Raw genomic sequence first — 56150 nt, forward strand, 5'->3', positions numbered from 1 at the left:
CTGGCCGAGAGAGAGTCCGGTTTCTTCGGCGGCCTCGCGGTGTGCGGTCGCCAGGGGGTCTTCGCTGGTGTCGGTGTTGCCGCCGGGAAACTGCCCGTCGCGGATGTACAGGCAGCCGTACACCGTGTGGTGGGGCACCGTCTTCACCTGTGCAGGTGCAGCCATCGGGTGGCCGTTTTGTGGGTGGCGGCTGCCTGGCTGAGGGCGTAGTCGGACCAGTCGACGGCGTCCACGCGGTAGCCCAGCGAGGACAGGAACGCAGCGAGTTCCCCCAAGCCGCACCCGACGTCGAGGGCCCGGCCTTCAGCCGGGGCCGGTACGCGATCGGAGAGCAGCGATCGCTCGGCGGAGGTGAGTTGGCGGTAGTGGCGGCCGTCGGCGTAGCCGGTGTTCCATTCGTCCTGTGTGGTGAACACGAGGGCCCCTCCCTTTGTGAACGGGCACGGTGCGGGGTGGGCCGGCCGGGATCAGCAGGCCCGGCCCGGCCCGAGCGGAGTGTGGAGGTCAGCTCCAGCCTAGAGTGGAGTAGTGAGCGCCGTTGGTGATGGTCTCCAGGGCGGCGCGGGTGTAGTCCACGATCGGGTCGGGCAGCGCGGCCAGCGGCCACCACCCTCGCGGTGTCCGGTCGGCAGATGCCAGGTGGACGGTGCGAACTTGCAGCTGGGGTGGCGTTTGCCGAGCAGGACGGTTCCCTCGCGCAGTAGGACGAGTTATGGACAGGGTTTGTTGTTGTCCGTTGTCCAGTGCCAAATGCCCGTTGAGAGATCTCTGTCGTGGATCCCCAACCGGGTGTGGCCGCTCGGACGGTGAGTTCACGCCGCATGCGCGCGTCGCTGCCTTCGTCAGTGACGGATCAGGCCCGTGCGTTTGACGGTCGCCAGCAGCGGGGTGGTGTCGATGGCAGTGACCCCGTCGAGTGGGCCGACGGTGTCGGTGAGGAAGGTGTACAGGGCGTCGAGGTTCGCGGCGGCGACAGCGACGACCAGGTTGGCGGGACCGGTGGTGGCGGCGCAGAACCGGACGTGCGGGTGGGTGCTTAGGGTCTGCGCGGTCTTCTGCAGTGCACCTGGCTGTACGGCGATCCACAGCAACGCCTCGGTCTGCGCGCCGAGCAGTGCGAGATCGAGCTCGGTGGCCAGGCGCAGCACCTGGCCCCCTACGAGGGCCTCTAGCCGTCGGCGGGCGGTGAGCGCCGTGGTGCCGGCGCGGCGGGCCAGGTCCGTGTAGGTGGCCCGACCGTCCTCGGTCAGCGCGGCGATCAGCGCGGTGTCGACGTCGAGATGCGTGTACGACGCTGTCGGCGTCGTCGGTGACGCGGGGTCGGGGGCGAGTTCGGCGAGTTCCCGGGGTGAGAGGAGACCGGCGGTCCAGCGGAACGCTGTGGGGAAGACGCGCAGCAGGGTGTGGGCGGTCCAGGAGCCGACGAAGTCGGTGGCGGGCAGGTCGCGCAGCAGCAGGTTGTTGCGGGCCTCCGGACCTTCCAGGAAGAAGACCGTGGAGATCTCGTCGCCGCCGCCGAGGATGTCCACCCAGACGGTGTCGGTGCGGCGGGCCAGCGCCTGGGCGACCTGACGGATCTTGTTGGGGCGGCAGCGGATGCGCAGGGCGACGGGGACCAGGTGCGGGAAGCGCGCCGGGTTGCGTACGACGGTCGCGCGCAGGGTGCCGTCGGCGTAGAGCAGGGCGACACGGCGTACGACGGTGCGCTCGGACAGGCCCAGACAGCGGGCCACCTCGCGCCAGGAGGCACGCGGCGAGGCGACCAGGGCGGCCGCGATCCGCCGATCGGTTTCGTCGAGCACTTGTCGCATGATCCGCATGATAGGCGGAGGCGCTGGCGTGTTTCCTACGCAGAGGACTTCAGTTTGGCGGTGAATGCCCGCACGGCTCCTACAACAGTCTCGTCACCGAACGACACCTTCGGGATCCGACACCTTCGAGATGAGGGAGAAGACGATGACTGATCATGGAGCCGACCTGCTGATCCGCGCCGGCGCGGTGCACACCCTGGTGCCCGGTCAGGCCCCGCAGCGGGCACTGGCCGTGCGCGGCGACCGTATCGCCGCCGTGTCCGCCGACCCCAATGGCCTTGACCACCTGGTGAGCGCGGGAACGGAGGTGCACGACCTGCCCGGTGCCACCGTGCTGCCCGCCTTCGACGACACGCACACCCACCTGATCTTCGCGGCGCTCGGTGCCCATGACGTCCCCGTCCACCGGGCCCGGAACATCCCCGAGTTTCTCGACCTGATCCGGCAGCGGGCCGCCGTCACCCCCGAGGGCGAGTGGATCCGCATCACCACCAACTGGCAGGAACTAAATCTGGCCGAGCGCCGCATGCCCACCGCGGCGGAACTCGACCAGGCCACCGACCGGCACCCGGTCCTCATCAAGCGCGGCGGCCACAACGCAACACCTATGCGCTCCGTCTGGCGGGCATCACCGAGGACACCCCCGTACCGCCGGGTGGCACCATCGGCCGCGGCAGCGACGGCAAGCTGGACGGCCGGCTGATCGACAACGCCCTGCACCTGGTGGAGCACCTGGTCCCGGCCCCGGACCGGACCGAGCGCATCGACGGACTGCGCCTGGCCAGCCGAGGCTACGCCGCCACGGGCATCGGGACCGTGCGCGACTGCGCGGTCACCCCTGAGGACTACGCGGTGCTCCTGGCCGCCCGTGAGGCGGGGGCGCTCAGCACCCGGGTGCGGGCGCTGATCTCGGCGCTCGGACTGACCAGCGCGGCCCAGGTGGAGGACCTGCTCGACGTCATGGAGGAGTGGCGTGACAACTCCGACCCGTGGCTGTCGGTGTGGGGTGTGAAGTTCGGCCTCGACGGCGGCCTGGAGGCCGGGGCCACCGAGGAGCCGTACGCCTGCGACCACTCGTTCTCCGGGATGCTGATCTGGGAGCCGGACGCGCTGGTCGAGGCGGTCGAGGCGGTGGTCCGTCGTGGCTGGCGGGTTGGCACGCACGCCTACGGCGACCGCGCGGTCCGCGTCCTGCTGGACGTCTACGAACGCGTCCTTCAGCGCAACCCCGGTCTGCCAGCCGGCACGCTGGTGATGGAGCACGGGGGCCTGGCCGGCCCCGAACAGCGCGCCCGCGCCGTCGCGTTGGGTATCCCCGTCACCATCCAGCAGCCGCTGCTGCACGACACCGCCGAGGTGGAGGAGGGCTTCTGGGGCCCGGAACGCGTCGCCCGTCTCTTCCCCGCCCGCGGCTGGGTCGACCTGGGCGCCCAGGTCAGCGCCGGATCCGACTTCCCCGTCGGTCAGTTCGGCGCCATGCGCTCGGTCTGGGGCATGACCACCCGGCAGACCGTCATCGGCGTCAAGGGCCCCGAACACGCCATCTCCTACGACGAAGCCCTCACCCTGCACACCGTCAACGCCGCCCGATTGACCGGCGAGGACCACGTGCGCGGCACCCTCACCCCCGGCCGCCTCGCCGACCTCACCGTCTGGGACCGGGACCCCGCTCAGTGCCCCGGCGACGCCCTGCGCGACCTGAACCCCACGCACACCTTCGTCGGCGGCCTCCTGGTCACACCCAACGGCACGCGGTGAGCGGGACGTGGCGGGTGTCGGGACCGAACGCGCGGCTACCCCAGGCGCTTGCGCCTGGGGTAGCCGAATGCAAGTGGCTCGCCCTTGGACCACTACGGGTGTACGCCTCGTCCTCAATTCAGGGTTCAATCAGTCCACTTTGTTGTGACTGGCCCTGTCCTGGCCGTCCGGGCGCCCGTTGGGATGGACCTGCTTCCGCCGACGGCTGGGACGCGCAGAATCCGCTGCAGCCGCTACCGAAAGGTCCTCGATGGCCAAGCCGCGTACACGCTCGTTCGTGCAGGTGGACGTGTTTTCCACGGGCCCTACTCCGGCAATCCGGTCGCGGTCGTCCTGGATGGGACGGACCTGAGCGATGGGGAGATGCAGCGTCTGGCGCGTTGGACGAATCTGTCCGAGACCACGTTCGTCCTGCCTCCCACTGTCCCGGAGGCGGACCGTTAGACGAACGCACGGCCGCCTGCGCCGATCCACTCCGCGGTGCTCTTCCGCCGTCTTCCGGTCGTCACTCGGAGGCTGACCCTCCACGCAGGCCGACCCTGGCGCCAGAGCACCACGGCTGATGCTGCCTCCAGCCTTCCGATGGTCAGTCGCTACGGGCCGTTCCGATCCTCCGTACGGGCCTTTTCGGTTGCTCAGGCGAAATCAGTTGGCGGGCTTGCCGAACCAGCGGGAGAGGTGGTCGTCCAGGTCCTGCTGATCGTCGCCGATCCAGGCGACGTGGCCGTCGGGGCGTAGCAGGACGCACGGAACATCCAGTACCGCAGTGGGATCCGCGAGGTAATCGACCCGGTCTGACCAGCCGCCGACGGTCAGGCGTTCGGTGCGGTCCAGCAGCAGGCCGCGGCCGCGATGCAGCAGACCGTAGAGGTGGCCCTGTTTCACGTCGATGTCGCGCAGGCGGCGGCCGAGCAGGTCGGGGCCTTCGCCGAAGTCGTAGCGGATGCCGATCGCGGTGATCTTCTCGATGAGATAGCGGTTCACCTCGTCGAAGTCCATCAGTTCGGTGAGCAGCCTGCGCACGGCCTGCGGGCCCGGTTCGGTGGAGTGCAGTTCCATCTGGGCGCGGGTGTTGTCCAGCACGTCCTCGGCGACCGGATGGCGTTCGGCCTGGTAGGTGTCCAGCAGTGTTTTTGGCGCCCAGCCGCGGATTTGTGCGGCCAGTTTCCAGCCGAGGTTGAATGCGTCCTGAACACCCAGGTTGAGGCCCTGTCCGCCGGTGGGTGGATGGATGTGTGCCGCATCGCCGGCCAGCAGCACCCGCCCGACCCGATAGCTTTCGGCTAGCCGGGTGGCATCCCCGAAGCGGGACAACCAGCGCGGGGAGTGCACGCCGAAATCGGTTCCGGCGATGGTGCGCAGCTGTTGTTTGAAATCCTCGAGGGTGGGTGGTTCCGCGCGATCGCTGACTCCCGCGGCGGGGACTACGACGCTGTATGCCCCTTCGCCGAAGGGCCTGAGCCAGAATCGCTTATTGGTCTCGCCGATTTCGGTCACCTTGGCGGCGATCTCCTCCTGCGGCACACCCACTTCCATCTCGCCCATCAGCGTCTCGGTCCGCGAGGGCTCACCGGGGAAGCCGACGCCGAGCAGTTTGCGCACCGTACTGCGCCCGCCGTCACAGCCGACGAGATAGCGCGAACGCAGCTGTTCGCCGTCGGCCAGCTCGACGGTCACACCCTCGTCGTCCTGCTCGAAATCGGCCACCGCACAACCGCGCCGGACCTGCGCACCCAGTTGGGTCGCATGTTCTTCGAGCAGGTGAACGATGACCGGCTGCGGGATGCCCAGCAGATAGGCGTGCGCGGAATCCAGGCCCTGGGGCGCGGGTTTGTTGATGGCGGCGAAGAATCCGCCGGCCGGACGCTGTCTTCCGTGTTCGCGAATGCGATCCAGCAGTCCGCGCATTGCCATCAGCTCGAGACTGCGAATGTGCAGACCGACGATGCGGACGAACGACACGGGCTCGGTTTCCTTCTCCAGAACGAGTACCCGCACATCGTGCAGCCGCAGTTCGGCGGCCAGCATCGCGCCAGTCGGCCCGCACCCGGCAATGATCACGTCGAACATGAGGGGCGCGCGATCGGCGCCGGAGGCCGACGACCGGAGCCCGGGGACGTCGCAGACGGTGAAGTCGCGCTCGACCGTATCGTTCGACAACGGCTCGGCGGTGAACTGCGGAGAGTGCATAGGTGTTGCCTTTCGGGAGTGCCTTGTTGGCGAGGCACTCCCGGCGACACCTACGTCAATCGCCCGACCGTGACGGGAAGGGGGAGCACCCACATCGATACAGCGTTCATGGGTCTCACCTCCTCGGGCGGTGTCGCGGTCCACCGCAAGCTACAAGCCCGAGCATCACCCCGTCCAATCCTTTCCCAGCCACGTGATCACGACTCCGAACGGGCCCGTGCGGTTGCAGGGCGAATCCGGCGTGGCGGCCCGGCTGGTCCCGGTCACGGTCGACGATCTGATCCTGGCCGCCCCGACCGGCGGACCGGATCTCGGAAGGCGCTGCGCGCTGCGCCGACGCCCAGGGGCGAGTGGACTGGAGCATGGTCAGCGTCGACTCAACCTCATGCCGGGCCCATCAGCACGCCGCGGGTGCGCCTCGCAGACGACCGCGTGTCCCGAAAAAAGATCAACGCCTCGGCAGCACCGCCCCGACGAAGGACTCGGACGCTCCCGAGGCGGTCTGACCTGCAAAATCCCGGTCAGCCCTCGTACAGGCCGACGCCCTCGCCGGCCGCCGCGCGCACCAGGACGTCGGCCAGCTCCACCGGAGTGGAGAGCATCGGGTAGTGGCCGGTGGCCAGTTCGAAGAAGGTGACACCGGGCTCGGCGAGCTTGGCGAACCGCGGCAGGCCGGTGCCGTGCAGCGTGCGGGCGAACTCCAGGCTGAGGCCGTTCGCGAGGCAGAACACCCCGGTGGTCGGGAGCTTGAGCCAGGCGCCGGTCAGCTCGATCGGCTCGGTGACGGTCCGGACCGGGTGCGGGGTGGCCAGGCGGTGGTAGCGCTCCAGCTCCGCCAGCGGGACGGCGTGCACCGCCGGGATTTCCTCGGGCACCGGGATGACGCCGCCGAGGGCGCGGTCCAGCAGGCTGAGCTGCGGCATCTGCGCCACCACCGACTCACCCGGCTCCGGGAAGCCGGTGTCCACGAACACCACCCGGGCGACCTGTCCGGGGCGCCGGTCGGCCGCCGCGAGGGCGGGGAAGATGCCGTAGCTGTGCGCCACCAGCACAATCCCCGGGCCCTCCGCGTCGAGCAGCGCCGCCACGGCGTCGGTGTGCTCGCCCAGCCCGACGCCGGCGGGGTCCTCCCCCGCCCGCTCGGCCATGCCGGGCAAGGTGACCGGAAGCGCCTGGTGCCCTTGCGCGGTCAGCTCGGCGGCCACCGCCTCCCAGGCCCAGCCACCCATGAAAAGCCCCGGGACCAGCAGAAACGTCGTCATGACAGACCTCTTTCGAAGCATCGCCTGTGCGGTCGGTCAGGACGGTAGGACCTCCCCCTGGGGGAGATTCCAGCTGTTTCTGGCGCGCGGGCCCGGCAAGATCCGCCGGACAGACCCTAGCCGGGTTTGATGGTGGAGAGTTGTACGAGCAGCAGGACAAGCCGGTAGACGTCGGCAAAGTCGGTGGCTGTGAAGGCGACCGTACGGCCGCTCCTGGTGCGTGAGATACCTGGCACGAGTGTCGCCAGATCAACCGTGGTCGGGCTGTGCAGGTCGACCTCGACATCCAACGGTCCGGCAAGGGGGAGTGGCGACACCTGTGTACGCCGCGTGATGGCTTCGGCGGCCGCCCGGCGCAGCCGGTCTCGGGCTTCCTCAGGGTGCAAGGCGACCGCGGTGGCCTGACCAAGGGCTTGCTTGACCGGGACGGTGATCGCAGTGGGGACCAGATCAGACAGCTCGCATTGAGTGGCTTGGGTCACTCGCGTTCGTTGGGTGCTGTGGCCGCGCCCCGCAGCCGCGCGACCATCTGTGATAACCACTTGAGGCTTGCTGTATGCGCTGGCACGGTGGCCCCTTGTGCCCGCAACAGATGTGCCAGAGAGCCGAGATCCTGAACCACCGGGAAGGGACGCGTTACCGGTGTCTAGTACGGGCCTCGCGTCCGGGCGACCGCTCCGCTCCCCTGCATTCCGGTGGTTTCTGGGCGGTCAGTCGATCTCCATGACCGGCAGTGCCATGTCGCCTGTCGCTCTGGCCTTCGGCGTCCTGGAGATCACCGACAGCGCGGCCTGGCTGTCCGCGGTCACCACTGCGGCCTTGGTCCCGATGGTCGCGACGCTCCTCATCGGCGGCGGTATCGCCGACCGCTACCGGCGCGACACCGTGCTATGCCTCACCAGTCTGGGCGCCGGCCTCACCCAGGTCGGCGTCGCATTCCTCCTCCTGGCCCACCAGCACCCGGCGTTCCTGCTGCCGTTGTCTGCCCTCAACGGCATCTTTCAGGGCCTGACCAAGCCCGCATTGCGCGGCATCGTCTCGAATCTGACGGCTGGACGCGGCCTGCAGCAGGCCAGCTCTCTGCTGGCGTCCGTCAGGAACGCCACTCGGATCCTTGGCCCGACCACAGCCGGCCTGCTGACCGCTTCCGTGGGCGGCGCCTGGGCGATCGCCGCGGACGCCGCGTCCTTCCTCCTGGCGGCCGCGTGCTTCGCTCGGATGTCGCTGCCCGACCTGCCACCGCGCACCGAGAGCGGCCCGACGATGCTCGGCGAACTCCGGGAGGGCTGGAGCTACTTCAGCTCCAAGCCGTGGATATGGACAGTGACGTTGGCCTTTGCCGTCTTCAACGCCCTCAACATGGGGGTCTGGCAGATCCTGGGCCCGGTGATTGCCAACGACACGATCGGCGCTGAGGGCTGGGGACTGGTGCTGAGCGCCCGCGGTGTCGGGGCACTGCTGGCCAGTGTCGTCATGGTGAAGCTGACGGTGCGGCGGCCGATGGCGCCGGCGCTGTCCTCGATGGCGCTGGCCGCCGTCCCGCTGATCCTGCTCGGTGCCGGCGCGAACGCGTTTTGGCTGGCAGCGGCGGCGTTCGTGGCGGGAGTGGCCTCCGAGTTCTTCACCGTCGTGTGGGAGACCGTTCATAACACCCACGTCCCGGAGCGGCTTCTTTCCCGGGTCGGCGCCCAGGACGAGTTCTGGTCCTTCGTGCCCATCCCCATCGGCCAGCTGTCCACGCCAGCCCTCGCCGCGGCGTTCGGCACGGCGACGGTCGCCGTCACCGGCGGCGGTGTGGCGGCGATGGCGATGCTGGTGCCGTTACTGGTGCCGTCGCTTCGGAGGATCGAGATCAACCGGAACGGCGATTGAACCCCAGCGGTGGAAGGGCGGCAGCTCAGCGTGCAAGCGGTCCCTTGCGTGTGACCCTAGACGATCACTCACCGTTCGGTGGGTTCACCGATCCGTACAGGGTTCGGGATCGGGAGCGGCAGGCGCGGGGCCAGGACGGGCAGCCATCGGCACTCCTTGCGCTGGAGATCCGGGGCACGTTCTGTACGCGGCATGCGCACGGCCAACTCGTCCCCAAGGCGCCACTGTTGGTTGTCCCATCCGCCCGCTACTTCGCGGATGGCCAGCCCTGCAAGGTCCGGATGCTGCTCCTGCAGCAGGTCGTGGACCAGGTCTGCGGTGATCTCGATCTCGACGTCGGTCAGGCAAAGCCACAGTACTGGGGCAGGCGGAGCGGCTCTCACTCTCCGGAAGATCTAGTTGTGATTCCGCTGGTACCACCGTCGGGTCACAGAGAGCTACAGATGAGAGGTTGCGGCACAGCTTAGGGGCAGACCGGCGGATCTCGTGAAGGCTGCGGTCTCGCCTCGATCCGACTCTGGCTCCGCTCGTGATCCGCGACTGGCTAGCTGCCCGAGCCGGTAGCCGCCGGCGGTACCTCGACGACGAAGAACAGGAAGTTGGGATTGGTCGAAAGGTCCTGGAAGCCGTCCGGGAACAGCTCACGGGCGGCTGGGTCGGGCTGCGGCTCGCTGATGGCGGAAAGACGGAAGCCGGCGGTGGTGAAGGCATCGGTCATCGCGTGCAACGGCCTGCGCCAGAACCTCATCGGAACGGACTGCCCGTTGAACGTCCAGTCGAAGGTATAGCTGGTGGTCGCGTGGTAGTCGGGCCGAGGATCCCGGTGCGCGTACGCCACGAAAGGGTGACCCACCGACGCGATCAGCCGGCCGCCGGGCCTGAGCACTCGCCGCAACTCGGCCAGCGTGGGCCCCCAGTCCTCCAGGTAGTGCAGGACCAGTGACGCGACCACGTCGTCGAACGCACCGTCGTCGAACGGCAGAGGGTCGCTCAGGTCGACCACGTGCAGGGCCATGTCGTCACCGAGCCGCCGCCTGGCCAGTGCCAGCATCCCGGCGCTGGCGTCGATGCCGGTGACGACGGCGCCGCGGTCGTGCAGTGCAGCCGACAGGGGGCCCGAGCCGCAGCCGGCGTCCAGGATCCGACGGCCAGTCACGTCTCCGGCGAGGGCCAACATCGAGGGCCGCTCGTAGTACGCGTGCACGAGGCTGTTCTCGGTTTCAGCCGAGTACGCCTCAGCGAAGCTGTCGTAGTCGTTCGCCTGGTCCCGATCTGCAGACTGCATCGTCGCAGCCTAGTACTTGTGATCACGAACCTCCGATACCGATGCTCTCCGGCTGTGGGCGTAGCGGCTGATCGTCATCAGCGTCCTCTTCGCCGGAGGCGTGCTCCTGCTCATGCATCTTCACGCGGGCCCGTTCGCGTACTCGTCGGACCCCACGCCGGTGAGCACGGAGACCGACGACACATGGCGGTACGTGCCGGAGGCGGAGGACCCGAGGGATGACGGGAACCTCGGGCCCGTTCCCTCCATGCCGCCGGAGGGCAATGACTGGGCGCCGTGACAACTTCGATGTTGTTGTTTGACCTCACGTCAATTACCAGTGGAGCATGGGACAGTGGTGTCCACGACAGCATCGGGGGTTCGCATGTCGTTCCTGGGGCGCAATGAGGGCGGCGGGCCCGCGGGTGGCGTTCAGTTCAAGCAGACCGAGACGACCGCTACGGCCACGTACCACGTGTACGGCGGGCCAAGTCGGCAGGCCGCATTGGAGTTTCTTCGTGGGGCGCATGTCAAGGACGAGCTGGTCTACAACATCGTGGAGACCCCGGAGGGCAACTTCGGGCGGGACCTCATCTACTTGTTCCACGAGGCCGACGGCAAGCCGATCGAGCTGGGGGAGCGGCCGCAGAGCCAGAGTCCTACGCCGTCGAGCACCCGGTGTGCCTGGTGCGGCTTCTTCGTCGTGCCGTACAAGGTGTCGATCAATGACGAGAACGTCGGCTCGGTGGGGCTGTATCTGACCTACGACGAGCTCGCGGGGCTGGTGCAGATGGGCGGCGGGTTCCACTGCCGTGCGTGCTCGTTGCTGCAGTGCGCCGTGTGCATTGGCCTGGCCCGAGCCGGCGGCGTGGCGCGCGAGCCCCTCTGCCGGGCCTGCGGCGGACAGTTGTCGGTCCAGACCGAGGTGGGTCCTGTCAGGCGCGCGGCGGCGCCCAGCGAGCCCGACGGGGAGCAGATGGTCACGTTGCCGGCCGATCCCATGGGGGACGAGCTGTGGGGCATGGCGCCGCTGCGTCTTCCCTGGAACATCGACGTGGCGCGGTTCTTCGGGCAGAGCGCGCTGCCGTATCTGTGGCCGCAGGACAGTCGCTACATGGCGTACATCGGTAGTGGGGAGCGGGCACAGACCCTCCTGCGCGCCAGTTGGATCAACGTCTTCCTCCATCACCCCAACCCCGAGGTGACCCTGGGGTGCCTGTGCAGCGCGCCGCCCGATGGGATGCTGACCCTGGGGTCACTCGCCGACCTGCTGGCCTCGCCCACGGCTGAGCCGCGCGTCAAGGAGGAGGCCTCGCGGGGCCTTTGGCGGCTGAGTGACGGGCTGGTGAGCTATGCGCTCAACGTCCTTTTGTCGCGCGGCGTGATCACGTCCGGCTATGACACGAACTCGGTTCACCAGGCGCTGGGTCATCTCCGTACGGCTTGTCCCCGGGAGCGACGTGTCTGGTTCGACGAGCAGTTGGCGCGGCCCGAGGACGACTGACCTCGAAGGTGTCAGATGCCAGATGCCCGAGTGTCAGATGCCGATGTGGACGTAGGACGCCCATAGGAACGGGTTTTGGAGTGGGTTCGCCGGGCCGCCCGTAGCGCCGTCTCCTGTGCGGGCGCGGAGGACTGCCCGATGGAGGGCTTGTGCGGCGCGGCTTACGTCCAAGTCGCCGTTCGCTGAGCGGAGTTGGGCGTAGAAGTCGTCGGCGACGCGGACCGAGAGTTGATCGTCGATCTCCCACAGGGTGCTGATGACATGCGGGAAACCGGCGACCTGGAACGCCGAGGCCAGATGGATCGACTCGTCCAGCAGGCGCAACGGTTGGGTCGCCGCGGTACTGCATGCCGACAGGTACGCGAGTTGTGCCCGGTCCAGCGCGACCGGGGCCAGGCTCGCGGCGGTCAGCGGGTCGTGCTCATGGTCCCGCAGGAGGAGTCGGCTGCGCGAGGGCTGCTGCGGGTCGGTGGCGCCGTGGCAGGAGAAGTGGGCGATCGGGTGGTGGGCCAGCCGGGCGAGGACGGATTTCTTCGTCGGCGCTGCCGCTGCGTTCAGCGCGGCCTCTTGGTCGGCGAGCACCGTGAGTTCGGGGAGGTGTCTGCGCAGCACCCCCACCTCTTCCGTGACGTATGGCAGGCGTCCCAGGCCGGGGAGTCCCGGCGTGGCGGGCATCGCCACCACCAGGGCCGGGGGTGTCGGTCCGATGCGCGCGGCCGACGTGGCCTGCCTGGTGTGGATGAGGGTGCGCAGGGACGGGGCGTAGGAGGAGACCACGCGGTCGATGACCGTGCGCGGGCACCGTTCGTCGGCCGCGGTGGCGTGGTGGCCCGCGGCGTGGATCGGCAGCAGGCTCAGCAGGCCGCAGGGGACCCACCAGATACGGGGCCAGGATTCCGTCTCGTGGGGAGGGCGGCTGCCGTAGTCGAGGGCCTCCAACACGGGGGCCGCCACGGTGTCCCACAGCCACTCCAGTACGGAGAGTATCCGGGCCCCGCCTCGTTCCTCCGCCGCCGCGTCCCCCATCAGGATCGACTGCCGGGCCGCGAGGAACGCCGAGGCCTTGGTGGCCACCCCGTCCTCGTCGATGTCCGGGAGCGGCAGCGCGGTGACCCCGTCCCGGGTCGCCAGGAGGGCGTGGCTTCCGTAGGCGCTGACGTTGAGCACGACCACCGGCCCCGTCTGCGCCGCGCTGAGCAGCTCGTCGGCGCCGGGCGGCAGGCCGAACGAATCGAAGCCGTCGAGCGCCCTGATCCTGGCCTGTGTGGCGGCGAACTCCGCGGCGAGTTCGTGCCGTTCGCGGCCGCCGCCGGGCTGCGGTGCGGCCTCGGGAGCGCCGGGCTCCCCGGGGCCCGACGACGGGCCGGGTTCCCAGGACTGGTCGAGGAGATCGCGGAGTTCGACGAAACGCGCGGCGAGGTCCGGGCGGCTGCGGCGCAGTGCGGACAGGTCGTTCCGTCCGTCGAGCGCCTGGCTGATGAGGACCCCACGTCCTGCCTCCAGCAGGCTCAGGGCCCGCCGCGGCCGGTCCGCTGCGGGCAGCCGTGGATCGGCCAGGACGAGCGAGGCCGCCTCGCCGGCCAGTCCCGCCAGGCTGCCCAGTGCGTACTCCTGGTCGCTGCGGGCCAGTCGGCGGGGGCTGACCTCCGGCAGGAGCCGTACGGCGTCCTGGAGCAGGTCCGTCGCACGGAGCACCTCGGAGGTGGCGACCAGGTCTGCGGCGGCCGATCTCGCGGAGCCGAGACGTTGCCACACCGGCGCCGCGTCCACGGCCGACGCCTCGATGTCCGCCGCTGTCGCGGCGCTCCGGTCGTCCCGGTTGCCCGTGTGCGCGTAGCGGGCGCGCAGCGCGGCGCCCAGGTTGGCGAGGAACCGGGAGCGTTCCGGGTGGTTGCCGGAGATCAGCGACACGCTTCTGCGGCCCGCGGACACCGCCTCGTCCAAGTCCTCGGGGTGGCCCGTCCGTTCGTACCGCTGTGTCAGGGCGTGCGCTAGGTTCGCGAGGTACCGGGCCAGATCGTCGGCCTCCTGACCGGTCGACGCCGCCACGGCTCGACGCGTCATGTCGATCCCCTCGTCCAGATCCTCGAGCCGGCCGCTGTCCGCGAACTGCGTCATCAGGGCGTTGCCGAGGTTGGACAGGTGCATCGCCCGGTCGGACCGGTGGACCCCGGTCGCCACGGCCTCACGGCCGAGGGCGATCGACGCCTCGATGTCGTCCGGGTCCCGCGTGCGCCGGGACCGGGCCCACAGCAGCAGGCCCAGCGAATTCAGCACCGAGGTACGCCGCCTGCGGTCGAGGGCCGGGTCCTGCAGCAGCGCCCGCTGGTGGCAGATCGCCTCGTCCAGGTCAGCGAGCGCCCCGGCCTGCCGGTGGCGCAGGAACAGCAATTGGGACAGCGCGCCGGAGAAGTGCGCAGGACCGGGCCAGTGGTCCTTCGTCCGGGCCAGACCGGCGCGGGCGAGCGCGATGGCCTCGTCCAGGTCCGCGACCGTGCCTGTCGCCTGATACCTGTTCGCCAGGGCGGCCACGAGGATCAGTTCGTCGGGGGCCCAGGTGAGGGCTGCGGCGCTCTCGGCGGAGGCGCGCGCGAGGCGTACCGCTTCGTCCAGGTGCGTGGGGCTCCCCGAGAGACGGGCCTTGAGCGCCAACTGGACCACCAGACTGACGAGATACGTCTGCCGGTCGGGGTGGTCCCCGGGCGTCATATCGAAGGCCGCGTGGCTGCAGGCGAGGGCCTCGTCCAGTCCCTCCGTCGTGTGGGTGAGCTCGCAGCGGTCCGCCAGGACGACGCCGAGACCGTTCAGGCTCACGGCTTGGTCGCCGCCTTCGCGCGGGCGGGCGTTGACCCCTCGCCGGGCGACCGCGATGGCCTCGTCCAGCGCCTCGGGGCGTCCGGTCGCCGTGACGAGCCGCCGCAGGCTCTGGGCCAGGTTGTGGAGCGCGTGCTTGCGCGAGGGGCCCGGCCGGCTGAGTGCGACCGCCGAGCGCTCAAGGTCGATCGACTCCTCCAAGTCCTCGACCGATCCGAGGTACTTGAACCGCTCGCTCAGCGCCGCGCCGAGATTTGCCAGCGCGGCAGGGCCGTCCGGAGGACGAGAAGGCGGCAGGGCCGCCGAAGTACGGGCGACGTCGACCGCCTCGTCGAGGTCCGCCTTCTGCTCGGACACCTTGAACCGTTCGAGGAGCACGGCCGCGAGGGCCGCGAGGCAGCCGGTGTCCGTGCGGGCCAGGGAGACGCCCTCGCGCCCGGCGGTGATCGCATCGTCCAGGTCCGTCGGTTCCCTGGTCTCCGTGAAGCGCAGATGCAGCGCGCTGAGGAGCCGGTACAGATGCGGTACGCGGCCGGGATCGTCGGACGGGATCGCGGCGACGGCGGCGCGGAACGAGGAGATCGCGCTGCTCAGCTCCGCCGGGGACCGGGATCGCTCGAACCGGTCCCAGGCGGAATCGCCCGCCCGCGCATACGAGTTCGCCTCATCGGAGGGATACACCCACGGCAGCCCTTCACTTCACAGAGGGTTCACGGCCTCAGGGCAGGAGGATCCGCTGGGGATCCTCGCGGATCAGACGGATCATCCGGTCCAGCTCGGCCGGTTCGATACTGGCTGGCACCTCGAGCCTGGCCCCGGACGCGAGTTCGATCACGATGCGCTGCCCTTCCTTGGCCGCGCCGCGCCCCAGGATGCCGGTCACCAGCGCGGTCAGGGCGGAACTCGCCGCGGCGATGGTGGCCACGAGGATCGCGGGATCGGCCGTGCGGAACCTGCCCGGTCGCTCAAGGGTCATAGAGATCCCGGAGTCCCAGGAGCCGTCACGGCTCAGTTCGCTGTGCACGTCCTCCGGCGCACGCGAAACCGACGCGAGGATCACGCGCCACTTGGGTGACTCCAGCACCAACCCCAGTCCCTTCGCCGTCCTGCTCAACACAGGCTCCGAAAAAGCCGGTTGAGGATCGAGTATGGCACGCGGGCGGTGCTCCCTGATCACGGAAACCGCAGGTTCGTCGGCCGCTGCGGGCTGCCGGGATTCACCGGATCACCGCGATTGACCTGCCGGGACTCTGGGCGGCCTACAAGGCCGCCCGCACCAAACCCCTCACCCCGGCGAAGAAGCAGGTCAACCAACTGATCGCGACCGTCCGCGCGGTCTGCGAACACGCCTTCGCGCACCAGAAGAACTGGCGCATCCTCACCAAGTACCGCCTGCACGTCCCTCACGCCACCACGCTCTGCGTGCCCTGCTCGTCCTGACCAACACCGAGGTCTCGCGGGGACAGACGATCTTGTCCTCGGGCAACCGCCCCCGACCAGCACAAGGCCACGGTCACCGGCTCACACCAGCCCTATGACCAGCAATTTCAGGTTGGTGGATCTTCATTAGTCACCACGCCTCCAGCGCGCATGTCGTCGCCGCTCAGTTTCCCCGCCGGCAACGCGTTGTGTAGCTGGTCTCGACCCGCCCACTCACTGTGAGGCGACCGCTCTGGCCACGGGGGCGCGCTCAGTGCCGCGGGAAAATCCGAGCGCGATCCGTCAGCGACATCGGCGGGCGTTGAGCCGGGCGGCCTGGCGTGTCAGGTGGTCGCGCTCGGCGAGGTTGGGTGCCTTGTGGGCCGCCTCGGCGTACAGCCGTGCCGCCGTCGCCAGGTCGCCGTCGCGCTCGTGGAGGTACGCCGCCACCGCGGCGTGGCGGGGCAGTGAGGCGTCCAGCGCCGCGAGCGCCGCCAGGCCGGCGCGCGGTCCGTCGGCCTCCCCGACGGCGACCGCGCGGTTGAGCCGGACGACCGGGCTGTCGGTCAGGCGCGTGAGCTCGTCGTACCACTCGACGATCTGCACCCAGTCCGTCTCCTCGGCGGTGGGCGCGTCAGCGTGGAGTGCCGCGATGGCGGCCTGGGCCTGGAATTCGCCCAGCCGGTCGCGGGCGAGGGCCGCCTGGAGGATCCCGACGCCCTCGGCGATCAACGCAGTGTCCCACCGGCCGCGGTCCTGCTCGGCGAGCGGCACCAGGCTGCCGTCGGACGCGGTCCGGGTGGCACGCCGGGCGTGGTGGAGCAGCATGAGGGCGAGCAGCCCGGCCACCTCGGGGTGGTCGATGCGGGCCGCGAGCTGCCGGGTGAGCCGGATGGCCTCGGCGGCGAGGTCGACGTCGCCGGAGTAGCCCTCGTTGAAGACGAGGTAGAGGACGCGCAGCACGGTGGCGACGTCGCCGGGCCGGTCGAAGCGCACGCCGGAGACGGTGCGCTTGGCCCGGCTGATGCGCTGCGCCATGGTCGCCTCGGGCACCAGGTAGGCCTCGGCGATCTGGCGGGTGGTCAGCCCGCCGACGGCGCGCAGCGTGAGCGCGACCGCCGATGCCGGGGTCAGCGACGGGTGGGCGCACAGGAAGTAGAGCTGGAGCGTGTCGTCCACCGCGGGCGCCGGCCCGGGCGCCGGCTCCTCCTCGACGCGGTCCTCGCGCCGGCGGCGGGCGGCGTCGGCGCGCGTCGCGTCGAGGAACTTGCGCCAGGCCACGGTGACCAGCCAGCCCTTGGCATCCCGCGGCGGGTTGGCGGGCCAGACCCGGAGCGCCTCGACCAGAGCGTCCTGCACGGCGTCCTCGGCCGCCGCGAAGTCGGCTCCGCGGCGGACGAGGACGGTGAGTACGCTCGGCGTGAGGCTCCTGAGCAGGACCTCGTCCATCGGTGACGTCACTCAGTGATGGTGGGCGGCGCGGCCAGGAACGGGCGTACCTCCAGCCACTCGTGGATCGGCTTGCCGCCCGCCCCAGGGGCGGCCGACAGCTCTCCGGCCAGCTCGACGGCGCGCTCGTAGCTGTCGACGTCGATGATCATCCAGCCGGCGATGAGGTCCTTGGTCTCCGCGAACGGTCCGTCGGTGACCGGCGGGCGCCCTTCACCGTCGTAGCGGACCCACGCTCCCTCGGGGGCGAGCGCCTGACCGTCGACGAACTCGCCTGTCTTCTCCAGCCGGGCCGCGAAGTCGTTCATGTACTGCACATGCGCCGTGATCTCCTCCGGGCTCCACTGGTCCATCGGCACGTCGTTGACCGCAGCCGGGGCGCCGCGGTAGTGCTTCAGCAGCAGGTACTTGGCCATCGTGGTTCTCCTCGGTGCTCGTGCGACCCATTGTGGTCGCGTTCACCCCGGGGACGGAGCCGGACGCGGGTTCTCGACATCGCCGTCCGATTTTTTTTGGGCTCTCGTGGATGAGCGTCTCTAGAACTCTGTGTGTGCCTGTGGTTTCCGGGCTTTTCGGGCGCGGCGTGGAGGAATCGCGATCCGATCGCTGAGTAGGGATTCGTCAGCGAGGTCGTCTGTGGTGCAGGTAAACAAACGCCCCTCGCGGCGTCGGCTCTCCCCAGCCGCCCGGAGCGGGGCCAGGCCGGCGCCGCCGACTCCGGTCGAACCGACGGGGCTTGCGCTACGCGATCAACTGCCCGTCATCGGCTGTCACAGGGAGATGGGACCGAGGTCAGCGGCGGTCTGGGCCAGTGCGCGGAGGGTGGGGCCGTCGGCGGTGGATCGCCACGTGAGGGCCCAGTGGATGGTGGGGGCGTCGTGAACGGGGAGGAAGACGATGCCGGGGGGACGGTTGTAGCGGGCGGCGATCTCGCCCAGCGGGTGGACACACTGTCCGGAGGCGACCAGAGAGAGAACCTCGTGGAAAGTCCGCGCGGCGGGCCCGCGCGGGATACGGCGGCCGAGCGGCGTACGCGTGGGGATCATGGCCGCGATCCAGTACTCGGGGGCGTCGGGGCCGAGGTCGACGACATGGTTGTCGCCGAGGTCTTCCAGCGACGCGATGCCGCGCTCGGCCAGTGGATGGTCTGCCGCCACGGCGAGCACGCGGCCTCCGGTCAGCACGGTCGGGCCGACCGTGAGGTCCGGTTCGGCCACCGGAAGCCACAGCACGTGCGCGTCGTGCTCTCCGGTGCGCAGCGCGGTGAACGGGTTGCTGCCGTAGATCTCGCCAAACTGGACATCGCTGCCGGGGTGGCGGGAGCGGAAGGCCTCGATGAGGGGGCGCAGTTCGTGGCCGGCATGGCCGAACACACCCAGGCGCAGGGTCTGCCCCGTCCCCGCTCCGGCCGCTTCGGCGCGGGCGAGCCCCTCTCGGAGAAGGTCGACGGCCTGCTGGAGGTCCTCGCGGAGACGCCGGCCGACCGGGGTCAGGGCGACGCGCCGGCTGGTGCGGTCGAACAGGACGACGCCGAGGCGCCGTTCCTGCTTGGCGATGGCCTGACTGACGCGGGCCTGGGACACATGAAGCCGCTCCGCGGTGCGGCCGAAGTGCAGCTCCTCGGCCAAGGTCAGGAAGATCTCGATGTCACGTAGCTCCATGCACAACCCCCCGTCCATACATAACCGCCACATTATGAATAGCCCAAGGAACCTTACATTGTTCCGCTGGCCCGCCCGCACCGATGCTGGATACATCACCACCGGACAGGCGGCACACGCCTGACGCACACATGGATGGGGAGGGAAACCGATGGGCGACATGCGGGCCATCGCCGATCGCATCGAGATAGAGGCGCTGCGAGCCGAGCTCACGGACGCGGTGATGATGCGTGACTTCGACCGCGCCGTCGCGCTGTTCACGCCCGAGGGCGCCATGCGCTGGCCGCACATCGACAAGGAGTTCGTCGGTCGCGAGGAGATCCGCGCGGGGATCGAGTGGGGCCAGTTGCTCTGGGAGTTCTTCGTGCAGAACGTCCACCCGGGCGTCATCCGGCTGGACGGCGACACCGCGGCCGGCCGGGCGTACATCCAGGAGTTCGGACGGATGCGCGACGGCAGCTCGCACCTGAACTACGCCTTGTACCACGACCGTTACGAGCGAACCGCCGACGGCTGGAAGTTCAGCGAACGCATCTACGAGGTCCGGTACCTGGACTCCACCCCGCTCCGCGGCTCGGCGCCGGAGCGCCTCGGCTGATCCGTCCTGCACGCCGTCATGGCGTGCCAAGTCGACATCTTGCGTGCGAATCCCTGAAAGCGGAGGAAAGAAACCATGGCTGAGAACACCGAAGTCGTCGTGATCGGCGGCGGTTACGCCGGGGTCATGGCGGCCAACCGGCTGATGCAGCGCGACGACGTGACCGTGACGCTGATCAACTGCCGCCCGGACTTCGTCGAGCGGATCCGACTGCACCAGCTGGCGGGCGGGACGCACGAGGCCGTCAGCGACTACCGGAAGGTCCTGGGCGAGCGCGTCCGGCTGGTGGTCGACACCGTGACCCGGATCGACGCGACGGGGCGCGGGGTGGAGCTGGCGAGCGGCGACACGGTCGGCTACGACTACCTGATCTACGCGGTGGGCAGCGGCAGCGCCGACCCGGGCGTGCCCGGAGCTGCCGAGTTCGCCCACCCGATCGCCACGTTCGAGGAGGCGCAGCGACTGCGGACGGTCCTCGACGCCGCTCCCGCCACGGCCCCTGTGATGGTGGTCGGAGCCGGTCCGACCGGCATCGAGACCGCCGCCGAACTGGCGGAGGCGGGCCGCACCGTGACCCTGGTCTGCGGCGGACTGCTCGGGCCCTACCTGCACCCGAACGGCCGCCGCTCGGTCGCCGAGCGGCTGGCCCGCCTCGGTGTGACCGTGCTGCAGGGCCCCGACACGAAGGTCACGGAAGTGACCGGCGACACCGTGCGCCTCGGCGACGGCCGTGAGCTGTCGAGCGAGGTCACCATCTGGACCGCCGGGTTCGGCGTGCCGGACCTGGCCGCCCGCAGCGGGCTCACCACCGACGCCCTGGGCCGCCTGCTCACCGACGAGACCCTGACGAGCGTCGACGACGAGCGGATCGTCGCCGCCGGGGACTCGGCGGCACCGTCGGACATGCCGTTCCGGATGAGCTGCCAGGCCGCGGGCCCGCTGGGCGCGCACGCCGCCGACACGGTGCTCAGCCGCATCGCGAGCAAGCGGCCCGCACCGATCGACCTGGGGTTCGCCGGCCAGTGCATCAGCCTGGGGCGCCGCGCAGGCGTTTTCCAGTTCGCCCACAAGGACGACACCGCCAAGCGGCTCCATCTTGGCGGCCGAACAGGCGCGAAGGTGAAGGAACTCGTGTGCAAGCTCACCATCAAGCAGCTGGTGAACGAGGCACGCAAGCCCGGCTCCCACACCTGGGCCAAGGGCGAGCAGGGCCGCCGACTGCTGCGGGCCCAGCGCCGCGAGACGGCGGCCACCGCCGAACAGTCCGCCTGAACCACGCACCGGCAGCCGACGTGAGGCCGCATGCCGATGGTCCTGGCACACGGCTCGTCCGTGACGCCTTCCCGCGATACGAACCGCGATCACCCACCGCGCAAGATCGACTATCGACACACGCACTAGGGGTTCAATCATGATCCTGATTACCGGGGCCACCGGCGTCGTCGGCCGGGAAACCGTGCGCCTCCTGGTTGAGGGGGGAGCGAAAGTCGCCGCTGTCACCCGCAACCCCCACGCCGAATTCCCCGCGGGTACCCAACTCGTCCACCCCGCGGAGCTTCCCACCATCGACGGCGTGGAGGCCATCCTGCTCAGCCCACGTGCCGTCGGATCCGCCGCTATCGACCTGTTGGCCCGCGCCCGTGAGACGGGCGCGGCAAGGGTGGTCGTGCTGTCCGCCGTGACCGTGCAGTACCCGGCTGGGCACGCATGCTTCCGGCAGCAGTTCCAGGCGGTTGAGGACATCGCCAAGGGGGGCGGCCTGGACTGGACGATCCTGCGCTGCGCCGACTTCGCCGCCAACACCCTCGCTTGGGCCGGGCAGATCCAGGCGACCGGGACCGTGCGGGGGGCATACCCGCACGCGAGGACCTCGACCGTCGACGAGCGTGACATCGCTGCGGTGGCCGCCCTCGCCCTGACCCACCCGCAGCACAACGGTCAGACGTACCTGCTCACCGGAGAGCAGTCGCTGAGCCAGCCGGAGAAGGTCGCCGCGCTCGGCGCGGCGCTCGACCGGACACTGTCGTTCGTCGAGGCCGCACCGGACGAGATCCGCCGCGGCATGCTCGCCGCCGGCCTGCCCGACGAGGTACCCGACCGGCTGCTCGGCTCGCTGGCCGACTACGCCCGCGAAGCCGGGCCCACCACCGACACCGTGCGGCGGCTGCTGGGCCGCCCGGCACGCACGTACGCCACCTGGGCGCAAGACCACCGTGCCGCCTTCACCGCAGGAGGACCCCGATGAAACTCACGATCGTGGCCGCCACCGGCGGTATCGGACGGCACCTGGTCGAGCAGGCAGTAGCCGGCGGGCATGACGTCACCGCCGTGGCCCGCCGCCCACGTGAGCTGCCGGGCGGCGTCCGGGCGGTCGCCGTCGACCTCACCCGACCCGACATGCGGACGCTCGCCGCGGCGGTACGCGGCGCCGACGCCGTACTGTCCGCGCTCGGCCCGCGAAACCCGCGCGCGGACGCGGGCATCACCTCGCGTGGCACCCGCGCGATCGTCGCGGCGATGCAGGCAGAGCACGTCCGGCGGATCATCATCGTCAGCGCCGCACCCGTCGGACCGGTGCCGGTGCCTGGCCGGCCGACGCCACCCAGGCACGATCCCGGCGATGGCTTCTTCATGCGCTACCTGGGCGGCCCGTTGACCCGGGCAATGTTCGGCCGGCACTACGCCGACCTCGCCGTGACCGAGCAGACCCTGCGCGACAGCGGACTGGAATGGACGGTGTCGCGCCCGCCCAAGCTCACCGACAAGCCCCTGACCGGCAGGTACCGGACCGCGTGGAACCGCAACATCCGGGGCGGGTTCTCCGTGTCACGCGCCGACGTCGCCCACCACATGCTCGCCATGGTGAACCAGCCGGACACCATCGAGCAGGTCGTCGGAATCGCGAACTGACGAATACCAGCCACGCACACGACCCGGGCTGCGGGTAAAAAGCGGGCGACAACCCGCGACGGTCACCAACAAGGTCAAGAAGATGCCTCGGCCGTCCCGCCCGCCCCTTCGCCGCCCGGGTCACCCATCACGAAAGAACGTGGTCATGACGACGTACGCCCGTTTCACCAGCCTCGTATTCGCGGGGCTATTCGCTGGATTCCTCACTTCAGTCCTTGTCCTGGAACTCTCGCTGCGCAGCTTCGACAGCACCGTCTACACCCAGGTCCGGCTGGTCGAACTCGACTCCCTCGACAAACTCGCCGTCGCCACACTCCTGCCGGCGCTGATCGCCACAGCGGTACAGGTTTACCAGACCTACCGAACAAACACCCGATGGTTGACCGTGGCCGCACTCGCCCTCCTGGTCTTCGTTTTCGGCCTCACGCTCATCGTCAACCTGCCCATCAACTCCGACCAGCTCCACTGGAACGCCCAGGCCCCGCCCTCCAACTGGACCAACGTACGGGACCGCTGGCAGATCGCCCACGCTGTCCGGACGATGGCCGCGGTCCTCGCCTTCGCGGTCCTCGCCCTTGCAGCGCCGTTGCCTTGTACACGTCGTTCAAGCTCGCCGAACACCTCGGCGCGGAGGGATCGGCTGCGCGCATGAGGTGAGGGAGTCCAACGTCAGTGTGTGAAGACAGAGTTGGACTCCCTCGCGACCGCACTCTATGTAAAGACCGACGACCTGCTGAAGGACTCGCCGCATCTCGCTCCGCGGCGGCCGACGGTGGGGATCACCCCGCTGCTGAGCGACGCCGAGCTGGTCACGCTCGCGATGATGCAGGCCATGCTCGGTTTCACCTCCGAGGCCAGGTGGCTCCGCCACGCCCGCTCCCGCCTGCGGCATCTCTTCCCGTACCTTCCCAAACAGCCCGGCTACAACAAGCGGCTGCGCAAGGCCGCCGAGCTGCTGCGTCGAGTCACCCGGCTACTGGCCGGCTACACCTCCGTGTGGAGCGACGACGTGTGGATCGTGGACTCCACACCGGTGGAGTGCGGCCGCTCACGCGAGACCGTGAAACGTTCCGACCTGGCCGGATGGGCCGAGTACGGGTACTGCGCCAGCCACAGCCGCTTCTTCTGGGGCCTGCGGCTGCACCTGGTGTGCACCCTCCAGGGCCTGCCCGTCGCTTTCGCCCTGACCGGGGCCAAGGCCGACGAGCGCGAGACCCTGCTGGACCTGCTTGCGGCCGAACCGGGCCTCGTCGCCGCCCGGCCTGGACAGAAGCTGATCGGCGACAAGAACTACTTCGGCCGCGACTTCGAGCATCAACTGGCCGAGCAGGGCATCCGGCTGCTGCGGCCGGCCCGCAAGGGCGAGCCGGAACGGCCCGGCGCACCGCTGTTCAAACCGTTGCGGCAGGTCATCGAGTCAGTCAACAAAACCTTCAAGGGCCAGCTCGACCTCGAACAGCACCGCGGACGCACACCCGGCGGCGTCATCGCCCGGGTCATGCAGCGCATCCTCGCACTGACCGCCGCGATCTGGCACAACGACCATACCGGCCAGCCCACCCTGCGCTCACTGACCGCCTACGACCACTAACCCTTGGAATCGATCATCTAGCAGGATTCGGTCTCATACACCAACAAGACCAGATGCGAGCCCGGTTGCAGTAGCCCCCTTTTGCCCTTCACCGATCTACAGGGCCGCGCAGCAATCAGCCGCTACGGCTCATGGGGCAGAGGTCGCGATCGGCGTGTTGTCAGGAGCTGATCGGTTCTTGGACGCTGTCAGAGCACGGCTACGGTCGGCGGTTTACATGGCGGGCGCTCCCGACTGCGCAGCGGTTCGGTCGCGTGCGTTGCAAAGGCCAGCGGGGAGGGGGAGGGGAGCCGGGCTGGGGCCGGAATGTCGTCGACCCGAACGCAGATCTGACGGACGAACAGTGGGCCCGGGCTGGAGCCGCTGTTGCCCAGAGGGAAGAGGCCCGGACGGCCGCCGATATGGACACGGCCGCAGCTGATCGACCCGATACGTTGGCGGACCCGGACGGGACGCCGTGACGGGGTGTGCCCGAGCGGTACGGGCCATGGGACCGGGTGTACGACCTGTTCCGGCTCTGGCAGCGGGACGGCACCTGGAAGTACATCTTCGCCCATCCTTGCGCACTCACGTGCGCAGAGTCTTCCCGGTGATCCCGAGGTCTGCGGCCACCGCCGCGTACGTGCGCTTGCCGCCGGTCGCCCGGTACGAGGCGACGGCGGAGGTCGGCCCTATGAGCGGCCGAGGCGGGCGTGATCGTGATGACATTCAGTCGAGCCAGCGGGCCTTGTCCCCGATACGGACATGGCCGGGTGTCTCGACCGCCGCGTACACGCCGAGGGCGTTGCCGAGCTCGCGGGCGACCCAGCGCAGCACGGCGCGGTCATGCGGGACGGTCGGAGTCTCCTTGGTGATCATCACGCAGCGGTCGCACCCCTCGGTGAAGCGCAACCGCAGCGTGCCGATGGCCATCCGGCGGCCGATCCAATCGTGCTCGGGGTACCCGGTCGCGTGGTCGCCGGGCACGTCGTCGAGCACCAGGTTAGGCCGGAACCGGCTGGCGTCTATCGCACTGTCCGGCAGCGTCGAGCCGAGGCTGCGCAGCGCCGTCGTTGTCAATACATGGAGCGCGGCGTCAGGCCGGTGCGGCTGGTGCTCGACCAGCGTGACCTTGGTCTGGACAGCCGCACTGAGCCGACTGGCGGCGTCAGGCGCATCGGAGCGGAACCGCTGGCCGTCCGGCAGGACCAACTCGGCCACGCCCGGCCCGAGGGTGACCGCCCGCAATCGCATGAGCGCCGGAACAGCACCGGCCCAGGTGACCTCTTCCCGCTCGTCGTGGATGGCGATGCCCCGGTCACCCTCGATCCCGAGCACACCGACCGTGGCGGCGGTCAGTCGCTCACCGCCCACCGACTTCACCGGATACCGCCACAGTTGGTCGACCCGCATCCATCGCCCCCTTCATCCCAGCGGTCCGGCGACCGTAGTCGACGGCTGCCGCAGGCAAGCACAGCGACGATCACCGTATCGGGGGTCATGCCGTCGTTCCACCGCCGCCGTGACCTCCACCTCCCCATGTGGTGCTGGAGCCGGATGGAAGTCGGATCCGACGTGGCGCTGAGACGTGCAGGTGTCCTGTCGCATCCAATCTGGCGCATTCCCACTCGATCTCATTCGGGCTGGCAGATTCTCACTGCCTCGAACTCGGAGCGGGCGGCGTTTGCTTCGATCGAGTCAGTGCAGATCCACCTGGAAGGGATGGCGGTGGTCGGCGGGGCAGGTGAAGATCCGCAGGTCACCCCACCGCCCTACGACGACCTCAGTCACGTCGTCGCTGGACACCGTGAACAGCAGCCTCATCTCGGTGGCGCACCTGTCACATCGGAAGACCATCGGGTGCGTCAGATGCCATGTCGGCCACCCACCAAGCTTCCATCCCCCGACACGGGTGATCACGTCGCCGCCGTCACCAGTCCTGCGCACCAATTCTTCCAGGGCCGGTCGGAACTCGGGAGGCAGTTCCTCGCGAAAGGGGAAATCGGCCAGTGGCTCACCAATGATCGTGCATGGCTGTGGCAGATGACCGTCCTCAGAGCGCCGTGAAGGAGAGGGTGACGCCGCCACGGTGCGGCCGATGTCAGCCGCGCGACGCCATCGCACCTCAACGACCGGGCTGACGTCGGCCTGCTGGGCGGGGGGATCCCAGTGTTCGTTGGGGCACCACAGAATCTGCAGGAGATCGGTGCCGGCGGGCCACCATGGTCCTGGCATGTCACGCTCGAAGATCTGGGCGACCGGCACCATCGCCGTCGCAGGTAGTCCTGTGGGGTCCGTCTCGTCGGGTAGCGAGCACGTAGGCCATGGTTCGTCATCGGGCCAGAGCAGCGGCCCGCCGATCGAGCTGTCCCGTGCCGTCGGCTCTCCCCGCTCTGGGCGGAGCACAACGGCCTCGCGAGCAAAGGGCGCGAGGCCCGGCAGAGCATCGAGTGTCGCCTTGGTCGAAGGTCTCGAGCTGTGCGTCATGGTGTCTTCCTGTCAGCCGGTCGCAGATCGCTCGTAACGTATAGGTCCCTGGTGACAGCGATACCCTCGCGGGTTCATACGCAGAGCCGGAGGTGGATCTCCGCGACGGTGGCAGCGCCGCGGTTGGTACGGCCCCAGTTCCCCCTGGCAGCCCCTCGGAGCCAACGGGCAAATCGCGCACCATTCCGCAGAAGCAAGTTGCATTGAGAATGCTGCCCCTAGGGTTCTCATAGAACTTGGCAGCCCCACAGCTCAGCTCAAGATCCACGGACAAGTTCAATGCGACGGGACAGCAGGTCGCGCCTGTACCTCGTTCGCGTTGAAACGCCGACGCCTGGAAGGCCAAGGCCTGGAAGGCCAAGCGGCCGTGCCGGGAACAGCCGGCCCGGTCGGCACGGTTGCATCGACCGAGGGACCGGCGCCGCACGGGCGGGTACGGAGACCACAAGGTCGTCCGCCCCACCAGGATCCGGGCCCCGGGATCGCGGTACGCCCGCCGCGCACTCGGACCAAGACGTATTTCTGCAGGAGGACTATTTCATGACTGACCGGCCCTTGACGCTCATGGCAGTACACGCCCACCCCGACGACGAGGCCACCGGAACCGGAGGGGTCCTCGCGCGGTACGCGGCGGAAGGCATCCGCACGGTTCTCGTGACGTGTACCGACGGCGGTTGCGGTGACGGAACGGGGGGTGTCAAGCCGGGCGATCCCGGGCACGATCCGGCGGCCGTCGCCTTGATGCGCCGTCAAGAACTCGAGGCGAGCTGTGACGTCCTGAAGGTCAGCGATCTGGAGATGCTGGACTATGCCGACTCTGGGATGACGGGCTGGCCGAACAACGACGCCCCCGGATCCTTCTGGCAGACCCCCGTGGAGGAAGGCGCCGCCCGACTTGCGGAACTCATGCGGCACTACCGACCCGATGTGGTCGTCACCTACGACGAGAACGGCTTCTACGGCCACCCCGACCACATCCAGGCCCACCGCATCACGATGGCGGCGCTGGAGATGACCGCGCTGACACCGAAGGTGTACTGGACGACGATGCCCCGCTCGATGATGCAGCGGTTCGGGGAGACCGTGCGCGAGTTTCATGAGGACATGCCGGAGCCGGATCCTGCTGAGGCCGCCGCGATGGCCGAGATCGGCCTCCCCGACGATGAGATCACCACGTGGGTGGACACCACCGCATTCAGCGGTCAGAAGTTCGATGCGCTGGCCGCGCACGCCAGTCAGGGCGAGAACATCTTCTTCCTCAAGATGGGCAAGGAGAGGTTCGGCGAGTTGATGGGCATGGAGACCTTCGTACGTGTCAAGGACGCCACCGGCGCGGCCGTACCCGAGAACGATCTCTTCGCCGGACTGCGCTGATCCGCCCGTGCGACCGGGGCCCGGGAAAGCTCATCGGCCGCACGGCGCGATCGAGCGGGTCACACACCGGAGGCTTGTCCACGCGAGTTCCGCTCCGGCAGCCCGCGTCCAGGCCCTCGCCGACGGCGTCGACGCGTGCAGCCACTTCCCTATTGAATCTTCGTGTTGCAGCAGGTTGTGTTGCGCGTGAAGGGATGTGTATTGAGCAAGCTCTGGTGTGTGCACTGGGTGACGAGAGGCTCTGTTCCGGCGAGTGATCACCCTGTCCTTCGGCGGTGGACCGACCTTGATGTACGCGAGGCACGTTGGCGGATCGACCCTGGCGATATATTCATCACGGACCCCATGTACAGGGTCGACGTGCGCTTGACCCACTACCTGACCCGCTCGTCGTTCGCACGGTTGGCCAGGGAGACCCGGCGGAACTACGCCAATGACTGCTGTCTGTTCTTCAACTTCTTGTGGCAGCGGGGCAAGAACTGGTGCGATGCCGACCTCAACGACCTGTTGGATTTCGAGGACTGGCGACGCTGGTCGCCGCGGAACCCGGAACGGATCGGCGGCTCGAAGTGGAACCGGGAGCTGGCCGCGCTGACGCGGCTCTACAAGTGGGCCGTACGAAAAGGGCATATGGCTGCAAGTCCGGTCGTCGAGCGTGAGGTGATGGGTCGGCGCGGGGAGATGGTCAGCGTCCCGGCCGTGCGGGCGTCCGATGTCCGGTCGAGCAACGTGAAGTGGCTTACGCCCCGGGCCTACCGCCTGTGGAGGGATGTTGGACTACGCGGATACGACGCCGACGGCCGCAGGGATGGGACCTGGCGGGGCGCCGACGACGAACGCAGCGGGCTTCCCAACGGCCTTCCGACCGAGATCTGCCCTTCCTGATGTCAGGCGTCACCAGTATGACGCCCCCGGCCAGTAGCCGCTGAGGCCATACGCGCCCGGACAGCCTCCGGTCCGGTGTGTGCGAGCGTGGAGAAGGGCCACGTGGGCGGTTCGGTCACGCGGCGAGCATGAGCCAGTTGTGGCAGAGGGAAGAGCCACGACAGGTCCCGGGGCGGCCAGGCGCATCACGGCAGGTTGACCAGCCATTTCGCGCGACCTGCGCTCCACCCAGCCCTACGATCGCCCGGTAGGCCGGGTGGATCGGGGGCGGGAATGCGTGAGGACATCAGGGGCGGGACAGCGGCGGCGGTTCGGCTCGCGGAGGGTGCTCCACTTCGGGACGCGCTTGTCGTCGCCGACCCCGGCGACTGGCTCGCGCTGGACGCAGGAGTGCGGGAGGTTGCCTGGTACCGGTCGGAGCCCCTGCCGGAGTGGGAGCACGCCGCACCGCTGCCTGTCGACTTGACGCAGCTCGGTGAGTCCCGGCTCGCGCTCGCTCTCTGCCACCGCGACGGGCGGATCCGTGAGCTGGCGGTGCGTCGATCGACGCGGTACCCCGGTCTGCTGCCGCTGATCGCGATCCGCTGCGCCGACTGGGTCGAACAGTACGCGAACGCGCCCGGGAGCTGTTGCGTAAGGCTCTGGACGGGGGCAACGCCGTTGATCTCGCGCCGCTGATCCTGCGCGTCGGCCGCCGCGACAGAGGTGCCTTCGGCGTCAATCTGCTCGGGGAGGTCCTACGCCGGGCACCCCACGGGTGGCTCGCCGCTCTCTTCGCCGCCCCCGACCGCACTGTACGGCGGTTCGCGTACCGGCTGGCCGTGGAGCAGCAGGTCCTCCGCCCCGCCGAGCTGGCCCGCGCGGCCACCCGGGACGATGACACTGTGGTCCAGGACCTGTGCGCCACAGCGGCGATCACAGCACTGCGGGACGACGACGCGTACGACGACGTGCTCACACCACTGCTGACCGCGCGCAACCCGCGTACCCGCTCGGCCGGCGTCACCGCGCTGCGGCGGGCGAGGAGTCCGGAGCAGGCACAGTCGTTCCTCAGTGACCGCTCAGCACTGGTGCGCGCCTGCGCCCGGTACGTTGTACGACAGTCCGGAGGTGATCCGACGGCCTGGTACCGAGAGCGGTGCGCGGCACCGGACGATCCCGAGCTGCCACCCGGTGCGGTCATCGGGCTGGCCGAGTGCGGAAGCCGCGCGGACGCCGAGTTCCTGTGGCCGTTGCTCGCGCACCCGGCCGCCAGGGTGCGGGCGCGGGCCGTGGCCGGGCTGCGGGCACTGGACTTCGCGGGCGGGGAACGGCTGCGGCCGCTGCTCGACGACCCCGCCCCGGGTGTCGTACGCGAAACTGCCGTCGCCCTGCTGCCGTCGGCGAAGGATCTGCCCGCTGACTGGCTGCTGGAGCGCATCGGTTCTCAGCGGCCGCGGCATGTCCGGGTCGCCGCATTCCGGCTGCTCGACGCGTGCGGCGGGGTTGTGGCGCTGCGAGTGGCGGTCGGACTGCTGGATGACCCGGACGTGAAGCTGCGTACCTGGGCCGGGCAGTCCGTGCAGCGTTGGCACCCGTCCGCGGATGTGCGGCGCGGGGACGCGGATGTGGGCGAGTTGCTCGACCGGAGCCGACACCGCTTCAGCGACCACGTGCTGCGGCGGCGCAAGTGGGAGGCCGGGTTGGACGGCTGAGTTCACCTGGCGGAAGTGCGCTGCCGGCGGTGCCGCCTTCGCGGAGCGCCGGCAGATTCACTGGGATAAGCACTCGAACGAGGCGGCTTGTGTGGGGACGGCCTGGTGGTGCGCTAGGAGTCCGCGGGAAGCAGCTGAACCGGCCCCGCCCAGGTCTGGCCATCGGCCCACGTCTGGACTGCACGAACGGACCAGTGACCGCGCGACATGGGACTGCCATCCGCTACGCGGACTCCGCGCGGGCCCTGCTGGAGCAGGCCGCCGAGGACGGTCCCGTGCCTTGACGCAAACCCAAGGGTCCATCCGCCAGAACCAGGGCAGTGGACCCCGCGGGTTCGTCGGAACCCTCACCCCGACGGCGCTGTGGTGATCCGCTTCTCGAACCAGTGGTGTGCATACGGCTCGTCGTTGAAGGCGGTGACCTCCTGGAAGCCGTAGGAGTGATACAGGCCGATCGCAGCGCTGAGAGCCTTGTTGGTGTCCAGCCGCAGTACGTCAAAACCGTGCAGGGCAGCCCGCGCCTCCAGCTCGGCCAAGAACCGGCGGCCGAGGCCGAGCCTCCGGGCGTGGGGCGCGACCCACATGCGCTTGACTTCGGCCGGGGCGCCTGGCGGTAGTTTCAGACCGGCGCAGCCGACGAGCTCGCCGTGCAGCCGGGCAACCAGGAACAGCCCGTGCGGCGGCCGGAGTTCGCCCGCGTCGGGCAGCAGACTCCGCGCGGGATCGAAGCCGGTCTCGAAGCGCTCCTGCAACTCGGCAAAGTAGGACCGCAGGCATTGCTCGCCGTCGGGATGATCCGGGTCGACGGCATCCAGCGTGACCGTCGCGGCGGTCAGCAGCCGGTCGACCTCGGCCATGGCGGCGACCAGCCGGGAGCGCTGGGCGGCGTTGAGCGGCTCCAGCAGGGAGCCGGCCAGCTCGTCGCTGCGGTTATCGAGCAGGGCGCGCTCCGCGCGGCCCGCCTCGGTGAGCCGGACGGTGCGCACCCGTCTGTCCTGGGGCTGCGGCTCCACCGTCACCAGACCCTCGGTCTCCAGGGAGCGCAGCAGCCGGCTGACGTACCCGGAGTCGAGCCCGAGGCGCTCGCGCAGCCGCCGCACGTCCTTCCCCTGCTCGCCGATCTCCCACAGCAGCCGGGCCTCACCGATGGGCCGGTCGCGGCCCAGGTAGTGGTCGTGGAGCACGCCCACGCGTTCGGTGACGATGCGGTTGAACCGCCGCACCTGGTCGATCTGCATCGCATCCATTCTCTGACTCTAGTCAGAGAATCTTGTGTGCGACCAGAGGCAGTCCGCGTGGGGACGCACCGAGGGCTGTCCGGTCACGGCCGCAGCCCTTAGCCTCATCACCATCCTCGTGTTTCACTCGAACCCACGGATGCGCCAGCCTGAAGCACACCGGTCGACCCGTGGGTTCGCGATGAAGAGGCTTCGGTTCCCCTGAACCCATGGGGCTCTCGCACGTTGAGCGCCTTGGCGAGTTGGGGCACAAGGCGGAAGCGGGCGGTGTGGTATTGGAGTGCCACCTTGCCCTTGCCGGTTCGGCATGGGGGAGCCCGTGGGGGGCGGCGCAGGTGGACATCGGGCAGTCGTGCGATTCCACGCGCTTGAAGTCGTCGCTTACGACCCCGGGCTGTTTCATGTGGGTGTTTCAGTCGGCCAGTCGTTTTCAACAACTCATGAAACATGTTCGCCGCAGGTGGGTTGCCGCGCGGCCGGGTGTTTCACGAGCGACCACCTATGCAACGCCGCCCCGGGGGCGGATGTGGAAACGTCCCATCGTCAGAGCCGTTGAGTGTCCGCGCCGGAGCTCCGCTCCGGATCTTGGGGCTCCTTCGCTCCTGCGGTCTCTGCGGTCCTGTGCGCGGCATCGCGTGATCGCGATCAGCCCTACGTCGGCATTCCGGGCACTGAGGCGGGGAATTGTCCAGGCCGACGGCACCGCTTCCCTCCCCACCCAGTAAGGAACCACACCATGACCACCCCGCACGCCTTCCCCCTGGAGCCCACCCCGATCCATGTGTCCGACGAGGTCCTCAATGACCTGCGCGACCGTCTCACACTGACCCGTCCGCCGCTGGACGAGGGGAATGGGGACTGGTCCTACGGCGTCCCGGACAGCTATCTCCGTGAGCTGGTCGCCTACTGGCGGGACGGCTACGACTGGCGCAAGGCCGAGGCCGCGATCAACATCTACGAGCACTACCAGGTGAGCGTCGCCGGTGTCCCGGTGCACTTCATGCGCAAGCCCGGCCGCGGCCCTCGCCCGATCCCGTTGATCCTCACCCACGGCTGGCCGTGGACGTTCTGGCACTGGTCGAAGGTGATCGACCCGCTCGCCGACCCGGCCGCGTTCGGCGGTGACCCCGCCGACGCGTTCGACGTCCTCGTGCCGTCCCTGCCCGGCTTCGGTTTCCCCGGCCCGCTCACCGGCTTTTCGGACGTCAACTTCTGGAAGGTCTCCGACCTCTGGCACACCCTGATGACCGAGACCCTGGGATACGAGAAGTACGCCGCCGGGGGCTGCGACATCGGCGGGATCGTCTCCAGCCAGCTCGGCCACAAGTACGCCGACGAGCTGTACGGCATCCACATCGGCTCCGGGCTGCCGCTCGACTTCTTCACCGGCCCCCGCGCCTGGGACTTCGCCCGGAATCGGCCCCTCACCGACGACCAGCCCGCCGACGTCCGCGCCCGCATCATCGAGCTGGACCACCGCTCGGCGTCCCACCTCGCCGTGCACATGCTCGACGGCGCCACCCTGGCCCACGGGCTGAGCGACTCACCCGCCGGACTGCTCGCCTGGCTGCTGGAGCGCTGGAACGCCTGGAGCGACAACGGCGGCGACGTGGAGTCCGTCTTCACCAAGGACGACCTGCTCACCCACGCCACGATCTACTGGGTGAACAACTCCATCGCCACGTCGATGCGTTACTACGCCAACGCCAACCGCTACCCCTGGGCCCCCGCCCACGACCGCACCCCGGTCGTGCAGACCCCGGTCGGCCTCACCTTCGTCACGTACGAGAACCCGCCCGGCATCCAGACCGCCAACGAGCGCGTCCGGGCATTCAAGACCGGCCCGCAGGCCGATTGGTTCAACCACGTCAACGTCAACGCCCACGACCACGGCGGCCACTTCATCCCCTGGGAGAACCCCGACGCCTGGGTGAGCGACCTGCGCCGCACCTTTCACGGCCGCAGGCCCTGAACGACCCTGCGGGCTCGTCTGGTGACGGGACAGGCGAACGTTGCCTGGCGGGGGCGTGCGCGTCGGCCGACTGGCCCGCACCGCCCGCCACGCCGTCTGCCTGAGCACGTCACGCATGTGTCCAACCTGACAGGCAGTGAATCCGCAAGAGCCTGGTCCCCCTGCTGCATCGAAAAAGCGCAGCGGTGACCGTCACCATGAACCCAGAACAGGTCAATTGGCGTACGAGGATGAGCACCTGCACCAGGGCCCAAGGCACCACGTCTGAGCAGGGGTAGAGCCGTTGTCGACTGTCGTCACTGTCGTCGTTGGTCGCCCTCGGACGGCCCCGCTCTGGGCCCGGAAGAACCACGTAGACGGTCGGGTAGGACAGCAGCGCGGGCAGCCACTGGCGGCCAGACGCCCGCCACCCAAGAGTTGACCACGCCGACTCGGCAGGCCATGATCCCCTCGACCAACTGAGCGAATTCTTCAAACCACTTGGGGGAATCCCGATGAGGAAGAGACTGAGGAACCGCGTCGCCACGCTCCTGGCGGCCAGTGCCCTGATGTGCGGAAGCTCCCTCACTCTCGGAGCGACCAACGCGGCGGCTGCCGGGTGGACCTTCGAGAAGGGCGCGGTGTCCTCCAACGGGAGCTTCTCCATCGGCGCCTACTACAACGGCACTTACGCGGGCGCCATGGTGTGGAACGCCGACCCCCTCAACGGGGGCAGCATCCCCGGCGACGCGTTTCAGGTGGTAGACCGGCTTTCCGACGGGCGGGGCATGGAGGCCACCATGATCTCTCCAACCACCGGACGCGTTGCCACCACGCGCGGGCACGAAGCCACCTACTACAGCCCGTGGAACACCGGCAATCTGGATGAGGGCACTCCCGTTTACATCCAGCTGTGCGCGGTCAAGGGCGACTATGCGGACTGCAGTCTCGCGTACAGCGGTCACGCGTAACCACACGCTCACCGCCTGACCTCGAGGCATCTCGCCGCTCGCCCCCCGGAAGCCGTGGGGCGAGCGGCCCTTCTCTGGCCCATGGCCGAGCCCGAAGTGCGAGACGGTGGACGACTCCGAGGCGGCCACCCCACCGGCTTATGCCCGACTCATTCCGTGGGCAGCGCGATCGGCGCCGTCACAGGAGTGACGAGCCGGTACCAGGCCGAGCCCTCCGACAGCCAGTCGACGCCGAGGACCTGCCGCAGCACGACCTGCCCGTGCGTGGACAGCACCGCCCCTGGCCCTCATACACGACGCTGGTCGGGGTCTGGCCCGGCTCCCCCGTCACCGGGTCCAGCACGGGCTGCCCCGCGGTGCGGGAGATCCGCACCGTGTCGGTCAACTGCGCCTCAAGGTCGGCCTTTGCCTGCGCGAGATCCACCGGCATCCGCTCACGCCCCCGTCGACTGCGTGGACTCGTCCAGCCACGTCGTCCGCACCACCGCGAGGGAGTTCGCGTCGGAGATGGCCAGGACCCGCCACACCCGGTTGAGCAGGCCCGGGTCCTGCGTGGCGACGGTGACCCGCACCTGGTCGTCCCGCGAGGCGAGCGGCGCATCCAGCGGGGTCAGCAGCCGGTAGCCGACGGGCGTACGGGGGTCGGGCAGCAGCCTGTCCATGCGGATCCAGTCCTCCAACAGCACAGCGCCCCCGCGCCGACGATCAGTGTAGCCACAGCCGTAGCCACACAACCCGCGTGCTGAACGACAGCTACTGGGTCTGCTGCGCCGGGACGGCCGCCTCGGACTGAGCCGCGCGTCGGCGCGTTCTACAAGAAGGTCCGCGCCCGCGGCGCCACCCCGGACAGCGAGCAGCGCCTGCGCAAGCAGGTCCGCCGACTCAAGGAGCTACGGGCCGCCGACGCGGAGGAAATCGCCCAGCTCAAGGCCGACGTCGAGGCACTGGTGGGCGCTCTGCACCAAACCACGGTGGAGAACGGTCGCCTGCGCCATCAACTGGCGGATCGTGCATCGGTAGTCCGCACGCTCCCGGCGCAAGCGCCTTCCCCCCAGTAGCGGCCAGGTGCAAGCCGATAAACCAGGCGCTTCCGCTCGTCAGCCGTTTCACCAAGGTGAGGGACGGACTCAAACCGAGGTGTTCGCGGCGCCGGGAGCCATCCCGTACGCGCGAACCCCTCGGATTCTGCTTCTGAGCTAGAAGGCCGCTGTCCGGTCTTCGCTGCGCGGGTCGATCACCTGGTGCTCGGTGTAGACGCCCGCGCGCGCCTCACGACGCCAGGGACGCGCGTAGGTCAGTGCCCATGTGGCGGCCTCGGAACTGTCGTCGAGGTTCACGACGGCTACTGACGGCGAGTCGTCCGCGGGGCACCGCGCAAGCCAGTGGCCATTGGGAGCGACGATTCCGGACGGTGCGGTGGCGCTGTGCTGTGTCGGCCCTGACAAGCTGACCCAGTAGCTGTTGACCGCGGCGTGGCCTTGGGCTTGGGCGGCGGTGTTACCCGGGGTGCCGCTGGTAGAGAACAGGACGCAGTCGACATCCAGCTTCTCGTATTCTGCGAACAACTCCGGGTAGTGGATCTCCATGCCGAGCAGGCAGCCGAAGCGCACACCGTCGACCTCGAAGGTCACCGGTGAGACGCCCGGCGAGTACATGTACGAGACCTTCGTCTTCGACAGCAGGCGCTCGTCATAACGCGTGACGACCCCGCCGCGATCGGAGATGACGTAGAGACTGTTGTGTGGACGGTTCGGGCCGGTCAAGCGGTGCACCGATGCGATCACCGTCCACAACCGCAACTCGCGGGCCAACTCGGCGATCGCAGCCAACTCCGATTGGAGCACCGGCCACTGGCATCGATCCCAGTCCGCCGGGCCGACCGCGTCCGGGCCGTCGACGGACATGACGAACTTGCTGGGAAAACAGATCGCGCCTTCCGGAAAGTGCACGATCCTCGCTCCCTGAGCACTGGCCTTGCGCATCAGTGCACGGACCTCACGCCCACTTTCGCGCAGCGCTTCAACGTCTCGTGGGTCTTCGCGTACAGGGGTCTGCGCTACGGCGAGCCGCACGCTCTTGGGATTCCTTGCTTCCGACATGACGTCTCCTGATGGAGTCGGACGGAAGTGCCGGAGGGCGGACGTGTAGGACTCGCCGGTCTTGGCGGCGCGGGCACGCACTTGGCGCTTGAAGTTCCTACGGGCTGTCATCGCGGCCTTCCACGCCTTGAGCGACGGCTCCCCAGCAACCTCGCCCGAGGCGATCGGGCTACGAAAACGACCTGAGACGCTGGTCCCTTTGCCTCCGATGGGAGACCGTGCTGGGGACGGTCGCGGGAGGTTTGGCGTAGGCCACGCAGTCGGTCATCATGCCGTCGCTCGCGGGCTTCGTCAACATCCTTCAACACGTCCAGCGCACCGTCGAATAGCCAGCTGCTGGAGAGAAACACCTCAGCTCAACACGCTGAACTTGACAGAGAAATCGGCGGTGATGCGTCGGCAGGCACGGTCTTCCACTCGGATCACGGGGGGGGGGCGAGAACTCCATGATCTTGGAAGCCCACGCCTGTCACGTTCCCAGAACCCCGTCGAACTGACAGGTCGTCACGCGTCCGTCAAACGTCTACGGCGAAGCTCTGACTGCCCGCCCAACGACGAACCCCGCCCTTCCGCGTTGGAAGGACGGGGGTTTGCGGTGGGGAGGTCACGTTCGCAGGTCGCGATCGTCAGAAGCTGTGGTGCGGAGTCGGCGTAGCGGATGGCGGTCTTCTCGTCGATGCCGAAGACCATGGACTCAGGACGTGCCGGCGCGTACGGCGGTCGCTGCCAGGGTGGTGTAGTTCATCGTGAAGCGTCCACCCAGGGAGTCGATGGCGCCCCCGACCGCATCCAGTACCTCGGCCAGCTGATCGGGACGGAGTTGGGTGAGGCCGCCGGTGGTGGGTAGCAGATCCAGCCATTGGTCGCGCGTGTAGGACTGCTCCCAGTCGAATCGCCACTGTTCGGGATCGTTGAACTGTTCGGTCTCGCGGATCTTGTCGGCGAACTTCGCGTATGCCGCCTGGTAGAGGTCGAGCGGACGTCGGGCCGGTTGGCCGTTGAGCGGGGAGTCGGGCGCCGCCCGCCGGTAGGCAGCGGCGAACGGTTCGGCCACCTCGGTTGGCGGCTCGTACACGTGCCCGAAGATCGCCAGCCGTCCCCCTGGACGCAGCACATGTGCCGCCTTCACGGCGCCGGCGACCGGATCCACCCAGTGCCACGACTGGGCGGCGATGACCGCGTCGAACGTCCGGCCGGCTGGCTGCCAGGCTTCGAAGGCCGCCATCTCGACCTGCAGGCCACGGGCTCGCGCGAAGTCGGCCATCCGCGCATCAGGCTCGACGCCGAGCACGGCGCAGCCGGCGGCCTGGAACTGGCGGGCTGCTATGCCGGTGCCGCAGCCGACGTCGAGTACGTCAGGTCCGGGGCTTCCGGCGATGATCCGCGTCACCAATGCATCGGGGTAGCCGGGCCGGGCTTGGTCGTAGCGTTGCGCGTCCGCGCCGAATGACTCGGCCATTTGCCGGGCCTTATGCGGCTCCGCCGGGGATGGTTCTGGTTGCTCTCGCGGTAAGGTGGGCATGCGCCCACCTTAGTGGGCGCATGCCCACTCGACAACGGATGTCAGCAGGTTGATGCACGAGAGGATCTGTGAGTGCCGACTGGGGTGCACCTTCGCGACGCGCGGCAGCAGCTGTTCGACGCTGCCGAACGCGTGCTTCTGCGGGACGGGCCGAACGGGCTGACCAGCCGGGCCGTCACCGACGAGGCGGGCTGCGCCAAAGGCGTCCTACACCGGCACTTCACCGACTTCGACGCCTTCCTCACCGACCTCGTGCTCGACCGGGCCGCGCAGCTTGAGACGCAGGCGAGTGCGCTGCGCGAGTCCGCCGGAACCGGCACGGTGGCCAACAACCTCACCAGCGCGCTGACCACCCTGTTCGGACCGATTCCGGTGGCAATCATCCCGCTCATCACCTTCCGGGACGAGCTACGCGCACGGCTGCGGCAAGCCAGGCCCGGAGGTGGCATCGCGATCCTCGCCCAGGCCACGACCGCGATCTCCGCTTATCTGGCCGACGAGCGTGAACTGGGCCGCATAGCGGCCGACGCCGACATCGACTCACTCACCCTCTCCCTGGTCGGTGGCGGGCATCTCCTGTTCGCAGACCGCGACCCCGGCCCGCCGGCCACGGCAGCCGTCAACAAGCTCGTGACAGCGGTTATCGCCGATGCCGTGCAACGACGACCGGCCTAGGGGCCCCTGAGTGTCGGTAAACGCACGTTGTACTCGTGACGGACTGTTACCTGTCCATGCCTCAGTAGTGGAACGGCAGTGACAGATTCTGAGTACAGGGCCGGCCCCGTCTGCCGATAGGACTCGAGGGCCCAGATGATCTCTAGGACTCGGCCCTGCATCAGCGCGGCATGAGCCCCGCCTAACAAGAGGCTCGTGAACCGTCTTCAGGACCCATTAGATGATCTCGGCGCCGGGGTGGGCGGCCAGCCAGGTGACGAGGGTCTCGGACGAGCGGTCGGGCAGGAGGTCGATCACTGCGGAGGCGTCGACGTCGACCAGGATGGTGCCGTAGGTACGGCCCTTGCGGAACGCGAAGTCGTCCACGCCCAACACCCTCGGACTGGACAGGGCTCTGGTGGCCGGCGGATCGGGCAGGGCCATCAACAGGCTGATCAGCGTGACCCGGCTGACCGCCACCGCGAGGACCGCCGCGATCCGCGCACCGGCCCGGCCTGCCAGGGACAGAGCGAGCTCCAGCAACAGGCAGTGCAGCAGCGGGGTGCGGCGCTGATAGCGAATGGTCAGGCCGTCGACTTGCTCGACGAACGTGCAGCGCGAGCAGTCACGTTGGTCGCAGAACAGGCGGCGCACCGACAGGTCGATGACCACCGGCCGCCTGGCGACGGAGGTATCGGCGAGATGCCGTTGGCAACGGCTGTGCACACGGCGTGCGGATGTCCCGCAGTCCGGGAAGACCACCGCGCGGCCTTCCGGAGTACACGCGGTGACATGCACCGTGCCACCCTCCACGAACACCCGCTTCACCTGTACCGACTTTAGGTGCGGGAACACGATATCCAGAAGCTCGTCACACATAGATGACGATGCCAGAAATGTGACGCTCCGTCACCCGTCACGAAAATCTTGCCTGAACCCTGAAATTCTCCACCAGCGCTCACCTCGTTCCCCCAGACCTGCTCTTGTTCCCCACCCACAGATCGGCTGGAGGCGGGCGAAGGGTGGGACGGGCGGTGGACTGCAACGTGGAAGACAGCCCGGCCGGTGTGTCGTCTGCCCGGTCCGCGCAGTGGGCGTATCGAAGTCACGCCCCACGTAACCTCTTCCTGTGCCAGCCTCCCGCCTGCATTGCATCGCCGTTCTTGTGCTCGAGGGTGCGAAGCCGCTCGATGTCGGAATTCCCGCGCAGGTTTTCACGACCCGCGCGAGCATGCCGTACGAAGTGCGGGTGTGCGGGGCGACACCCGGTCTCGTGACCGGCGGCGATGGCCTCGCGTACTACGTCGCCCACGGCCTCGACGCGCTTGCGTGGGCCGACATCGTCTTCGTCCCCGGCTACCGGTTCCCGGACCGCGACGACCCGCCGCAGGCCGTCGTCGAGGCACTGATCGCCGCCCACGACCGGGGCGCGCGGCTCGCCGCCATCTCGACGGGCGCCTTCGCGCTCGCCGCCACGGGCCTGCTCGACGGCAGGCGCGCCACGACGCACTGGCACTACACGCGGGCACTCGTGGCCAGGCATCCGCTCGTCCAGGTCGACGAGAACGTGCTGTTCGTCGACGAGGGCAGTGTGCTCACCTCGGCCGGCGCCGCCTCCGGCATCGACCTGTGCCTGCACATCCTGCGCGGCGACCTCGGAGTGGCCGCGTCCAACCACGCGGCCCGGCGTCTGGTTGCCGCCCCCTACCGCAGCGGCGGCCAGGCCCAGTACGTGCCGCGCAGCGTCCCCGAGCCGCTCGGCGAGCGGTTCGCCGCCACCCGCGAGTGGGCGCTGCACCGGCTCGGCGAGCCCCTCACCCTCGACATACTGGCGCGGCAGGCCGGGGTCTCGCCGCGCACGTTCTCCCGGCGCTTCGTCGAGGAGACCGGCTACACGCCGATGCAGTGGGTGATGCGCGCCCGCATCGACCTGGCCCGCGAACTGCTCGAGCGCTCGCAGCGCAGCGTCGAACAGATCGCCGCCGACATCGGGCTCGGCACCGGCGCGAACCTGCGCCTGCACTTCCAGCGCATCCTCGGCACCACACCGAGCGAGTACCGGCGCACCTTCACCCGGGGCGAGTAACCCGCCCGGCACCGCGTGGCGGGATCCTTTTGAACCATGGCGATCCCGCCACTGTCAGAGGCGCTAGCCTCGGGCGACCCTGGTGGCGAAGGGAAGGGACATCACTCATGACTCGCATCGCCATCAACGGATTCGGCCGCATCGGACGCAATGTGCTGCGCGCACTGCTGGAGCGCGACAGCGCCCTCGAGATCGTCGCCGTCAACGACCTGACGGAGCCCGCCACTCTCGCCCGGCTGCTCGCCTACGACAGCACGGCCGGCCGGCTCGGGCGCCCGGTGACCGTCGACGGGGACACCCTCGTCGTTGACGGCCGTCGGATCACGGTGCTGGCCGAGCGCGAACCGGCGCAGCTGCCGTGGGCCGAACTCGGCGTCGACATCGTCCTGGAAGCCACCGGCCGCTTCACCTCGGCCAAGGCCGCCCGCGCCCACCTCGACGCGGGCACGAAGAAGGTACTCGTCAGCGCGCCGTCGGACGGCGCCGACGTCACGCTCGCGTTCGGGGTCAACACCGACGCCTACGACCCGGCCGTGCACACGATCGTCTCGAACGCCTCCTGCACCACCAACGCGCTCGCGCCGCTGGCCGCGGTCCTCGACGAACTCGCCGGTATCGAACACGGGTTCATGACGACGGTGCACGCCTACACGCAGGAGCAGAACCTGCAGGACGGTCCGCACCGCGACGCCCGTCGCGCCCGGGCCGCCGGCGTCAACATCGTGCCGACCACGACCGGCGCCGCCAAGGCGATCGGCCTGGTGCTGCCGAACCTCGACGGCAAGCTGTCGGGCGACTCGATCCGCGTACCGGTGCCGGTGGGCTCGATCGTCGAACTCAACACGACCGTCACCCGCGACGTGACGCGCGACGACGTGCTGGCGGCGTACCGCGCCGCAGCGGAGGGGCCGCTCGCTGGCATCCTCGAGTACTCGGACGACCCGCTCGTGTCGTCCGACATCACGGGCAATCCCGCCTCGTCGATCTTTGACTCGGCCCTCACCCGCGTCGACGGCCGCCACGTCAAGGTGGTCGCGTGGTACGACAACGAGTGGGGCTTCTCGAACCGCGTGATCGACACGCTCGAGTTCCTCGCCACCCGCTGACCGGACGCCGGGGGTGGGACCCCGCCTCCGGCGACCGCGCCGGCCAGCACTTCCTTTGGGCGCTCTAGATGATTCCAAGGGGTTAGTTGTATGAGGGCTCGACGTTGGTGACGCTCTCGCGGAGGCGTGCTGCTGGCGGCTTTCCGGCGGCAGCACTATGCGGCCGGTGGTAGTTGTAGTGGATGTTCCACACTGTGATCGCGGCTGACCGGGCGTCCTCGCTGGTGAACTCGCGGGCGTAGAGGACTTCCTCGGCCATGATGCGCTGGTAGCACTCCACCTTCCCGTTGTGCCGAGGTGTGTATGGTTTGGTTCTCTGATGCCGGGTGCCTTGCCCGACGATGCGGGCGAAGTCGCCGGAGCGGTAGCAAGCGCCATTGTCGGTGACGACCCGGTGGATGTGGTTGATGCCGTGGGCGGCGAACCAGACCTTCGCCCGGGCGAGGAAAGCAGCAGCCGTCGCGCCCTTCTCATCGCCCAGCGGTTCTGTGTAGGCGAGCCGTGAGAAACCATCGACGATGGAGTGCAGGTAGACGTAGCCACGCTTCGCCCCGGCCGACTTCGCCCGACTAGCGACCTTGGCCTGATCGCTGTCCCGGCCGTGGATCCGCCACCCGCCGCCATCAGGGATCCGGCCGACCTTCTTCACATCCAGGTGCACCATGTGTCCGGGCCAGCGGGCGATGATCTTCCCCGGCTTCCGGTTGTTCTCACCGCCTGGGTCGATGAAGCGGCGTTCGCCGAGGCCGAGCCGGGTCAGGTGTCGGCTGACAGTTCGCCGGTTGATCACAAAACCGATACTCACAAGTTCGTCGGTGATCCGTTGCGCGGACCACTTGTGCTCGCGGCGCCAGGACTCGATCTGCTCGATGACCCATGCTGGAGTCGCGTTCGGACTCCGGTGCGGACTCGACGGCCGGTCTTGCAATCCCGCATCACCGTGTAGCCGCCAGCGATTTACCCACTTGCTGGCGCATGCGCGAGAGATGCCCATCTCAGCGGCGACGTGGGCGATGGGACGTGTCTGGCACCGCTTCACGAGCCGCCTACGGCCCTCGACGCTCAGGGGCGCATTCGCGTGGGGCACTCGTCGTCCTCTCGAAGTCAGACGACGGCAGGCGCGACACCTATCGTGCGCGCCTGCCGCATTGCGGCCTTTCAGTCCTGCGGTGCGACGCGGATACGGTTCCCGTCAGGATCGGCTGCGAGGAAGGTCAGCCCGAACCCCGCATCATGAGGCTCGCGCAGGATCGTGACCCCCTTGGAATTCCACTGCTTAAAGGTCGCGTTGAGCTCGTCGGGTCCACCGTCGATGGCCAGGCAAACCTCACTGGTGCGCGGGACGTCCGGTGACAGATCCTCGAACTGGCCAGACCACAGAGCGAGGTCAGCGCCTGGCCCGAGGTCGAAGGTGATGTATCCCGAAGTCTCGAACGAGGGGCTCATGCCGAGGAGGTCGCCGTAGAAACGAGCTGCGGCGGGAGCGTCGTTCACGTAGACGATGGACACGACGGATGTGGTCATGGTTGTTCCTTCTCACAGGTCGTAGGTACGCATCCACCAGCCTGACCGGGATATGCGCCGCATCGTGTCGCAATTCCTGAAAAAATTGGTGTGTGACCCCAGATCGCTTCTTCACCCTGATGCTGCTCCTCAAATCGAGGGATGCCGTGACCACACAGGAACTTGCCTCAGCGCTCGGAGTGTCCCTTCGAACCATCACCCGAGACCTGAACTGGCTCCGCGACGCCGGTCTGCCGGTGACCGCACACCGGGGCCGCCTCGGAGGCGTGACCATGCTGCCCGGGTCCGGGCTCGACCTCACGCGACTCACACCGGGCGAGCGTGATCATCTGTCGCTCACTGGGCTGGATGAGAAGCAACGTGCGGAGCTCAACGCATCGGTCGAAAGCCAGCGCGCGCTCTCCAAGATCGTCGCTACACAGCCACGTCGAGTTCATGAGCTCTTGCCGCTCACCGACGTAGTGCACGTGGACAGCCGTCCCTGGCGTCAGGCACGAGCTTCCGGCACGACTCCGGCTTCGCTGATCGGCGCAGTGCGGCGAGGTCGCCGGCTACGGATCGAGTACGACAGCCCACGCGAGTCATGCCCACGCGACCTGGTCGTGGATCCCTACGGGCTGTTCGCCAAGGCCGGCATCTGGTACCTCGTCGCCGACTGTGCCCGAGTGCCACGGATGTACCGACTCGAACGGATCACGACGTGGAAAGAAGTCGACCAGCCACGACGGATCCGCGAGAGCCAGACCCTGGCCACCGTCGCTGCAGCGCTCATTGATCAGTGGGAGCACAACCACGCGATAGAGGTCAGCGCCACCATCGACCAGACCCAGATCGAGCGAGCGCAACGGATCTTTGGCCTACGACTCGTCCCGGACGACCATGAAGAATCCGCCACTGGCCGCAAGGTAACGATCCGCTTCCTGCATCTGGAGGACGTGCGAGCACTACTGCCGTTCGGGAGCGCCATCACTGTGCACGGCCCCACCGAAGCCAGGGCTCACCTCCGCGACCTCGCCACCAATCTTGCCCACCACTATGCGCCGTCACCAACGTCCTGACCCGCAACAGTTAGTGATCGTACGAAGTCAGCGAACGGAGGGTGTCGTGTCCAGTGTGATCGTTGTGCCAGATCACGGCGGTCAGCGCGAGTATTCGCTGCATGACGCGGGCGATGACACCGCGGGGTGTGCGCCCTCGGTGCTGTTCGAGGTCGAGCTGTCCCTTGAAAGTCTCGTTGACCGACTCGATGACCTGCCGCAACGGCTTGAACAGGGATCCGCCGGGCCGCTGCCGTTCGCCCTTGCGGGTCGGCCGTAGCAACTGGATTCCCTCCTGGGCGAGTTCTTGTTCGAAGTCGCGGCCGAAGTAATTCTTGTCGCCGATCAGCGTCTGGCCGGGCCGGGCGGCGACGAGGTGTGGTTCGGCCGCAAGCAGGTCCAGCAGGGTCTCGCGCTCGTCGGCCTTGGCTCCGGTCAGGGCGAAGGCGATCGGCAGGCCCTGGAGGGTGCACACCAGGTGCAGCCGCAGGCCCCAGAAGAAGCGGCTGTGCCTGGCGCAGTAGCCGTACTGCGCCCATCCGGCCAGATCGGAGCGCTTGACGGTCTCCCGCGAGCGGCCGCATTCGACCGGGGTGGAGTCCACGATCAACACGTCGTCGCTCCACACCGAGGTGCTGATGGCCAGGATCCGGGTGATACGGCGGAGCAGGTCGGCGGCCTTGCGCAGCCGCATGTTGTAGCCGGGTTGCTGCGGCAGGTACGGGAAGAGGTGCCGCATGTGGACCCGGGCATGCCGCAGCCACCTGGCCTCGGAGGTGAAACCGAGCATGGCCTGCATCATCGCCAGGGTGACCAGCTCGGCGTCGGTGAGCTGCGGCGCGATTCCCACGGACGGCCGCCACGGCGCCAAGTCCGGACGCTCCTTCAGCAGATCGTCTGTTGTCGCATAAAACGCTGTCGCGAGGGTGTCCAGGTTGTTCGTCACACAACGATCTTGGACGCCCTCGTTCTCGTCTCCGCAGACACGTGACTGAGCGCCACACAGTTGGCTGGTTGAACACCTTCTGGCGTCTCCCTTGATCGCGAGGAAGATCCCGCCGGTAGAGTCGGCTTGAGGACGGTGTCACCTGGGGGGACTGATGACAGCAGTGGATGCAGTGCCCATAGTCTTCGTTCACGGGACGCGCTTCAGCGCGGGACAGTGGAGCATGCAGCTCGCCGCACTCCGGGACGAATTCCCGGTAGTCGCCATCGACCTGCCCGGCCACGGAGAGCGCTCGGCTCAGCCCTGGAGCCTGAGCACCGCGACGGAGATCATCGCTTCCGCGGTCGACTCGCTCAACCGCGGGCCTGCTCTGGTCGTCGGGCACTCGCTCGGCGGATATGCCTCGCTGGAGTTCGCGCGGCGCCGTCCGGAACAACTGCGCGGGCTGATCCTCGCGGGAGCCAGCGCCTCAACCCGCGGCCTCCGGGCAGCGCCATATCGGTGGGTCGCCCGGCTGGTCCCTCGCATGCCGGCGGATCGCCTGGCCCGGTGGAACGACCGGTTGCTGCGGCGGCTCTACCCGCGGGAAGTGGTGGAGGCGACCATCCATGCCGGCTACGCCTTCCATACCCTGCCAGCAGCCTGGGACGAAGTACTCGGACGCTTCGACGCGGGTGCGATGCGTTATGTGAAGGCTCCGGCTCTCATCCTGAACGGTGAGAAGGACGCCGTCTTCCGCGCCGGGGAGGCGGACTTCGCCCGCGCGCATCCGCACGCTCGCGTCGAATTGATCCCGCGGGCACGACACCTCGCGAACTTCGACGACCCCGATGCCTTCACTGATGCCGTCCGACGCTTCGCCCGCCAACTGCCTGCCGCCAGCTGAGCACGCCACGGCCGGGATCACCTGGCGCCCCTGAACACCTCGACAGCGACCGCGCACTCAGCTGTGATGCTCAGTCACAAGACACCCCTTGGAATTGATCATCTAGTTGACCAGTCGGGTCAACCAGAGCGCTCCTTACCTTGTTTGGCGGGTTGATTCCGGTCCTTCGTACGATCGGGAGACCCAGGGGCCTGGGTGTGGATGAAAGCGCTCATGCCGTATCTGTGGCTTTGACTGATAGGCCGCCCAATGCCCCGCGACGACACGGCCACTCATTGGGATGAGCGAACAGAGATCGCTTCGTAAGGACACGTCGGCGTGGTCGTCTGCAGGGAACCAGTCAACCGATCGACGAGGGAGGCTCGGGTGCCCGAGCTCTGGGCGGGGACGGATGCCGGCAAGGCCGCGCACCACTGCACGGTGATCGATGCGGAAGGCACGAAGGTGCTCTCGCGCCGAGTGCCCAACAACGAGGCAGAGCTGCTGGAGCTGATAGGCGACGTCCTCGCACTGGCTGAGGACAGCCCGGTGACCTGGGCCGTCGACCTGAACGCCGGCGGGAGCGCGTTGCTGATCGCTCTGCTGGTCGGCCATGATCAGCGGCTGCTCTACATTCCTGGCCGGACCGTCCACCACGCCTCCCGCGGCTACCGGGGGGACGGCAAGACCGATGCGAAGGACGCCTACGTCATCGCCGACCAGGCGCGGATGCGCCGGGACCTACAGCCTCTGCAGGAGTGGGACGAGATCGCGGTGGACTTGAAGATCCTCACCGCCCGGCGCTACGACCTCGCCGCAGACCGCACTCGCGCCATGACCGGAGTCAGCCCGGGCTGCGCCGCGAACGGTAGCTCGCTGAGCTGCCCCCGTCGGGCGCCGATCGTTGGTACCTGGACGCGTATGTTCGGGGTGGTGTCGACGAACAGATCGTCGAGGGCGTGCAACAGCTCCTCGCGGATGCGGAGGTCGCCGACCTAGGGAGCATGCAGCGGCAGTCTGTCCGCAGTGCCGTGTACTAGGGAGTCTCGGCCGCAGGGTGGCCGCGATCAGCGAGGGGGAACGTGCGCTTCAGCGGCTGTTGGATGCCCGTGCAGCGGTGGCCGAGCGGGTTTCTGCTGTCGTGGAGCTGGCCCGCGGTGCGGTTGCGGGCCCTCGGGTGTCTCGACGGGCCGAGGGGATGCGAGCGGACCGGCTTCCACCATCTGCACGCCGCCGAAGTCCACACCTTCACCCCGAGGTTCGGACCTCACTCGGGCGACAGACGGCCACGCCGCGCCCGAAAAGCCTGAAACCCACAGGCACACACAGAGTTCCCGAGACGCTTGATGCCCCAGAGAAGATTCCCTCAGTCCAGTGTGAGCCGGGCGATGAGCGGGAGATGGTCGCTGCAGGTAGGGGGGAGGCTGCGGATGTGACCGACGGTCGCCGAGCGGGCCATGATCTGGTCGATCCGGGCTAGTGGGAAGGAGGCGGGGAAGCTGAAGGCGAAGCCCCGTGCCGGTACGTTCATCTGTGAGGTCAGCGGGGTCAGCCCACGGTCGTCGACCGTGCTGTTGAGGTCGCCGAGAAGTATCACCGTGTGCAGCTTCTCGGCGGCGACGGCCTTGCCCAGCAGGCCGGCGCTTTCGTCGCGCCAGGACGAGGCGAGGCCGGCTGTGTGGATGCGGACTGAGGGCAGGTGCGCGACGTACACCGCGATCTCACGGTGCTGAGTGCGGGCCACGGCCCGTAGCCCGCGGCTCCAGGGCTCTGTGATCCCAGCGGGTTTGATGTCCAGCTTCTGGACATCGGTGAGCGGGTGTTTCGACCAGAGTCCGACGGTGCCCACGACCGCGTGGTATGGGTAGCGCGGGGCGAGGATTCTTTCATAGACCGGTAGTGCCGCCGGTACGAGCTCCTCCAGGCCGATTAGGTCGGGCTCGGCCTCGGCCAGGGAGCGGGCCGTGCCCGCAGGGTCAGTGTTCTCGTCGCTGACGTTGTGCTGCACCACGACCATGTCGTGCGCACCGGGCTTCGCCTTGGGCAGCAGCAGCCCTCCGAAAAGGTACGTCCAGGCCGCCACCGGCAAGAGCAGGGCTACCAGGGCGACAGCTGAGCGGCGCAGCAGCGCCAGGCCGAGCAGCACCATGATCACCAGGCCAGACCAGGGCAGGAACGATTCCAGCAAGCTGCCCAGGCGTCTGGGGGTGTTCGGAACCAGCCGATGGAACGCCAGCAGCAGCGATGTCAGCGCCGCCAGCGCGGCGAGCACCCGCCCCCGCGTCCAGGACGACCGATCGCTTGCGTTCCCGCCCGCAGACCACCACCTTGTCCCCCGGGGTGTTGCCGTCTTCACCGTCGACGTCGCACCGCTGCCCCGCTCACTCATGGCTTCCCATCCGCACGCTCTTTGCTCTTGCTCTCCAGGACGAGCCACCCGGTGAATCAGGTTCTGTTCGTCGCAAGTGTGACGGCACACATATCGCGAGACCGTCTACAGCTACCTGCGCGCCATCCCCGCCCCGGCCCCACGATGACGCCGTAACCCGTCGCGTCCGGCGGCCCACGCTCACCGAGCGACCCGTCGCCAGCCCTATGGCGGCTGGTGGCAGGTTCGTTAACGGCACCCCGTGTACCAGGACGCCCGCCCGGGGGACATCCCGCACGCCACCATGAACACCCGCATCGCCCAGCAGGTGGCGGCTTCGTTCGGGATCGCGATCGTCGCCATGGTCTTCCAGTCGCTCCTGGAGCACGGCGCGACGGGGGCCTTCCACGGCGCGTTCTGGTGGGCGATCGGCATCACGGTCGCCGCGCTCATCCCCTCGCTCTCCCGGCGAAGGCGAAGGCGACGGTCCCGGCCGCTACCGGGCGCTCTCAGGCGAGCGGCCAGCTACGTAGGGCGGCGTCGGCCATCTCCTGGAGGTCGTCGCGACCGATACCGCTCGCGGCCTGCACGGCGATGCCGAATGCCAAGGTGGTGACGTAGCGGGCGAGCAGCCCCGGATCGGCCTCCGGAGGCAGTTCGCCGTCGTCGACGGCTTGCTGGAACCGGTCCCGGAGCTGAGAGCAGCCGTTGGTGCGCCAGGCGGCGAGCAGGTCGCGGACCGCCTGCCCGGAGTCGCCGGTGGCCAGGGCGCCCTGGACGCCCAGGCATCCGTGGGGGTGGGCCGGCCGGGTGGTGGTCCGGACGGTGCCGGCCAGGACCGCGGCGGCCACGCCGAGGGCGGTCGGCTCCTCCAGGGCCCGGGCGAGGTATGCGCTCGGGCCCTCGGTGTAGCGGTCCAGGGCCTTTCGGAACAGCTCCTCCTTGTTCCCGAAGGCCGCGTACATGCTGGTGGTCGAGATGCCCATCGCCTCGGTCAGGCCAGCCAGGCTGGCGCCCTCGTAGCCGTGTTCCCAGAAGAACAGCATGGCGCGTTCGAGAGCCTCTTCGGCGTCGAATCCCCGGGGCCGGCCGATGGGGCCGCTCTGTCTGGTAGCCACCCTCGGAGCCTACCGCTTCCGCATCGATCGATGCGGAAGCGGTAGGGGCTCCGTGGCGAGGCCCACGACGAGGGCACCGCACCGCCGAGCGCATCCCCCGTGAGAGCTACCGGCGCCGTCTGCTCGCGGGTGAATCGCGGATGTCGCGGTGTTCCTAGCGTGGTCGTCGGGTCGCCGCCTGGGCGGCCGACTACCAAGGGGAGGCCATGATGTACACGTCATCCACCACGCGCCACGAGGGGGGCCACGACCGGCTTGCGGATGCCTCCGGTCCGAGCGGCGTCTCCGGTCCGAGCGGCGGCCGCGTCGGCCGGATCTGCCGCTCTCCGCTCGGCTGGATGCTGATCGGAATCGCCGGCGTCGGCGCGGTCTCGGCTGCGACCGCGACCGGCCCCGGACCGGTGCCGGTGCTGGGAGCGGCCGTTGCGGTGGCTGTCTACTGGGCGGTCATGCGCTTCGTCGCGCGACGGCCGATGCCGGAGATCGCCCGGCGCGGGGCCGTGCGGGAGGCCTTGCTCGGCGGCGGGATCGGTCTGGGCTTCATCCTCGTATCCGCCCTGGTGATCACGGCGTTCGGAGGCTACTCGTTCTCCTGGGCCGGAAACGGTTTCTTCTCCGTCGTGGCGTCCGCGGTCGCCGTGCAGGCGGGCGCGGCAGTCACGGAGGAGCTGATGTTCCGCGGCCTCGCCCTGCAAGCCCTGGAGCGGCTGTTCGGCAGCCGTGCCGCTGTCGCGATCACCGCGCTGCTCTTCGGCGCCGCGCACCTGGCCAACCCCGGGGCCACCGCGTGGAGCGCACTGGCGATCGCCCTCGAGGCGGGCGCGCTGCTCGGAGCGGCGTTCCTGTGGCGGCGCAGCATCTGGTTCGTCGTGGGTATGCACTTCGCCTGGAACGCCACCGAGCAGCTGCTCGGCATCCCGGTCTCGGGCAACACCGAAAAGGGGCTGCTGTCCGTGCACGTCAGCGGTTCGGGCCTGCTGACCGGCGGAAGTTTCGGTCTGGAGGCGTCGATCGTTACCGTCCTCATCAGTGTGGCGCTGGCGGTCCCGATGTTCGTCCTCGCCCACCGGCGGGGCGGTCTGCTGCCCCGTCAGCACGTCGCCCGCTGAGCCCTGCGCGCGGCACCGCCCCCGGCTGACCGGAACGGAACGGAGACGGAAGTGATGATGCTCAGGTGGTCTCGGAGACCACCGCTGCTGCGGAGGCCGCTCGGTTGGTTGACGGGGCGTCAGCAATCCGTCAAGGACGGTGTTCTCGCGCTGGTTCTCACCGTGCTGGCCTTCGTACCGACCCTGTCGCAGATCGGGGCGCAGATCGGCGACCTGCCTGATCACCCGTCAAGCCCGCTGAGCATCGGGCTGACCCTGGCGCAGACCCTGCCGCTGACGGTACGCACCCGACGGCCCGCGGCCTGCCTCACCGTCGTCGGCTGCGCCTTCGCGGTGCATCAGGCGCTGGGTTGTCCGGCGACGTTCGGGACTGTCGGGCTCTACCTGGCCCTGTACTCCGCCGGAGCCCACCAGGTCTCCTTCCGCCGCGCTCTCGCCGCCGCGGCGAGCACGGGCTACGCCGTGCTGGCGGTCGTCCTGCACCACCTCGGCTCACCGCAGCGGATCCCGGACTACCTCGCGTTCTCTCTGGTTCTGGCCGGAGTCTGGGCGGTGGGCAGCGGCGTACGCAGGCGTCGGGCGGAGGAGGCCGAGCGGCGGCGGCTGGCCGCCGAGGTGGCCGCGGCCGCCGAGCGCGCACGCATCGCGCGCGAACTGCACGACGTGGTGACCCACCATGTGACGGCCATGGTGGTCCAGGCCGACGCGGCGCAGTTCCTGCTCACGTCCGCGCCGGAACGCGCCGGTGACAGTCTGACAGCTGTCAGCGACACCGGTCGCCGGGCGCTCACCGAACTGCGGTACCTGCTCGGCGTGCTGGAGGCGACCGGTCAGTCCGCCTCCGCCTCCGCCTCCGCGGACCGGGCACCCACCCTGGGAAAGGTGGGGGACCTGGTCGCGCAGGCCCGCATGTCGGGCCAGCCCGTCGAGTTCACCGAGCGGGGCGAGTGGCGGGCGCAGAGCGTGGACGTGGAACTGGCCGCGTATCGCGTGGTGCAGGAGGCGCTTACCAACGCGATGAAGCACGCGGTCGGGCAGCGGACACGGGTCCTGGTCCAGCACGGTGACGAGCACATCGAGATCGAGGTGGCCACCGAAGGATCCGCCCCCTCCTCGGCGTCCTCACCCGCTGCCCGAAAGGTGGGCCGTGGTGGCGGACGAGGCCTGACGGGGCTGCGTGAACGGGTGCGGATGCTCGATGGTGAACTGGTGGCCGGACCCCGGCCCGACGGCGGGTTCCGTGTCCGTGCCGTGATCCCCACCCAGCCCGCGCAGGAGTGACCCGTGAGCGATGCGCCGCCGCCGATCCGCGTACTCGTCTGCGACGACCAGGAATTGGTGCGCACCGGCTATGTCACCATCTTCTCCGCCCAGCCTGACCTGGAGGTCGTCGGGGAGGCCGAGAACGGGCACGCCGCAGTCCAGGCCACGCAGCAACTGCGCCCCGACGTGGTCGTGATGGACATCCGGATGCCCCTGCTGGACGGCATCGAGGCGACCCGTCGGCTGGCCGGCCCCGACGCCGTGGCACCACCGAAGGTACTGGTCGTCACCACCTTCAACGTCGACGCCTACGTCTACGACGCGTTCCGAGCCGGGGCGAGCGGCTTCCTCCTCAAGGACTCGCCCCCTGCGGAGTTGGTGGGCGGCATCCGGACGGTCGCCCGGGGCGAGGCACTGCTCGCACCGGCCGTCACCCGCCACCTCATCGGCCACTTCGCCGAACGGCTGCGCCCGGCGGACACCTCCCGGCCGGCCAGGGAGGAAGTCATGAGCGCGCTGACCGTCCGCGAACTGGAAGCGCTCCAACTGATCGCCGAGGGACTGTCGAACGCGGAGATCGCCGCGGCGATGTTCATCACGCCCGAGACGGTCAAGACCTATGTGTCGCGGATCCTGACCAAACTCGACCTGCGCGACCGCGTCCAAGCCGTCGTCCTCGCCTACCGGATCGGCCTGGTATCCGACACGTCCTGAGCCGGCACGGCCTCAGAAGGCCGTCACGACGATCTTCTTCCCGGCGTGCAGCCCCTTCTCGAGGTGGCGGTGTGCCTCGACGACGTCGTCAAGGGAGAACACCTTGTCGTCGACGGCGGGCCGCAGTGCACCGAGGTGCACGCCCGCGTTCAGGAAGGCCGCCATACGCTTCACCACGACGGCGTCGAGGGTGTGCTCGAAGCTCCGGTAGCTGAAGATCGTGAGCGGTGGGCCTCCAGGGAAGGGCGTGGGCCGCGGGTCCAGGAAGCCTGCGGCGACCAGTGTTCCGCCGGGGCGGGCCGCTTTCAGGAGATCCTGCTGGCCGGGGCCCATGACAAGGTCGAGGACGATGTCCGCGCCGGTCCCGCCGGTGTGGTGGTCGACGGCTTCGGCGATGTCCGGGTGGTCGGTGGCGACGACCGCGGCGGCGCCGGCGGCGAGCAGCTCGTCCTTCCTCGCGGTGTGCCGAGTGACGGCGATGGGCACGGCACCGATCTGATTGGCGATCTGCATCGCCGCCCGGCCGACGGCGCCGGACGCGGCGGTGATGAGGACGTGGTCGCCGGGTCGGATCCTCGCCTTCTCGACGAGCGCGCCGTAGGCGGTGGAGTAGGCGACCCAGATCGCCGCTGCCTCCGTGATTCCGAGCCCGGCCGGCCGGGCGACGACCCGGCTTGCGGGGATCGTGGTGTATTCGGCGTAGCTGCCTCGGGCGCTCGCGTCCGGAACGGCCGTGAGGATGACCGGATCGCCGATCTTCAGCCCGGTGGTCTCGGGGCCCAGCGCGTCGAGGACGCCGGTTCCTTCGACACCGAGGCGAGCGTGCGGCAGGGGGACGGGTGCGGGCGAGGTGCCGGAACGCATCATCTGGTCGAGCGGGTTGACGGCGAACGCCTCCATCCTGACCCGGACCTCGTCGGCTGCGGGCTCGACGACGGGCTCCTCGACGACGTGCATGACCTCCGGCCCGCCGAACTCGTCGAACACAACGACTCGTGGCATGGTGACTCCTCCGCATCCGGTGCTGGTTGGTTGCTCGAGGAAGACGCTACGGAGCCGTGGGTTACCTCCTGGTACCTTCGACCTTCATGCAGAATGTGGACGGAGCAGCCTCCCTCGCCGACTGCCCCACGCGTCTGGCGGTCGAGATCATCTCTGACAAATGGGCCGTGCTCGCGCTCTTCGGACTCAGCCAGAAGCCTCGCAGGCACGGTGAGCTCGTCGACCTCATCGGCGGCGTCTCGCGCAAGGTCCTCACTCAGACGCTGCGCCGGCTCCAGCAGTACGGCCTGGTCGACCGCCATGCCGAAGCGCCGCGGCGGGTCGAATACAGCCTCACCGACCTCGGCCGGACCCTCATCGAGCCCATCGAGGTCCTGACGAACTGGGCGAGGGAGTACGGCGGGGACATCGCCGATTTCCAGGAGGCGGCGGAAGCCGCTCCTTCTGCTCGGGTTCGCCCGGCGGGTTGATCTCGCGATGGGCGTCGCCCCGCCGGTGGGGCGACGTCGACGCCGCTCGGCCTCCGCTGCCGCTCAGTTCGGTCGCCACCGCCCGCAGCACACCCATTCCGCATCGATCGATGCAGAAATGCTACGGTCTACTTCTGCATCGATCGATGCGGAAATGGAAGGAGGTTGTCCGCATGGGACTGCTTGAGGGGAAGACCGCTCTCGTCACCGGAGGCGGCTCGGGGATCGGCCTGGCCAGTGCCGTACGGCTGGCGGCCGAGGGCGCGCACGTGTTCATCACGGGCCGGCGCAAGGCCGAACTCGACGCGGCCGTCGAGACGATCGGTTCGGCGGCCACCGCGGTGGCGGGCGACATCTCCGACCTGGCCGACCTGGATCGGCTCTACGAGACGATCCGCCAGCGGGGGCGGGGCCTGGACGTGCTGTTCGCCAACGCCTCCGTCGCCGCGTTCGCGACGCTCGAACAGGTCACCGAGGAGCACTTCGACAGACTCTTCGGCATCAACGCCCGCGGCACGCTGTTCACCGTCCAGAAGGCGCTGCCGCTGCTCAACGACGGCGCCTCGGTCATCCTGAACGGCTCCACCAACGTGGACGTCGGCGCGGAGGCGTTCGGCGTGTACGCGGCGAGCAAGGCCGCCACCCGATCGTTCGCCCGGACCTGGGCCAACGAACTCAAGGGACGCGGAATCCGGGTCAACACGATCACGCCCGGCCCGACCGACACTCCTGGTCTGTCGGGGCTCGCGCCCGACCCGGAGCAGGCCGCCGGCCTCCGGCAGGGCCTGGCCGCACAGGTGCCGCTGGGCCGGCTCGGGCGCCCGGAGGAGATCGCCGCCGCCGTGGCCTTCCTCGCCTCCGAGCAGAGCAGCTTCATCACCGGTTCGAGCCTGTACGTCGACGGAGGCCTGAACCAGATCTGAGTAGGTCCCGGTCTCCAATCTCTGACCCACGGTGCAAAGTAGCCGCTACTGCTCGAACGTCAGCTGCCTGGAGACTTCGAGTGCGGCATGACGGGCCTGGACTTCTCCGCCGAGAGAGTGGAGGGGAAAGCCATCCTGTCCGATGCTTCAGTCTCAATCACCCGATCCAAGAGAGAGGCAGTTGCCGCAGATGGACTTCTCGTCCACAGCGCGGAACGGCTGACGGCAGATCTCGCAGAGATCGGGAAAGGCAGCGGCGCAGTTGAAGCAGAAGTTGGTGGGGCGGTCAGCCGCGGCAGCAGTGACCGCGCCTCCTACCAGGGTGTCGGTGCCGCAGTCCGGGCACGAGTCAACCGGAGGGGTGGACGGTTGGCTGAACAGATCGCTTATCGGTGGGGGGCTGCGCCAGGGAAGGCGGAGGACTTAGGTCGCGTAATTCCACGCGGCCAGCTGTGAATCCGTGGTCGCGGAGCAGAACAGGCACGAGGTCGGATCGCCCGCCAGCAGAGCCCACTGCCGGCAGTCGGGACATAGCAGGGTGCGGGCCGCCGGGAAGACGGCGTCCTCATCGGCATGCCCGGCATCGAGAAGAGCCTCGCCCGCTACCCCCAGCTCTGCAGCCGCGTCGGCTTCGTTCTGAACCTGGCCGATGTCGACGCCTC

The 56150-nt window shown here is 68.8% G+C and carries 53 protein-coding genes and 7 pseudogenes (1 of these 60 running past the window's edge); 30 read left to right on the forward strand and 30 right to left on the reverse strand.

The genetic code is table 11. From position 1 onward, the window contains the following. From ABT009_RS40640 to ABT009_RS40650, 3 genes are all read right to left on the reverse strand, one after another. On the reverse strand, positions 1-165 hold a 165-nt coding region (locus ABT009_RS40640), incomplete at its 3' end, for an NUDIX hydrolase (protein ID WP_351306660.1). Then, a complete protein-coding gene (locus ABT009_RS40645) occupies positions 144-416 on the reverse strand; it encodes a class I SAM-dependent methyltransferase (RefSeq protein ID WP_351306569.1) in 273 nt (90 codons plus the stop codon). The genes ABT009_RS40645 and ABT009_RS40640, both read right to left, overlap by 22 nt. A 426-nt stretch (positions 417-842) precedes the next feature. Further along, on the reverse strand, positions 843-1820 hold the full coding sequence (locus ABT009_RS40650) for an Lrp/AsnC family transcriptional regulator (protein WP_502990061.1): 978 nt from the start codon (positions 1818-1820) through the stop codon (positions 843-845). A gap of 136 nt (positions 1821-1956) precedes the next feature. Here ABT009_RS40650 and ABT009_RS40655 point away from each other — a divergent pair. Beyond that, a pseudogene (locus ABT009_RS40655) lies at positions 1957-3569 on the forward strand (amidohydrolase). A gap of 183 nt (positions 3570-3752) precedes the next feature. Beyond that, positions 3753-4013 carry a PhzF family phenazine biosynthesis protein gene (locus ABT009_RS40660; protein WP_502990062.1) on the forward strand — a complete coding sequence of 87 codons (261 nt, stop codon included), beginning with the start codon at positions 3753-3755 and terminating at the stop codon, positions 4011-4013. Positions 4014-4214: 201 nt separating this feature from the next. Here ABT009_RS40660 and rox read toward each other — a convergent pair whose 3' ends face one another. Beyond that, positions 4215-5759, reverse strand: coding sequence for a rifampin monooxygenase (rox, locus tag ABT009_RS40665; RefSeq protein WP_351306573.1), 1545 nt, complete (start codon positions 5757-5759; stop codon positions 4215-4217). Between the two features lie 332 nt (positions 5760-6091). Here rox and ABT009_RS40670 point away from each other — a divergent pair. Next, positions 6092-6280 (forward strand): annotated as a pseudogene (locus ABT009_RS40670) (IS5/IS1182 family transposase); the annotation flags it as partial. Here the strand turns inward: ABT009_RS40670 and ABT009_RS40675 are convergent. Together ABT009_RS40675 and ABT009_RS40680 are read right to left on the reverse strand one after the other, a co-directional pair. Further along, the gene (locus ABT009_RS40675) at positions 6281-7021 is read right to left on the reverse strand and encodes an alpha/beta hydrolase (RefSeq protein ID WP_351306575.1); all 741 of its coding nucleotides are present in this window, start codon (positions 7019-7021) and stop codon (positions 6281-6283) included. A gap of 116 nt (positions 7022-7137) precedes the next feature. After that, positions 7138-7482 (reverse strand): annotated as a pseudogene (locus tag ABT009_RS40680) (M55 family metallopeptidase); the annotation flags it as partial. A 181-nt stretch (positions 7483-7663) separates the two neighbouring features. On the opposite strand from ABT009_RS40680, the gene ABT009_RS40685 reads away from it, so the two are divergent. Further along, complete coding sequence (locus ABT009_RS40685) at positions 7664-8893, forward strand: MFS transporter (RefSeq protein ID WP_351306576.1); 1230 nt, start codon at positions 7664-7666, stop codon at positions 8891-8893. A 71-nt stretch (positions 8894-8964) separates the two neighbouring features. Here ABT009_RS40685 and ABT009_RS40690 read toward each other — a convergent pair. Continuing rightward, a pseudogene (locus ABT009_RS40690) lies at positions 8965-9237 on the reverse strand (phosphotransferase); the annotation flags it as partial. A gap of 200 nt (positions 9238-9437) precedes the next feature. Continuing rightward, on the reverse strand, positions 9438-10178 hold the full coding sequence (locus ABT009_RS40695; protein ID WP_351306578.1) for a class I SAM-dependent methyltransferase: 741 nt from the start codon (positions 10176-10178) through the stop codon (positions 9438-9440). A gap of 112 nt (positions 10179-10290) precedes the next feature. Between ABT009_RS40695 and ABT009_RS40700 the strand changes: the two genes are divergently transcribed. Beyond that, positions 10291-10458 (forward strand): hypothetical protein, encoded by a 168-nt coding sequence (locus ABT009_RS40700; RefSeq protein ID WP_351306580.1) that lies wholly within the window; start codon positions 10291-10293, stop codon positions 10456-10458. 84 nt (positions 10459-10542) lie between these two features. Continuing rightward, entirely contained in the window at positions 10543-11661 is a 1119-nt protein-coding gene (locus tag ABT009_RS40705) for a hypothetical protein (RefSeq protein ID WP_351306582.1), read from the forward strand. A gap of 33 nt (positions 11662-11694) precedes the next feature. Here ABT009_RS40705 and ABT009_RS40710 read toward each other — a convergent pair whose 3' ends face one another. Together ABT009_RS40710 and ABT009_RS40715 are read right to left on the reverse strand one after the other, a co-directional pair. After that, positions 11695-15156, reverse strand: coding sequence for a CHAT domain-containing tetratricopeptide repeat protein (locus tag ABT009_RS40710; protein ID WP_351306584.1), 3462 nt, complete (start codon positions 15154-15156; stop codon positions 11695-11697). A 37-nt stretch (positions 15157-15193) separates the two neighbouring features. Continuing rightward, positions 15194-15652: a hypothetical protein gene (locus ABT009_RS40715; RefSeq protein ID WP_351306586.1), complete on the reverse strand. Its 459-nt coding sequence runs from the start codon at positions 15650-15652 to the stop codon at positions 15194-15196. Positions 15653-15792: 140 nt separating this feature from the next. On the opposite strand from ABT009_RS40715, the gene ABT009_RS40720 reads away from it, so the two are divergent. Next, the gene (locus ABT009_RS40720) at positions 15793-15915 is read left to right on the forward strand and encodes a hypothetical protein (RefSeq protein WP_351306662.1); all 123 of its coding nucleotides are present in this window, start codon (positions 15793-15795) and stop codon (positions 15913-15915) included. Between the two features lie 282 nt (positions 15916-16197). Here the strand turns inward: ABT009_RS40720 and ABT009_RS40725 are convergent, their stop codons facing one another. The 3 genes from ABT009_RS40725 to ABT009_RS40735 form a co-directional block, all read right to left on the reverse strand. Beyond that, the gene (locus ABT009_RS40725; RefSeq protein ID WP_351306664.1) at positions 16198-17343 is read right to left on the reverse strand and encodes an RNA polymerase sigma factor; all 1146 of its coding nucleotides are present in this window, start codon (positions 17341-17343) and stop codon (positions 16198-16200) included. Positions 17344-17351: 8 nt separating this feature from the next. Further along, on the reverse strand, positions 17352-17759 hold the full coding sequence (locus ABT009_RS40730) for a YciI family protein (protein ID WP_351306588.1): 408 nt from the start codon (positions 17757-17759) through the stop codon (positions 17352-17354). 354 nt (positions 17760-18113) lie between these two features. Then, positions 18114-19004: a LysR family transcriptional regulator gene (locus ABT009_RS40735; RefSeq protein ID WP_351306589.1), complete on the reverse strand. Its 891-nt coding sequence runs from the start codon at positions 19002-19004 to the stop codon at positions 18114-18116. Positions 19005-19155: 151 nt separating this feature from the next. On the opposite strand from ABT009_RS40735, the gene ABT009_RS40740 reads away from it, so the two are divergent. From ABT009_RS40740 to ABT009_RS40765, 6 genes are all read left to right on the forward strand, one after another. Further along, complete coding sequence (locus ABT009_RS40740) at positions 19156-19602, forward strand: nuclear transport factor 2 family protein (protein WP_351306591.1); 447 nt, start codon at positions 19156-19158, stop codon at positions 19600-19602. Between the two features lie 75 nt (positions 19603-19677). Beyond that, positions 19678-20874, forward strand: a complete 1197-nt coding sequence (locus ABT009_RS40745; protein ID WP_351306593.1) for an NAD(P)/FAD-dependent oxidoreductase — start codon at positions 19678-19680, stop codon at positions 20872-20874. A gap of 139 nt (positions 20875-21013) precedes the next feature. Beyond that, positions 21014-21847 (forward strand): NAD(P)H-binding protein, encoded by an 834-nt coding sequence (locus ABT009_RS40750; protein ID WP_351306595.1) that lies wholly within the window; start codon positions 21014-21016, stop codon positions 21845-21847. Continuing rightward, on the forward strand, positions 21844-22512 hold the full coding sequence (locus ABT009_RS40755) for an NAD(P)-dependent oxidoreductase (protein WP_351306597.1): 669 nt from the start codon (positions 21844-21846) through the stop codon (positions 22510-22512). Before ABT009_RS40750 ends, ABT009_RS40755 begins: the two co-directional genes overlap by 4 nt. A gap of 145 nt (positions 22513-22657) precedes the next feature. Further along, positions 22658-23164: an anthrone oxygenase family protein gene (locus ABT009_RS40760; RefSeq protein ID WP_351306599.1), complete on the forward strand. Its 507-nt coding sequence runs from the start codon at positions 22658-22660 to the stop codon at positions 23162-23164. Positions 23165-23188: 24 nt separating this feature from the next. Continuing rightward, a complete protein-coding gene (locus tag ABT009_RS40765) occupies positions 23189-24103 on the forward strand; it encodes an IS982 family transposase (protein ID WP_351306601.1) in 915 nt (304 codons plus the stop codon). A 567-nt stretch (positions 24104-24670) separates the two neighbouring features. Here the strand turns inward: ABT009_RS40765 and ABT009_RS40770 are convergent. The 3 genes from ABT009_RS40770 to ABT009_RS40780 all read right to left on the reverse strand — a co-directional run bounded on the left by ABT009_RS40770 (position 24671) and on the right by ABT009_RS40780 (position 26569). Then, positions 24671-24811: a hypothetical protein gene (locus ABT009_RS40770; protein ID WP_351306668.1), complete on the reverse strand. Its 141-nt coding sequence runs from the start codon at positions 24809-24811 to the stop codon at positions 24671-24673. Further along, the gene (locus ABT009_RS40775; RefSeq protein WP_351306603.1) at positions 24812-25495 is read right to left on the reverse strand and encodes an MOSC domain-containing protein; all 684 of its coding nucleotides are present in this window, start codon (positions 25493-25495) and stop codon (positions 24812-24814) included. It lies immediately after the preceding gene. Between the two features lie 285 nt (positions 25496-25780). Next, positions 25781-26569: a YwqG family protein gene (locus tag ABT009_RS40780; protein ID WP_351306605.1), complete on the reverse strand. Its 789-nt coding sequence runs from the start codon at positions 26567-26569 to the stop codon at positions 25781-25783. Between the two features lie 540 nt (positions 26570-27109). Here ABT009_RS40780 and ABT009_RS40785 point away from each other — a divergent pair. The 3 genes and pseudogenes from ABT009_RS40785 (at position 27110) to ABT009_RS40795 (ending at position 30522) form a co-directional block, all read left to right on the forward strand. Next, positions 27110-27943, forward strand: a complete 834-nt coding sequence (locus ABT009_RS40785) for a PIG-L family deacetylase (protein ID WP_351306607.1) — start codon at positions 27110-27112, stop codon at positions 27941-27943. Positions 27944-28144: 201 nt separating this feature from the next. Next, the gene (locus ABT009_RS40790; RefSeq protein WP_351306609.1) at positions 28145-28828 is read left to right on the forward strand and encodes a site-specific integrase; all 684 of its coding nucleotides are present in this window, start codon (positions 28145-28147) and stop codon (positions 28826-28828) included. A gap of 273 nt (positions 28829-29101) precedes the next feature. Beyond that, a pseudogene (locus tag ABT009_RS40795) lies at positions 29102-30522 on the forward strand (hypothetical protein). 347 nt (positions 30523-30869) lie between these two features. On the opposite strand, the gene ABT009_RS40800 reads toward ABT009_RS40795, so the two are convergent. Continuing rightward, positions 30870-31769, reverse strand: a complete 900-nt coding sequence (locus ABT009_RS40800) for a bifunctional helix-turn-helix transcriptional regulator/GNAT family N-acetyltransferase (protein ID WP_351306611.1) — start codon at positions 31767-31769, stop codon at positions 30870-30872. Between the two features lie 727 nt (positions 31770-32496). Here ABT009_RS40800 and ABT009_RS40805 point away from each other — a divergent pair. Both ABT009_RS40805 and ABT009_RS40810 read left to right on the forward strand, forming a co-directional pair. Continuing rightward, the gene (locus ABT009_RS40805) at positions 32497-33732 is read left to right on the forward strand and encodes an epoxide hydrolase family protein (protein ID WP_351306613.1); all 1236 of its coding nucleotides are present in this window, start codon (positions 32497-32499) and stop codon (positions 33730-33732) included. A gap of 494 nt (positions 33733-34226) precedes the next feature. Continuing rightward, positions 34227-34682 carry a hypothetical protein gene (locus ABT009_RS40810; RefSeq protein WP_351306615.1) on the forward strand — a complete coding sequence of 152 codons (456 nt, stop codon included), beginning with the start codon at positions 34227-34229 and terminating at the stop codon, positions 34680-34682. Between the two features lie 149 nt (positions 34683-34831). Here ABT009_RS40810 and ABT009_RS40815 read toward each other — a convergent pair whose 3' ends face one another. From ABT009_RS40815 to ABT009_RS40835, 5 genes and pseudogenes are all read right to left on the reverse strand, one after another. Beyond that, positions 34832-34957, reverse strand: coding sequence for a hypothetical protein (locus ABT009_RS40815; RefSeq protein WP_351306669.1), 126 nt, complete (start codon positions 34955-34957; stop codon positions 34832-34834). Between the two features lie 44 nt (positions 34958-35001). Next, positions 35002-35112, reverse strand: a pseudogene (locus ABT009_RS40820) (hypothetical protein); the annotation flags it as partial. Between the two features lie 4 nt (positions 35113-35116). After that, positions 35117-35344, reverse strand: a complete 228-nt coding sequence (locus tag ABT009_RS40825) for a DUF6093 family protein (RefSeq protein ID WP_351306617.1) — start codon at positions 35342-35344, stop codon at positions 35117-35119. Positions 35345-35878: 534 nt separating this feature from the next. Next, positions 35879-36781 (reverse strand): carbon-nitrogen hydrolase family protein, encoded by a 903-nt coding sequence (locus ABT009_RS40830; protein ID WP_351306619.1) that lies wholly within the window; start codon positions 36779-36781, stop codon positions 35879-35881. Between the two features lie 694 nt (positions 36782-37475). Then, positions 37476-38303 (reverse strand): class I SAM-dependent methyltransferase, encoded by an 828-nt coding sequence (locus ABT009_RS40835; RefSeq protein WP_351306621.1) that lies wholly within the window; start codon positions 38301-38303, stop codon positions 37476-37478. Between the two features lie 72 nt (positions 38304-38375). On the opposite strand from ABT009_RS40835, the gene ABT009_RS40840 reads away from it, so the two are divergent. Beyond that, positions 38376-38978, forward strand: coding sequence for a TetR/AcrR family transcriptional regulator (locus tag ABT009_RS40840; protein WP_351306623.1), 603 nt, complete (start codon positions 38376-38378; stop codon positions 38976-38978). 216 nt (positions 38979-39194) lie between these two features. On the opposite strand, the gene ABT009_RS40845 is transcribed toward ABT009_RS40840, so the two are convergent. Further along, the gene (locus ABT009_RS40845) at positions 39195-39785 is read right to left on the reverse strand and encodes a transposase (protein WP_351306625.1); all 591 of its coding nucleotides are present in this window, start codon (positions 39783-39785) and stop codon (positions 39195-39197) included. Between the two features lie 301 nt (positions 39786-40086). On the opposite strand from ABT009_RS40845, the gene ABT009_RS40850 reads away from it, so the two are divergent. Together ABT009_RS40850 and gap are read left to right on the forward strand one after the other, a co-directional pair. Next, positions 40087-41043 carry a GlxA family transcriptional regulator gene (locus tag ABT009_RS40850; protein WP_351306627.1) on the forward strand — a complete coding sequence of 319 codons (957 nt, stop codon included), beginning with the start codon at positions 40087-40089 and terminating at the stop codon, positions 41041-41043. 107 nt (positions 41044-41150) lie between these two features. Next, positions 41151-42149, forward strand: coding sequence for a type I glyceraldehyde-3-phosphate dehydrogenase (gene gap, locus ABT009_RS40855; protein WP_351306629.1), 999 nt, complete (start codon positions 41151-41153; stop codon positions 42147-42149). Positions 42150-42231: 82 nt separating this feature from the next. On the opposite strand, the gene ABT009_RS40860 is transcribed toward gap, so the two are convergent. Then, complete coding sequence (locus ABT009_RS40860; RefSeq protein ID WP_351306631.1) at positions 42232-43236, reverse strand: IS481 family transposase; 1005 nt, start codon at positions 43234-43236, stop codon at positions 42232-42234. 71 nt (positions 43237-43307) lie between these two features. Further along, the gene (locus ABT009_RS40865; RefSeq protein WP_329538112.1) at positions 43308-43673 is read right to left on the reverse strand and encodes a VOC family protein; all 366 of its coding nucleotides are present in this window, start codon (positions 43671-43673) and stop codon (positions 43308-43310) included. Positions 43674-43765: 92 nt separating this feature from the next. Here ABT009_RS40865 and ABT009_RS40870 point away from each other — a divergent pair, with 92 nt between their 5' ends. Next, positions 43766-44731, forward strand: coding sequence for a helix-turn-helix transcriptional regulator (locus tag ABT009_RS40870; protein WP_351306633.1), 966 nt, complete (start codon positions 43766-43768; stop codon positions 44729-44731). Between the two features lie 10 nt (positions 44732-44741). Here the strand turns inward: ABT009_RS40870 and ABT009_RS40875 are convergent, their stop codons facing one another. Continuing rightward, the gene (locus tag ABT009_RS40875; RefSeq protein WP_351306635.1) at positions 44742-45656 is read right to left on the reverse strand and encodes an IS982 family transposase; all 915 of its coding nucleotides are present in this window, start codon (positions 45654-45656) and stop codon (positions 44742-44744) included. 154 nt (positions 45657-45810) lie between these two features. Here ABT009_RS40875 and ABT009_RS40880 point away from each other — a divergent pair, with 154 nt between their 5' ends. Together ABT009_RS40880 and ABT009_RS40885 are read left to right on the forward strand one after the other, a co-directional pair. Further along, the gene (locus tag ABT009_RS40880; RefSeq protein WP_351306637.1) at positions 45811-46542 is read left to right on the forward strand and encodes an alpha/beta fold hydrolase; all 732 of its coding nucleotides are present in this window, start codon (positions 45811-45813) and stop codon (positions 46540-46542) included. A 366-nt stretch (positions 46543-46908) separates the two neighbouring features. Further along, a pseudogene (locus ABT009_RS40885) lies at positions 46909-47418 on the forward strand (IS110 family transposase); the annotation flags it as partial. A 469-nt stretch (positions 47419-47887) separates the two neighbouring features. Here ABT009_RS40885 and ABT009_RS40890 read toward each other — a convergent pair. The 3 genes from ABT009_RS40890 to ABT009_RS40900 form a co-directional block, all read right to left on the reverse strand. Beyond that, positions 47888-48793 carry an endonuclease/exonuclease/phosphatase family protein gene (locus ABT009_RS40890; RefSeq protein WP_351306639.1) on the reverse strand — a complete coding sequence of 302 codons (906 nt, stop codon included), beginning with the start codon at positions 48791-48793 and terminating at the stop codon, positions 47888-47890. Positions 48794-49138: 345 nt separating this feature from the next. Further along, entirely contained in the window at positions 49139-49342 is a 204-nt protein-coding gene (locus ABT009_RS40895) for a hypothetical protein (RefSeq protein WP_351306641.1), read from the reverse strand. 56 nt (positions 49343-49398) lie between these two features. Then, a complete protein-coding gene (locus ABT009_RS40900; RefSeq protein ID WP_351306643.1) occupies positions 49399-50007 on the reverse strand; it encodes a TetR/AcrR family transcriptional regulator in 609 nt (202 codons plus the stop codon). Positions 50008-50213: 206 nt separating this feature from the next. Here ABT009_RS40900 and ABT009_RS40905 point away from each other — a divergent pair, with 206 nt between their 5' ends. The 3 genes from ABT009_RS40905 to ABT009_RS40915 are packed head-to-tail and all read left to right on the forward strand — an operon-like array spanning position 50214 to position 53093. Next, positions 50214-51116, forward strand: coding sequence for a CPBP family intramembrane glutamic endopeptidase (locus ABT009_RS40905; protein ID WP_351306645.1), 903 nt, complete (start codon positions 50214-50216; stop codon positions 51114-51116). 57 nt (positions 51117-51173) lie between these two features. Continuing rightward, positions 51174-52397, forward strand: coding sequence for a sensor histidine kinase (locus ABT009_RS40910; protein ID WP_351306666.1), 1224 nt, complete (start codon positions 51174-51176; stop codon positions 52395-52397). A gap of 3 nt (positions 52398-52400) precedes the next feature. Continuing rightward, a complete protein-coding gene (locus ABT009_RS40915; protein WP_351306647.1) occupies positions 52401-53093 on the forward strand; it encodes a response regulator in 693 nt (230 codons plus the stop codon). A gap of 12 nt (positions 53094-53105) precedes the next feature. Here the strand turns inward: ABT009_RS40915 and ABT009_RS40920 are convergent, their stop codons facing one another. Further along, positions 53106-54095: a zinc-dependent alcohol dehydrogenase family protein gene (locus tag ABT009_RS40920; protein WP_351306649.1), complete on the reverse strand. Its 990-nt coding sequence runs from the start codon at positions 54093-54095 to the stop codon at positions 53106-53108. Positions 54096-54181: 86 nt separating this feature from the next. Here ABT009_RS40920 and ABT009_RS40925 point away from each other — a divergent pair, with 86 nt between their 5' ends. The 3 genes from ABT009_RS40925 to ABT009_RS40935 form a co-directional block, all read left to right on the forward strand. Then, entirely contained in the window at positions 54182-54565 is a 384-nt protein-coding gene (locus ABT009_RS40925) for a winged helix-turn-helix transcriptional regulator (protein ID WP_351306651.1), read from the forward strand. Between the two features lie 173 nt (positions 54566-54738). Continuing rightward, entirely contained in the window at positions 54739-55488 is a 750-nt protein-coding gene (locus tag ABT009_RS40930; RefSeq protein WP_351306652.1) for an SDR family oxidoreductase, read from the forward strand. Positions 55489-56061: 573 nt separating this feature from the next. Next, positions 56062-56150 carry the 5' portion of a hypothetical protein gene (locus tag ABT009_RS40935; RefSeq protein WP_351306653.1) on the forward strand. Its footprint extends 82 nt past the window's final position, so only the first 89 of its 171 coding nucleotides appear in the window; it begins with the start codon at positions 56062-56064; the stop codon falls past the right edge of the window.

Source organism: Streptomyces sp. NPDC002896, from assembly GCF_040295225.1.
Lineage (GTDB): Bacteria > Actinomycetota > Actinomycetes > Streptomycetales > Streptomycetaceae > Streptomyces.

Coding starts and splice junctions, on each gene's coding strand:
- ABT009_RS40880 (WP_351306637.1), top strand. CDS start 45,811: ATGACAGCAGTGGATGCAGTGCCCATAGTCTTCGTTCACGGGACGCGC.
- ABT009_RS40730 (WP_351306588.1), bottom strand. CDS start 17,759: ATGGCCAAGTACCTGCTGCTGAAGCACTACCGCGGCGCCCCGGCTGCG.
- ABT009_RS40895 (WP_351306641.1), bottom strand. CDS start 49,342: ATGAGCGCGGCGACCGTGATGCCGATCGCCCACCAGAACGCGCCGTGG.
- ABT009_RS40770 (WP_351306668.1), bottom strand. CDS start 24,811: ATGTCATCACGATCACGCCCGCCTCGGCCGCTCATAGGGCCGACCTCC.
- ABT009_RS40920 (WP_351306649.1), bottom strand. CDS start 54,095: ATGCCACGAGTCGTTGTGTTCGACGAGTTCGGCGGGCCGGAGGTCATG.
- ABT009_RS40650 (WP_502990061.1), bottom strand. CDS start 1,820: ATGCGGATCATGCGACAAGTGCTCGACGAAACCGATCGGCGGATCGCG.
- ABT009_RS40700 (WP_351306580.1), top strand. CDS start 10,291: ATGCATCTTCACGCGGGCCCGTTCGCGTACTCGTCGGACCCCACGCCG.
- ABT009_RS40930 (WP_351306652.1), top strand. CDS start 54,739: ATGGGACTGCTTGAGGGGAAGACCGCTCTCGTCACCGGAGGCGGCTCG.
- ABT009_RS40735 (WP_351306589.1), bottom strand. CDS start 19,004: ATGGAGCTACGTGACATCGAGATCTTCCTGACCTTGGCCGAGGAGCTG.
- ABT009_RS40905 (WP_351306645.1), top strand. CDS start 50,214: ATGATGTACACGTCATCCACCACGCGCCACGAGGGGGGCCACGACCGG.
- ABT009_RS40910 (WP_351306666.1), top strand. CDS start 51,174: ATGCTCAGGTGGTCTCGGAGACCACCGCTGCTGCGGAGGCCGCTCGGT.
- ABT009_RS40780 (WP_351306605.1), bottom strand. CDS start 26,569: ATGACGCACAGCTCGAGACCTTCGACCAAGGCGACACTCGATGCTCTG.
- ABT009_RS40755 (WP_351306597.1), top strand. CDS start 21,844: ATGAAACTCACGATCGTGGCCGCCACCGGCGGTATCGGACGGCACCTG.
- ABT009_RS40740 (WP_351306591.1), top strand. CDS start 19,156: ATGGGCGACATGCGGGCCATCGCCGATCGCATCGAGATAGAGGCGCTG.
- ABT009_RS40750 (WP_351306595.1), top strand. CDS start 21,014: ATGATCCTGATTACCGGGGCCACCGGCGTCGTCGGCCGGGAAACCGTG.
- ABT009_RS40800 (WP_351306611.1), bottom strand. CDS start 31,769: ATGGATGCGATGCAGATCGACCAGGTGCGGCGGTTCAACCGCATCGTC.
- ABT009_RS40745 (WP_351306593.1), top strand. CDS start 19,678: ATGGCTGAGAACACCGAAGTCGTCGTGATCGGCGGCGGTTACGCCGGG.
- ABT009_RS40660 (WP_502990062.1), top strand. CDS start 3,753: ATGGACCTGCTTCCGCCGACGGCTGGGACGCGCAGAATCCGCTGCAGC.
- ABT009_RS40695 (WP_351306578.1), bottom strand. CDS start 10,178: ATGCAGTCTGCAGATCGGGACCAGGCGAACGACTACGACAGCTTCGCT.
- gap (WP_351306629.1), top strand. CDS start 41,151: ATGACTCGCATCGCCATCAACGGATTCGGCCGCATCGGACGCAATGTG.
- ABT009_RS40835 (WP_351306621.1), bottom strand. CDS start 38,303: ATGCCCACCTTACCGCGAGAGCAACCAGAACCATCCCCGGCGGAGCCG.
- ABT009_RS40865 (WP_329538112.1), bottom strand. CDS start 43,673: ATGACCACATCCGTCGTGTCCATCGTCTACGTGAACGACGCTCCCGCC.
- ABT009_RS40805 (WP_351306613.1), top strand. CDS start 32,497: ATGACCACCCCGCACGCCTTCCCCCTGGAGCCCACCCCGATCCATGTG.
- ABT009_RS40705 (WP_351306582.1), top strand. CDS start 10,543: ATGTCGTTCCTGGGGCGCAATGAGGGCGGCGGGCCCGCGGGTGGCGTT.
- rox (WP_351306573.1), bottom strand. CDS start 5,759: ATGCACTCTCCGCAGTTCACCGCCGAGCCGTTGTCGAACGATACGGTC.
- ABT009_RS40760 (WP_351306599.1), top strand. CDS start 22,658: ATGACGACGTACGCCCGTTTCACCAGCCTCGTATTCGCGGGGCTATTC.
- ABT009_RS40725 (WP_351306664.1), bottom strand. CDS start 17,343: ATGGACGAGGTCCTGCTCAGGAGCCTCACGCCGAGCGTACTCACCGTC.
- ABT009_RS40775 (WP_351306603.1), bottom strand. CDS start 25,495: ATGCGGGTCGACCAACTGTGGCGGTATCCGGTGAAGTCGGTGGGCGGT.
- ABT009_RS40810 (WP_351306615.1), top strand. CDS start 34,227: ATGAGGAAGAGACTGAGGAACCGCGTCGCCACGCTCCTGGCGGCCAGT.
- ABT009_RS40925 (WP_351306651.1), top strand. CDS start 54,182: ATGCAGAATGTGGACGGAGCAGCCTCCCTCGCCGACTGCCCCACGCGT.
- ABT009_RS40830 (WP_351306619.1), bottom strand. CDS start 36,781: ATGTCGGAAGCAAGGAATCCCAAGAGCGTGCGGCTCGCCGTAGCGCAG.
- ABT009_RS40825 (WP_351306617.1), bottom strand. CDS start 35,344: ATGGACAGGCTGCTGCCCGACCCCCGTACGCCCGTCGGCTACCGGCTG.
- ABT009_RS40785 (WP_351306607.1), top strand. CDS start 27,110: ATGACTGACCGGCCCTTGACGCTCATGGCAGTACACGCCCACCCCGAC.
- ABT009_RS40675 (WP_351306575.1), bottom strand. CDS start 7,021: ATGACGACGTTTCTGCTGGTCCCGGGGCTTTTCATGGGTGGCTGGGCC.